This is a genomic window from Vibrio sp. 10N.222.49.C12, assembly GCF_041475025.1.
In the GTDB taxonomy this organism is placed as follows: domain Bacteria; phylum Pseudomonadota; class Gammaproteobacteria; order Enterobacterales; family Vibrionaceae; genus Vibrio; species Vibrio crassostreae_C.
Window position 1 is genome coordinate 1 of the sequence record NZ_JBFRVF010000023.1, and the last position, 57671, is coordinate 57671.

Sequence of the window (57671 nt, forward strand, 5' to 3'; positions counted from 1 at the left end):
CTCCCTCGGTAATCACACTTCGATGATCACGATGTGACGGATGATTGGAACCTTACCGTGGGTTGGGAGCATGCCGTCGACCAAAACCAGTTCGCGACCCAAGTCATTGGTAACGGCCTTGCGGCTTACTGGATGTGTCAAGGTTGGGGTAACAAACCGGAGAGCTTCGATGAAACGTTTATCGAGCAAGCAAAACAGCTTTTTGTCGCTCAACCGCTCATTACTAAACAACCGCGCATTAGTAAACAAACTCATAATGAAGCCGGCAATGCAGCGACTACTCACTCTATTGGCAACATCGAGCCAGACAAGCATCAAGCCTTCATTGAGATGCTGAGTCGCTTTGAAGAATGGCATTACACAATAGAGACTTCACCCAAAGTAATTGTGTTGGATACTCGTACGCGTCGTTGGCGTTCAGAGTCACGCATGAATAAGCCTTCAGGTTTAATGGACTGGGAAGCCTTGATTGAGTTTCAACATCAGTTAATGAATCAAGATAAAGTGGTGATCGTTTCTGCTGCACCGATGTTTGGCGTGAAGTTTATTGAAACACTGCAAAAGATGGCGACCACAATCGGCAAGCCATTAGTGATTGACGCTGAAAACTGGATGGCACATCCGGGCAGTGCTAATACGCTGATCAGCATCTTTACCCATACCAAAACACCGACCAACTTCGTGGTACTTTCTGGCGATGTTCACTACTCCTTCGCTTATGACATCAAGCTTAGGTATCGTCGCAACAGCCCGAACATCTATCAAATCACCTGCAGTGGTATTAAAAATCAGTTCCCTGCTCCGCTGCTTAAATTCTGCGATGTATGGGACCGCCTGTTATACAGCCCTCGCTCAGTTTTGAACTACTTCACTAAGCGTAAACGCTTGAAGATCGAAAAGCGAAGCCCTGACAATCAGACCTTCTATCGCCTTTCAAACCGCAGTGCGATTGGAGAATTGAGGCTAGACACTGATGGGAAACCGCAATCGATCACGACACTCAGTGGCGACGGTAAAATTACCCGTTTCCCAGAGCCCGATTGATAAAATGCTCCTTATCGCTCGCGTATCCGTAATGTCAGTTTTTAGTAAAGACGCTTGCGGTCACACTCTGTAGACCCAATAGTTATGTTTATAGTTGATAGCTATCAGCGTTACGGAACTCGATACAAATTTTAACTGGAGCTCGTTATGTTCAATTCTCTCACATCAATGTTTAAACAATTGATTGAAGGCCAGGACCTAAGCAAAAACCAAGGCACATCACCTAATATCGCCATCGCGAGTTTGTTGTGTGAAGTCGCGGGTGCCGACCATCAGATCAATGAATCAGAAAGAGTCGCTAAGCTACAGCTTCTGCAGCGTTTGCTGGATTTAGATGAAGAACAAGCAAAGGTACTGCTCGCGCAAGCAGAGCCGAAAGTAGAGCAATCAGTATCGCTGTATGACTTTACATCGCAACTCAGAGACCTATCTCAGCCAGTGCGAATCGACTTAATCAAAGCGATGTGGGAAGTAGCGCAGGCCGACGGGGAAATTGACCCTATCGAAGATTCTGTGATCCGTAAAACAGCAGAACTGCTCTACGTCGACCACTGTGACTTCATCAAGAGTAAGTTAAGTGTTTTAGGCGAAAATTAGTGCCTGAAATAATGAATTGGAAACTGAAATAAATAAAAGCGACGGGTTAAGAAACCGGTCGCTTTTTTGAATCGGTAAACTGAAAGCTGACTAAACAGGGCTGAGAGGAGCTAAAAATTTAGCTACAACATAGTTAATGTGAGTTTCGCAAGATTATAAGCATCGACATAACCCGAGTGCTGACGACCTTCCCACTCAATATTTTTGGCTTCTTGAGCAGCGCGGTGACCAATGCGTTTGTCTTTCAAGCGATTCTGAACACGGTAAAGCGTTGCGATGTTTAAGAACTCGCTAAACGGAGGCTCGATGCCTTTTTCAATACACTCTTTGTGTAAGATAAGGTCGTCACGTCCCCACGCTGCGTAGATTTTTTTGGGACCACCAAAGTTCTTAATCATCGACTTGATGACAGACTCTAATGGGCGACCCTGCTTTTCGATTTTACGAGGTGTAATGCCCGTTAACTCGGCACAGAATAGAGAGACTTCGTCTTTCTCTGGCTTAACGTAGTATTGTGCTCGCTTCACGATAGTACCGGATGCTAGATCAATCTCAGCAAGACCAACTTCAATGATCTCTCCTGTTGTTCCCACACCGTCTTCGCTCCAACAGCACATTTCCAAATCGAAACACACAACTCGATTGTGATTCATACGTCGCCTAATTCTCTCGTCAAAAATTTTATGAAATTGTACATGAGCCCAATACAGAACTCGACCCTAGTTGTATCAAGTGCTCATTTAGCCTGCAATTGTCACTCGATTTCGGCCATTCGACTTACTTTGATAGAGCATACTGTCTGTTTTTTGCAGAATCTCTTCCGTGTTTTCATTAGCGTAAATAGCAGCACCAATACTCAAAGTACAACTGAGCTGTCGACCTTTGTGCTCACAATGAGACTGGCTCACTGTTCTTAGAATACATTGTAAGTATCGTTCTAGGGCTTCATGGTTTGTAATACTAGAAATGATACAGAACTCATCTCCACCTATACGAAACAGGTTATCCCCCTCTTTCAAGCTCACTGAAATCAATTTAATTACATGAATGAGTAAAGCATCCCCTGCAGGGTGACCGAATTGGTCGTTAATGCCTTTGAACTTGTCGACATCAAATCCGATGAGACTAAAGGGTTCATTTCGCTGTATCGCTTTATCTAACATCTTATTGAAAGCACGTCGGTTATAAACCTCGGTCAGGCTGTCGTGGTTGGCTAGAAAACGAAGCTCTTCTGTTCTTTTATCAAGCATTTGATACAAGCGCTCTTTCTCTCGGATTTGCATATTAACGATATACGCCAACAGCAATGAGATAGTTGTTCCGACTAACGCGATTCCGGTTAACACCAGATAACCATAGAAAGAGATGCATGAATCTATTTTGTAATCGACCTTCCAATCTCGATTGGTCAGTGAGATTGTTTTGGTAATGTGGTGCCCAGATACCGCTTCATAACCCTCGGTTTCAAACAATATTGGGGAGTTTTCTGCTTCGAAACCCGTATCGGTAACACGAATATAGACATCCATGTCTCCCACTGCCGAAGCCAGTAGATTTTCAAAGTAGTAAGTCGTTCGAACCACACCAATCACAACGCCAAGTAGATTATCGCTTTCGCCTTCAAACACAGGGTGATAAACCAACATGCCGGTCTTTGGTGTATTTTGATCTAAGCCGTCTTGAAGCAAGCGAACTTTGTCTGAAATATTCGCTTTACGTGTCTGTTTAATATTATCTAAAACCAGCTTGAAGCGCTCACGAGAAAAATAAAAGCCAAGTACATTGTCGTTTGCTTGTGTGTTGGGATACAGGTCACTAGCAATGAACGCCGGCTCACCATCTAAGATGTAACCAAAGACTTTGGCTTCGTGTTTTGGAATAGTGAACAGCTCGTAAGACGGGTATTTTTCTTTCATCTTAGCGGTATGCTCGGCAATCTCGTCTGCTGCCACTTTTTGCATCCACTGCAAGCCAATTAGACTTTTTGAAACATTAATCGTTTGTTGTGCAAAACGATCAAACTTATCCCAGTTTTCAGGATCATTTGCGTAGAAAAAATTAGCACCAGAACCAATGTAAGCCACGTCATTAGCGATAAACGCTTCCAAACTCAGTGTCTGGTGAGTAGTAAAGCTATCCAAATTCATATTTAACGCGCGGTTTTGGTTTAACGCGACTAATATAAAACACAACACAGTAATCAAAAAACTGACCAAAAATACGACCAATGGGAGAGTTCGTCTCTTCAACCCTGTAAGTGGGTCGGTAGTGTGCGGCATGTGGCTTCCAAATAGTCTCTAATGAGTTAAAAGTATATAACGGAAGGGAATCATGCTCTATTTCTGTTTAGTCTTAAAACTGACATAAAACGGGCATTGTTTACCTTGCCCTCACATCGACGACCAATATTCGACCGAATCTCGACTAAATTTCAAGCTAACACACCAAAAACCCACTTGATTAAAAACATTAAATACCACTCTTAAGCCTTGAATATGCTAGTATCCATCCATATTTATAGCTTGAAAGTGACCGTTTCGGCTTAGTGCCAATGAGTTTCTTTCCAACCTGTATATTCCTTTGAACCGACGAATATACCGTTAAATCAATTTTAAAGAGAAATCACTATGATCGTTGATTTGAACCTAATCCCACAAACGTTTGATATGCTTCACGCAGGCCTAACTGCATCAAGCGTTTTACTACTGTTAATTGCCGTTTCTCGTAAAACCAAAGTGGTTGAGAAAGTCGTAGAAAAACCAGTAGAAAAGGTCGTTGAAGTTGAAAAGCCAGTTGAGAAAATTGTCGAAGTAGAGAAAGTAGTAGAAGTTGAACGTGTGATCGAAAAAGTAGTAGAAGTTGAATCTAAGCTTGCTACAGCACCAACAGACTCTGCAATGCAGCTACTGTCTATCATGCAGCAAGAAGCGCGCCTTATCGACTTCTTAAAAGAAGACCTAACGTCATTCTCTGATGAAGAAGTTGGCGCAGCAGCTCGTGTTATTCACACTGGCGGTCAAAAAGTATTGGCTGATTACGTAACGCTGTCTCACATCCGCACTGAAGATGAAGAAACACGTATCACTATCGCTGAAGGTTTCAACCCTCAAGAAATTCGCCTAACTGGCAACGTAACGGGCAATGCACCATTCAACGGCACACTAGTTCACAAAGGTTGGAAAGCAACTGACATGAACCTGCCTAAGCTTGCTGAAAACTACGATGCATCTGTAATTGCACCGGCAGAGGTGGAGCTATAATGGAACACCAAAGTCATTCAGCTCAAGAGCCATCTTCTCAAGAGCAAAACCAGGTACCCAAGTTCAGTGTTGGTATCGATTTAGGTACTACACATTGCGTTTTGTCTTACATAGACACAAGCAATGAAGACGCTCGCGTTGAGGTGATGCAAATCCCTCAACTGACGGCGCCAGGTACAGTAGAAACTCGCAGCCAACTTGGCTCGTTCCTATACCAACCGCACGAACATGAAATGAATGCGGGCTCTCGCGTTCTTCCTTGGTCTTCAGAGCCAAAAGCGCTAGTGGGTGCAATTGCTCGTAACCTTGGTTCTAAAACCCCTATCCGTTTGGTAGCAAGTGCAAAATCTTGGTTATGCCACGGTGGTGTTAACCGTCGCGATGCTTTCCTTCCTGCAGGCAGCCCTGAAGAAGTTGAAAAAGTATCTCCACTTAAGACAACTGAATTGTACCTTGAGCATCTTAAAGACGCATGGAACCACGCAAACCCAGAACACAAACTGGCAGACCAAGATGTAACGATCACGGTTCCAGCTTCGTTTGATCCTGCGGCTCGTGACCTAACAGCAGAAGCTGCACGTAATGTCGGTTTCACTCACCTAACGCTTCTTGAAGAGCCACAAGCGGCTCTTTACAGCTGGATTGATAACAGCAACGACACATGGCGTGATGAAGTAAACGTTGGTGACATCGTTCTTGTTGTCGATATCGGTGGTGGTACAACCGACCTTTCGTTAGTTGAAGTAACACAAGATGACGGTAACCTAAGCCTGAACCGTATCGCAGTAGGTGAACACATCCTACTTGGCGGCGACAACATGGACTTAGCACTGGCTTACCGTCTGAAAATGAAACTGGCGCAAGAAGGCAAAGAACTGGCTCCTTGGCAGGTTCAAGCGATGACTCACGCATGTCGTGATGCGAAAGAAGCACTGCTTAACGATGCTGAACTGCAATCTGTGCCTATCGTTGTTCCAAGCCGTGGTTCTAAACTGCTTGGCGCAACACTGAAAACAGAACTGACTCAGCAAGAAGTACAACAAACATTGGTTGATGGCTTCTTCCCGAAAGTAGCCGTGACTGAGCACCCTGTACAAAAGACACGTGGCGCACTGACTCAAATGGGTCTGCCTTACGCTCAAGACGCAGGTATCACTCGTCACATTGCCGCATTCCTTTCTAAGCAAGCGAACGCGCTTTCTGGAAATAGCGAAACGGCTCAGCAAGATTTCAACCCGTTTGCAAACATGCCCGGTATGCCCGGTACGCAAGGGTCAGAAGCGCCAGCGGCAGACTTCATCAAGCCAACAGCAATCCTGTTCAATGGTGGTGTTCTAAAATCGAACCTACTTGCTGATCGTCTTTCAGATACGATCAACGAATGGTTGATCAATGCTGACGAAGAGTTCGCAAAACAGCTTTCAGGTTTAGATTTAGACCTAGCGGTTGCAAGTGGCGCTTCATACTACGGCGCAGTTCGTCGTGGCCAAGGCGTTCGTATCCGCGGTGGTATCGCTTCTTCTTACTACGTAGGAATTGAAAGCGCGATGCCAGCTATCCCAGGTATGGCTCCTCCGATGGAAGCTTTGTGTGTTGCACCATTTGGTATGGAAGAAGGTTCAAGCGTACAAGTACCTAGCCAAGAATTCGGTCTAGTGATTGGTCAGCCAGTACACTTCCAGTTCTTCGGTTCAACCATTCGTCGTGAAGATGAAGCGGGTACGCACCTTGATCACTGGGCGCCTGAAGAGCTTGATGAGCTTCCTGAAATCCAAGTGACGCTACCTGTTTCTGAAGGCCGTCGCGAAGGTGAAGTGGTTCCAGTGACTTTGGCTTCTCGCGTTACTGAGCTAGGCACCTTACACCTAGAAGCGATTGCTACTGACAACGGTCAGAAGTGGCACGTTGAGTTCGACGTTCGTGAAGACTCAAATAACGACTCAAACGAACAAGCATAATGAATCAACGGCACCTTAGCGGGTGCCGTTACTTTATCAATGCATTTCTCAATCTAGTCCTGCCTGTTTCTCAGGAATGACGTTTACGAATAACAACAATAAGACCAAAGCTATCAAAAAACTGGTCATCACTCTGGAAGAATAAGGTTTTGTATGGCAACTCCTCGTTTTTTAGTCGGCATTGACTTAGGTACAACCAATACGGTTGTCGCTTACTGTGAAATCAACGACGACCTACAACATGCTCCCGTTTCTCTTTTCGATATTGACCAACTCATCGGCCCCGGTGAAGTGGTTCGCAAGCCCTTACTCCCATCCTTTCGTTACCACCCAGCACAAGGTCAAATCTCCCCTTCTGACCTGACAATGCCATGGGAACCAAGCCCCGTTGAAGGCGATATTAAGAACGTTATCGTCGGTGAATGGGCACGTGAATTAGGCGCTAAGGTTGAAGGCCGCCAAGTATCGAGTGCTAAGAGTTGGCTATCACACCAAGCGGTTGATCGTAACTCCGATATTCTGCCTTGGGCTGGCGCAGCTGATGTCGATAAAGTCTCGCCAGTTGTGGCGAGTGCAAGCTACCTCAACCACATTCGCCAAGCATGGAACTACCGTAACCCGAGCAACAAGCTGGAAGACCAAGATGTTGTGGTTACCGTTCCTGCTTCCTTCGATGAGACAGCACGTAAGCTAACACTCGAAGCCGCAGAACTGGCGGGCTTAGGTAAGATTCTATTACTCGAAGAGCCGCAAGCCGTTTGTTATGACTGGTATGCCCGTCACCAACAAACCGCAGCAGATGAACTTCAACAAATCCCACTGATTCTAGTGTGTGATGTTGGAGGTGGTACCACCGATTTAAGCTTAATTGAAGCCAAATTCGATGCGAACACCGACGGTAATAACGAGCTCGCACTCGACCGTATTGGCGTTGGAGAACACTTGATGCTCGGTGGTGACAACCTCGATTTAGCGCTTGCTCACCTCGCTGAGCAACGCTTCAATCAAAACAAAAAGCTCAATGCCTCTAGCCTAACCAAACTGATTCAACAGACTCGCGCCGCAAAAGAGAGCCTGCTTTCTGCCAATGCGCCCGATGATGTAAAGATCACCATGCTGGGCAGCGGTTCAAAACTGCTTGGCGGTACTAAGAGTATTGGTTTAACTAAACAAGAAGTCCATCAAATCGCATTGGAAGGTTTCTTCCCGCTTTCTGAGTTTACTGAAACACCCGACAAACGCCGCAGTGCTGTGGTTGAGTTTGGTCTGCCTTACGTGGCTGACCCTGCGGTGAGTAAGCACGTTGCAGAATTCCTAGCAACGCACCAACAAGTGTCTAAAGCCGCATTGGAAAACTCAGACTCTATTGAGTTCGATGACACCAAACCTGCAATTCCAGTTGGCGTGCTGCTCAATGGTGGTGTGTTTAACAGTGAACTGGTAACAGAGCGAATTACTCAGCTACTGGGCAACTGGAACGGTTCTCCTATCACAGTGCTTGATAACCCTCATCCAGATTGGTCTGTTGCCCTTGGCGCGGTTGCCTTTGGTAAAGCACGCCGCGGTGCACAGCTGAAAATCGGTGGCGGTGCTGCCCGTTCTTACTTCTTGCATCTGCAAGAGAAAAACAAGATGGGTAAAGCGCTTTGTCTGCTTGCCAAAGGAACCGAAGAAGGCCAAGAGATACGCTTGAACAGCCGTCGTTTCTCGCTGACTTTAGGTGAGCCAGTACGATTTAATCTTCTGACTTCAACACACGATCAAATTGCTCATGACACCGCCATTCAAAACGGTGTGATGGTCAATGTGGATGCCGACTTGTTCTCCCCTCTCCCACCGTATATTTCTACGCTGGAAGGCTCAGGTACTGCAGAACTTCAAGCCAACCAAAAAGAGCGTGTTGAAGTACTGCTCGCTTGTCAGTTAACCGAAGTCGGCACATTGAAAATGGAGTGTGTGAGTATAGAAGATGACTCTAAGCGCTGGTTACTCGAATTCGAAGTCAGAAACAAGCAAGGCGATGAATCTGATACCTCCGCGCTTCACCCAAGATTGGAAGAGTGTAAGGAGTTGATTTCTCGCCTGTACAGCGGCAACAAGAAGAGTGCTGAATCGAAAGAGATCAAAACACTATCGAAAGATCTTGAGAAGCGACTAGGTAAACGCGATGAATGGGACTTCACGACCCTTCGTCATCTATTTGATACCTTCTCATTAGGTCGTAAACGTCGTCGCCGCTCAGAAGCACACGAGAAGAACTGGCTACGTTTGGCGGGATACTCGCTACGTCCTGGCTTTGGCGATCCGACTGACTCATGGCGTATCGAACAGATTTGGGGCCTTTACCAACAGAACATTCAGTTCAAGAACCACCAAGGCTGGACAGACTGGTGGGTATTCTGGCGTCGTGTCGCTGGTGGGCTAAACCAAGAGCAGCAAGAGAGTATCTTGGCTGACATCGCTAAATACCTTCACCCAGGTGCAATGAAGAACCCTAAGACAGCCAAAGATGCGCAAGATAATGGTTATGAAGCCATGGTCCGTTTAGCGGCGTCACTTGAGCAACTTGAGGTTGAAGACAAAGTGCTGCTGGCAAGTTGGTTCTTAAGCAAAGCGATCAACCATAACCAATTTGAACAGGCTCACTGGTGGGCGCTAGGACGATTAGCATCAAGAACGCCTTTGTATGGCAGCCAACACAGCGTAATTCCTAGAGAGCAAGCTGAACAGTGGTTACCAAAACTGCTTGAACAGAACTGGCAGAAAGAGCAGATGATCGCCTTCGCAGCGGTGATGATTTGTCGAAAAACCGGTGACCGTCAGTTTGATATCTCTGACGACTATCGCAATCAAGTGATTGAGAAGCTTAAGCAAAGCAAGGTACCTGACTCATGGTTAACACTAGTGAGTGAAGTGACTGAGCTTTCTGAGAGTGAATCTAAGCGTGTGTTTGGTGATGCGTTACCAAGCGGATTAAGCCTAATCAATAACTAGGTTTGAAAACGATTAGCTTTCGTTGCTAATGGTAAAGAAGCTAGCAAGAAAAGAAAAAGCCACTTTCGATTCGTTGAAAGTGGCTTTTTTATTGGTGGCTTAAGGCTGGTATGTGTAATCGACTTATAGCTTTTTGGTTAAGAGCCTTAGCCGTGTTGCAGTTCATCATTGTTAATGTTTGGTTCCAGTTGGGTTGATAGGAAAATCCGTATTTTCATAAATGTCAGATAGTTTTTTCGGTTTATTCTCTTTTGCTCCTTTGTTCGATTGATTATGAGTTTCGCTTAAAAGCCATTCCTCATGCATTTTTGCTGAATCCAAAAACTCTGGATCCTCCATTGCTTCCTTGCGAAGTTTATTTACACGTTCGAGAGTATCCCAAATCATAATACTTCACCTCCACTAAGGCAGTAATATAAAGATAGCTCAACCCCATGAAACTTCAACTAACCCAATGAGATAGCGATCTCAATTTCGTAATTCACTCGCTTTAAATGAGTGGATATGGTCACCTTTAGTTGGGCTCAAATAGTGGGTCTTTCCCCATGATCTTCGAAGATCATTAGGCACAAAAAAAGCGAGCTCGATGCTCGCTTTTTGTTCATCTATCTGTTGCTCGGATTACCAGCACTAGCTCGATTAAATCACACCGAGGTTAAGCACGGTTACCAATTTTCACCTTGCCATTGGTAGCAAACCAAAGGGCTTCTGAACGACGACGACCGATTAGAATCGGGCCATCATCGTAGAACAAGAAGTTCTTCCAATGCTTCTTGAAAATCGCCCATTTGGTTTCAAGAACATTGTACTTTTCGTAACAAAAATAAACAGTTACGTCATCTTGCCAATCAATAAAGTTAAGAATCTCTTCTGGCATTTCAGGCTCATCCGCTTCCCAATGCGCCATCCAACTGATCTCTTCATTCCAGTTCGATGCTTTGCTTGGCCAGTCTTGCGAGCTCAGTCGTTCTGCGTCTGGGCTTTGAGGGCTCACGTTCTCTTTCCAGAACTGAGAAGCTCTCGCCTGTGTCATTGGCTTAATCTTTTCCAAGTCCTCTGCCGGCAGCGGCATTGACTGGTGTGTGAAAATCCATTTTCTTTGGTATTCGTCCAAAGTTGTGTATGACATCAAAATTCCTCAAATATCTTCTCAGGCTGATGGATTTACCATGCCTATCTGTTCTTTTTGATGCAGTGACGGTTTCATTTTATCTATGTCGTCACTGCCTCTAAATCTGTATTTACGCTTAATTGGTACTTACGCCTAATGACTATTGATCTCTATACAGCGCGTCTATCTTCCCAATTTGGGTTAACTAATGCCGTTAGTATATGGTCTTCCCATTTACCGTTAATCTGTAGGTAATCTTTAGCAAAACCTTCTCGAACAAAACCAAGATGTTCTAATACACCAGCGCTACGTTCGTTGTGAGGCATGTAACCCGCCATTAAGCGATGCATGTTCTGCACATCAAACATGTAGTCTTTGGCCATGCTCAAGCCTCTGCGCATGTAACCGTGGCCCTGTGCATTTTGCGCCAATGAGTAACCGACATTACAAGCGTAGAACGGGAAACGCGACAAATTACTGAACGATATGGTGCCTAACATTTCATTAGAGTCAGCGTTAATCAGTAAACAGTAATAGCCTAGCCCCATTTTATGAAGCTCGTTTAACTTGATCAGTCGCTGCGCCCAACTCGCTCTATCAAAGAACGCGTCTTCGCGAATCGGTTCCCAAGGTTTCAGATACTCTCTGTTAACCTGAAAGTACTCGCTGATCATGCCAGCATCATCGATTTCAGCCGTGCGTAGAATCAGATTACCATCATGCTTATAAATGCGCTCTGGTGTACTCAAATCTTCCATAATCTTGTTCTTATTCGATCAGTTCTTTCTGATACCGTAGTCACGAAGCTTATTCGCAATTGAGGTATGAGATACATTCAAACGTTTTGCTAGCTTACGGCTTGATGGGAAAGACTGGTAAAGCTTTTCTAGAATCTGAGATTCGTAGTCTTTCATGATTTCATCGAGCGAGCCGTCTAAGCTCAGGTTCGCCATTCCAGCTGTCATTGTTTCAAGCTGTGGCAAATGGAATTGCTCAACCGTTAGTGTGTCTGAGTCCAACTCTGTTAGCGCACGAAGAACCATGTTGTCCAATTGACGAATGTTGCCCGGCCATTGGTAATTACCAAGCTGGTCGATTAACTCTTGAGTCAGTTTTGGTTTTAACATACCTAATTGCTGTGCGTACTTTGCAACGAACAATTCCAACAGCGGTGCTACGTCGTTTGAGCGTTCACGCAATGCTGGAATAGACAGAGTCAGTACATTCAAGCGATAGAACAAATCTTCACGGAACGAACCCGAGTCTGCTAATTCAGAAAGACGATGACGCGTTGATGCAATAATACGAACATCAGCGTGCATCTCTTCTTCTTCACCAACACGACGGAATGAACCATCTTGTAGGAAACGCAGCAGTTTGATTTGTAGATGCGGGCTCATCTCGCCAATTTCATCTAAAAATACCGTACCGCCATTCGCTTGCTCGAAAATGCCTTTATGACCTTGCTCATGGTTGAATGAACCCGGCGCATGACCAAACAATTCGGTTTCCGCTACGTCATCAGGCATCGATGCACAGCTTAGAATCAAGAATGGGAAAGAAGAACGATTAGAACGGTTATGACACGCTTTCGCCAACATCTCTTTGCCTGTACCTGTATCGCCTTCAATTAATAGAGGCTGATCCAGCATAGCCAATTTCTTAGCTTGGCTGATCAAGGCTTTATGGCGATTAGAGACACCAACAAAGTGTTCGAAACCTAGGTTGTTCTGTTCTGGGATTGAATCTGGCGAGTTCATCTCTTGATTACAAGAGCGAATCGTCATTACTGCGCTTGCCAGTACCGCTTCGTTGACATCACCACCAAGGTAAATCGGCAGGATCTCAATAGAGAAATCTAAGCCATCCAACACGACAACTTCACGATGGCGCGTTACATCGCCTTCGATCCAACGAGCAAAGTTAAAACTAGGAACAAACGTCGCGAGCGGTTCACCGATGACTTCATCTTCTTGTTTGTTGAAGAGGCTCAATGCGGCGTGGTTAGCCATATCGACTGAGCCTTTAAGGTCAATCGCAATCACAGGATCAGGTAGGTTTGCCAGCAGAGCAATCAGCTCTGTGTTATGCCTTTCGCTTGGCATAAATTGGATTTTACGTACATCCTTCACACCTGAAATTCGGCGAATTTCAGCCATAAGTTCACTAAAAGCATCAAAATCAATATCAGGGCAGTTTAGATAAATAATACCTTTAACATCAATTTCGATTCCTCTTAAATCAATGCTTTTTGAGGCCAAGATATCGAGCAACTCACGCGTTAAGCCGAGTCTGTCTTCACACAATACTTCGAGACGCACAAATAGTCCTATTATAGGTGTCAGGATAAGTTGACAGTAGTGTGAATTAAGGTCTGAGTTCAGTCAAGAAGAAGAGTAAACATATGTTTACTCTTCTTCTCAAACTATTGAGCTTTAAATGCTTTATTTGAGAGTGATACGCTTTATTTCTGAAAGGACGGCTTTGCGGAGGTCTGCCAGTTTTACTTTTCTCTCGTTATGCCAAGGCATAGGTCGAAGCAATGTCATGGCTTTTAGACCCAGTCTTGCAGTAAGAATACCAACACCTAGCCCCTGCCCTGCTCGAGCTGAGACTTTGCCTGCAAGATCCATCGAGACGAGATCCATACTTGCATCAATTGCGAGTTCACTGGCTCCCGCTGCTGCCATGTTGATTAACACCAATTTAAATAGCTTAATCCTAGACCAGTAGCCAAGCTCAATGCCATACACATCAGCAAGCTTGTCGATCATGGTGAAATTTCGCCAAGCCACCAGCAACATATCAGCCGCCGCCAATGGACTCACTGCAACCAAAGCCGCCGATTCGGTCGAAAACTTAGTGACGATTTGAGTCGCTACTTTGTCTTGTTGACTCACGACTAACGCATCGTACATATCCAACACTTCTGCATCACTGTGTGCTGGGTTAATGCTGTTTCGCCACTTATCGTACGAAGGAGACTCAGCGATAATGCCACCTTGCTTGGCGATGTTTTCACAGAACGCTTTGCCCTTGCCGACACTTTGACTTTGGAGTAGCTCTTCACTCTGCTCTTGCACACTAAAGTGATCTTTAAGTGAACGCAGTTTCCACAGCTCTTTGCCTATTGCGCCTAAACCCAATGAAGCAATGGCAGCAATAAAGCCTGCCCAACCTAACGCAAGCCAATCAGCAGTTTGAATTGCGGTAATGACCGATTCAATTGCTTGCCATCCAACTAGGCCAGAAAAAGCGACCAATAAACCCGTTCCAAACCACTTCTTCTTTTTGCTCGGTCGAATCACTTGTTCCAATTGCTGCTCAGCTTCACCATCAAGTTCGGCTTCCACTTGCGGTGCGACAGGGACAAATTTCTCTTGCTCTGTGAACAGTTGTTGAGCACCTAAATCCGGGCCAACGTCGGTCTTGTCTTGCTCATCAAAAGAGGTCTTCAACGGTTCATTAAAGACCTGCTTTGTTTTTAATTCACTCATTTTGATTGCCTCAATTACTTCAACTTGTCGCCAATGAGATACTCTAAAACCTTGTCGACTCTTAGATGTTGGCAAGGCTCATCGGAATGTTGCTCCATCGGTCTAAAGCTCGTGAAATCAAACTGGTTGGTTTCCCAATACTGTTTGTTGGGCAACTTACGCGGCACCTCTCCCGGATACATGGTTTGAGGGACATTATCCAAAGTCACACCTTGCAACGCCGGAACATTGTCTGAACCCGACGAGATATAACCCGCGCTGGTCGCTTGAATAGACGCGATACTCATGCAACTCATGTCGATGTGTTCAAACGCCGCCTGTTGCCAAGCCGGATGTACCATCTGTTGTAACAGCGATACCAAGTTTGGATGTTGATCCGGTGTCACGTGGTCAGCTTTAGTGGCTGCAAATAAGATCTTGTCGATCTTCGGCGCGAATAAACGTCTTAAGATATTGCTTCGACCGTACTTAAAACTCTTAAGTAACTGTTCTAATGCGCCACGCATGTCCATGAAAGAGTCATAGCCCGCATTAAGTGGCTGTAAGCAATCCACTAGCACGATTTGTCTGTCGAACGTCGCGAAGTGATTCTTGTAGAACGCTTTGACGACCTTCTGTTGATACTCTTCATAACGCGCTTTCAGTACTGCATAGTTACTTGTTTTTGAGAACTTACCCTCAGGTGCGAGACACGGGAAGAATTGCAACACAGGCGCGCCTTCAAGCTCACCCGGTAATACGAATCGACCCGGTTGTACCCAATGCAGTCCGTTACTTTTACAAGTATGAAGGTACTGAGTGTAGCTATCGGCAATCGCGACCAGTTTCTTTTCGTCCGCTTCTGCTAGCAAATCGATATCACCACGCATGGCGTTCCACTGTTGCGAGTAAGTTTCTCTGTCGCCTTTCAATGCGGCAAACTGAGATTGGCTCCAGGTATCGAAGTCCATATCCAGTAACGGCAAATCAAGCAGCCATTCACCTGGATAATCGACAATATCGAGATAAAGGGTGCTGTTTTTACTCAGTAGCTTTTTCGCGCCCTTCGCAGGCTTATATTTGATTGCTAGACGAATCTCACTGACATCACGCGTTGGCACTGGCCATTCTGGTGGCTGTGCATTCAACGACTCCATCGCTTCATCGTAAGAGAAGCGTGGAATCATCATGTTGTGTTGCGGGATGCGCTTTGCGCCAATAATTCTTCCATCTCTCGCAGATGCAAGCAGTGGCAAGTTTTTGTGGGTAGACGTATGAAGAAGCTGATTAACCAGCGAAGTAATGAATGCTGTCTTACCCGCACGAGAGAGCCCCGTGACCGCTACTCGAATATGAGAATCCGTTCCTCTGCTTATAAAGTCACTCATTTCTTGAGTTAGGTGTTTCATTTGAACGACTCCGTGATAGTTAGGCTAGCTGGTTATGATAATAGAAAGGCAAGCCTATGTTCTTTCCCCGTTGGGATAGTTTGTATGCTTTTGCTTATGTTGATGAGTATGCAATACACATTCTTAATGCTAGATGAATAAAAGCCCCTGACTACATTCATAATCAGGGGCTTTAGAATTTTTGCACGATATCCGACGTCTAATCGTCTTCAATCAACTTGTAGATAACAAACAGTGCAATCTCTGCAATTAGCCAAAGCGCACATGTAATCGTCACGTATTTATTATCAAAGATACTGATCCCTTTCAAGATCAGGTCGTAGCCAACAAAAGCACCAATCACCACTGCCAAGATAATCTGTAGGATCTGAATAAAACGAGGCATTCCTCTCTCCTATGTTCTTATATCAAACTATGTGTTTATCACTATATCATTGATAATAAGACAAAAGTGCAGATAATGCTGCACTTTTGTCTTTAACTTTCTGTCAAAAATTGCAATTCAAACGCTGAAGTTAGCGACAATTACGATTTTTTGGCGTCGATTAATTACGCTTTCTCAGCTTCAGCAATCTTCACTTTCCACGTGTCAGGGCCGATCTGGTGTGCGTTCACGCCGTTAGAGTCAACCGCTACCGTTACAGGCATATCTTCAACTTCAAACTCGTAAATCGCTTCCATACCGAGATCTTCAAACGCAACAACGCGTGCTTTTTTAATTGCTTTTGCGACTAAATAAGCTGCACCACCAACCGCCATTAGGTAAACCGCTTTGTGCTCTTTGATTGATTCAACCGTTGCAGGGCCACGTTCCGCTTTACCGATCATGCCCATAATGCCAGTTTCGTTCAGCATCATGTCAGTGAACTTATCCATACGTGTTGAAGTTGTTGGGCCCGCAGGACCTACCGCTTCATCACCTACAGCATCAACAGGACCCACGTAGTAAATGAACTTGCCTTTGAAATCAACGCCGGCTGGTAAGCCTTCGCCGCTTTCTAGCATGCCTTGAATACGTTTATGAGCAGCATCACGACCGGTTAAGATCTTACCTGACAGAAGAACCGTTTCGCCGGTCTTCCACTCTTGTACGTCTTCTTTAGTCACTTCATCAAGGTTAACACGACGTGTATTTGCGCCCGCTTCCCAAGTGATGTCTGGCCACTCTTCTAACTTAGGTGGCGTTAGCTCTGCTGGGCCGCTGCCATCTAGTGTGAAGTGAACGTGACGCGTTGCTGCACAGTTCGGGATCAAACATACAGGCTTAGAAGCAGCATGAGTTGGTGCTGTTTTGATTTTTACATCAACCACAGTAGTGAGACCGCCAAGACCTTGTGCACCAATGCCAAGCTTGTTTACACGGTTGAAGATGTCTAAACGAAGCTCTTCTTCTGCGTTCTCAGGACCTTTCTCGATAAGCTCTTGGATATCGATGTGTTCCATCAAAGATTCTTTCGCTAGCACAGCTGCTTTCTCAGCCGTACCGCCGATGCCTATACCTAGCATACCCGGTGGACACCAGCCTGCACCCATTGTTGGCAGCGTCTTCTCTACCCATTCTGCAATATCATCAGAAGGGTTCAGCATAACCATCTTGGTTTTGTTCTCAGAACCGCCGCCCTTAGCCGCGATTTGAATTTCAACTTTGTTGCCTGGAACCATATTAATGTGGACAACCGCTGGTGTGTTGTCTTTGGTATTAATACGCTTACCTGCAGGGTCCATTAGGACAGATGCACGCAATGGGTTATCTGGGTTGTTGTAAGCTTGACGAACGCCTTCATCAACCATCTGTTGTACTGTTTGATCCGTTTCCCACCTAACATCCATACCGATGTTCACGAAACAAGTAACAATACCCGTATCCTGACAAATTGGACGATGGCCTTCCGCAGACATGCGCGAGTTGATAAGAATCTGAGCGATCGCATCTTTAGCTGCTTGGCTCTCTTCTTTCTCGTACGCTTTTTCTAGGGCTTGGACAAAGTCTAAAGGGTGATAATAAGAAATGTACTGAAGTGCGTCAGCGACACTGCTGATCACATCTTGCTTACGAATAACCGTCATTGCATGCCTCTTTATTGTTCTGGTTCCATGTGGGGTCACAGTTTGACTATATGTGCCAAATCGAATTAGGTGGTTTAGCTTTTTATTGTGTTGAGCTGTATTTAGTTGCTATAGCAATCGCTTGCATAGCTTTAAACTAAACCACTTGGATTACTCCGTTCTAATCAAGAACCCATTTTATTTTCAATTTATGATACTCTTGCTTCCTCTCACACGCCATGCAGTGATCGAACTCTTTGTCACAAATTAAACAAATGAATAACAACGAATTTCGCTCTATCCAAATCAAGCCGCTTGAATATCAATCAACTTTAGCTAAACAGCTGTTTTCCCATATTGAAAACCTGCCGTGGGCAATGCTATTACGCTCCGCTTCAGAAAGCCACGTTGATAGTCGATACGATATTTTAGTTGCTCAACCCATCGCCACCTTCGAGACAATCGGTGCAGAAACGACCGTTAATGTTAATGAGACGTGCGAGGTTTCAGACTCTGATCCTTTCGAACTACTCGACCAATATCAGCAACAATTATTGCCTGCGACTAAAGAGCACACTCAGTTGCCATTCGTTGGCGGCGCTTTAGGCTATTTTAGCTATGATTTAGGGCGCAGAGTCGAGACACTTCCATCACTCGCAAAGCGTGATATTGAAGCACCTGACATGGCAGTTGGCTTGTATGAATGGGCTGTTATCGTTGACCACCAATTGAAAACGGCGTGTATTGTCGGTAGCAATATCGATGAACATCATGATTGGCTAATGCAGCAGATGGCTCAATCACACCTATCACATGCGCCCTTTGGGTTAACCACACCGTGGCAATCCAATATGAGCGAAGAGAGCTACGCCACTAAGTTCGATAGTGTTCAAGAGTACCTGTTATCCGGGGACTGCTATCAGATTAACTTAGCTCAGCGCTTCAATGCCCAATACCAAGGTAGTGAATGGCTGGCTTATGACAAGTTAGAACAGTTCAACTCAGCGCCCTTTTCGGGTTTTATCCGTTTGGCCGACTGCGCAATCATCAGTGTTTCGCCAGAGCGTTTCTTAGAACTCAAAGACAACGTCATTGAAACCAAGCCAATCAAAGGCACACGACCTCGTTCTGAGGACCCGATGATTGATAATGCCAACGCGCAAGACCTAGCAAGCGCCGATAAAGATCAGGCGGAAAACTTGATGATCGTCGACCTACTTCGTAATGACATTGGCCGAGTAGCAAAACCGGGCACAGTGCATGTACCAAAGCTCTTCGATATTGAAAGCTTCCCTGCCGTGCACCACTTAGTGAGCACGATACGAGCGGACCTTGATGACCAATACTCTGCAACTGACCTTCTGAGAGCCTGTTTCCCTGGAGGCTCGATTACTGGCGCACCAAAAGTTCGCGCGATGCAGATCATTGAAGAGTTAGAACCGCATCGACGTTCAGCGTACTGCGGCAGTATTGGCTACATCAGCCGAAATGGCAGAATGGATACCAGTATTACCATTCGTACATTAGTCGCCGAGAACAACACGCTTTATGCTTGGGCTGGCGGTGGTGTGGTATTTGATAGTGATTGTGCTTCTGAATACCAAGAAACACTGGATAAGCTGAGTCGAATTCTACCGGTACTTGAAGATTGCTAAACCTAGTGTCATTAACTGCGAGTTCCGCGACTTAATGACGAGTTCCGTAGCTTAACGGCTAGCAAAAGTTCGATATAAAAAGAAACCGAAGGATCGTAAGATCACTTCGGTTTTTTAGTCTGTAAGTTAGAGTACATAACTCACAACGCTTTATTCGCGTGTTTAAGCGACCTTCACCGCTGAGACACCCCACTTCTTGAGCATCTCTTTCAGATCGTTGGCGGTGTAAGGCTTACTCAAAATGTCATCCATTCCACACTGAATACAACGTTCGCGTTCTTCCAATGTCGTTCCGGCGGTCAGTGCCACAATAGATTTAACGTAACCGTTCTCTCTTAGCTTCTCTGTTGCTTCAAACCCGTCCATAACAGGCATTCTGCAATCCATGAATACAATGTCGTATTCGTTGTCTGACGCGAGCTCAAACCCTTCGACACCATTACTTGCAATAGCTGGTTCAATCTCATGTTTACGGAGCATCTGTTGGATGATGATCTGGTTCATCTTAATATCATCAACCACCAGCACTTTAAGTAGTGACAATTCCGCCTCATACTCAAAGCCCTTGGCGACACTATCACTCTCTGCCGGAACATCGACAACTTGAAGAGGAATCGAGATGGTAAACGTCGTGCCTGAACCAACGACACTGGTCACCCCAATATCACCATTCATCAGAGCCACCAGTTTGCGACAAATCGCTAACCCAAGTCCTGTACCCTCATAGTTCCGACTACTTGAGTTATCTGCCTGCGTAAAAGGTTCAAACAGCGTCTTATGCGCCGATTCAGCGATTCCGACTCCGGTATCTTCTACAGAGAAAACAAATTGGTTTTTGTCCCACTCAATATCAACATTCACATGCCCCTCTTCTGTAAATTTGATCGCATTACCGATTAAGTTTACAAACAGTTGCGTGATACGTTCTAAATCGCCTTGGAAATGAGAAGGTACGTTAGATGCGACACTGATATTAAATTCGAGCTGCTTCTCAATCGCGCGATTGACGAAGATACTATCAATCGTGTTTCGCAAGTCATTCAGGGCAAATTTCTTTGGAATAAGCTCTAACATCCCTGCGTTAATTTTGCTGAAATCTAGCAAGTCATTAATGATGGTTCGGAGAAACTCTCCAGATTGGCTCAGGTTGTTCACTATCTCACGCTGAGAGCTATTCAGTTCGGTATCACTGATCAACTCGGCACTGCCTAGTAAGCCATTAAGTGGAGTTCTTAACTCATGATTAATCATCGCCACAAAGTCACGCGTTGCCCTTTCGGACTCTTCCGCTCGTTTACGTGATTCAATATTTCGGTTGATTGCTAGTTGATGGGTTAAGGCACTGCAGATAAGGTCCGTGACCAACAACAGTTGGCTTTGGATAAACTCGTAGTCTTGGTCTAACAACCTGACTCTGACGATTAACGCACCAACTATGACTTTTTCAACCTCTAAGGGCACGGTCAGTAGGTTGTCTTGCCAATGAGGTTCTTGAATGTCTTGCTCTAACACCTCGACAGTCTCATCGCCATAATCATAGGTCTGTAACTGAGGGATGAGCTTGGGAGGTAGAATCAAACGACTGGCTTCGATTAAGTAACTGTTAGTCACGTTGGTCGTTAGTTCAGATAGCATGACATCATCGAGATCATTTCTTAGAAACGCGCGCCCAAAATCAATCAACAGGTTGTCGATTTGTTCTTGGAATTCAATGCGGCGTATATTCGCGTTGGAGCGCTTTTCTAACTGACGCAAAGCAAGCTCAAGTTGTTGGTTAGCCTCGAACAGTTCGAGGCTCTTCTGTTCCAACAATCCTTCAGCCGCTTTTCTTGCCGCGATTTGACGCTTAAGCTTCTTCTCTAGGGCAGATGCCAGATCCATATTACTTTTCTACTTTGAGATTAAACCTAACCACGCTTTGGTCATCATTTTGTGGCGTCATCTCCACCGCGATAGATTCACCGTGGTATTCAGCACATCCTTCAATAAGCCCTAAGCAAACATGAGACATACACCTTGCGCTTTTGTAGTCAAAAACAAGTTGTGCTTCGGTCGTGGTGATAAAACTGAATTCAGGTGGCTCAGCATCCGGATAGAGCTTCTTCACTTCAACATGAATGTAACGCTCTACGTGCTGAATAAATTGAAAGGTGGTATTGCTGTGAGCAAGGCTCGCTTTATTCGGTAATGAGGCCAGTAAGTTCTTAAATACAGACTGCCCAAACACGCGTTGCAAGCTTGCCGCATCAATATCGGTTTTCTTACTCAAGTTGATAATCAACCTGACAAGGTCTTTGTGGTCGTAACTGCCGACCGACGTATAGATCCCTTCATCTTCTGACATTTCTAGAACTTCTTCCAAAAGCTCTAGCCCAAACTTGTCTTCAACAAGCTCTAAAAATTCGGTGAATATGATTCCTTTCATCTCATACCTTTTCTTCTATTTCTTTTTAGAATGGTCCACTAAGTTATTGTTATCAAATTCTTAAACAAAAAATCTACGTTTCGTCACCCAATTTTATGACATGGGTAACGCTTACTCGCCTGTATGCCCATATTGAATATAGCAAAAATCGTCATTTTGAGGAGATTCATCGGTAAACAGCCTCTCATGACGCCCAATTGATAACTAAAAGAGGGAAAGTGAATAAAGAAAAACTCGATATTGGTAATCAACCCACGGTTATGTCTATACTTAAAATCATAATAATCAATATATTGGCTTGATATGAATAAAGAAAACTTCCTTCAGCAATTCCAACTTAACCCTACCGTTGGCTATCATCCTGAGTCAGTAGAGCGTGTTTCGCACATCAGTGGCGAGCAATTACGTAAAGCGGCAGTGGTGGTAGGTTTAGTTGAAAGAGAAGATGGTTTACATGTCATTTTTACTAAAAGAGCGGCTCATTTAAAGCATCACCCCGGCCAAGTCAGCTTTCCTGGTGGTAAACACGAACTTTCTGACCCTTCTATGCAATTCACTGCACTCAGAGAGCTCCATGAGGAGGTGGGAATTCGATCGGATCAAGTTAAAATTATTGGGCAATTACCAGCATTGAGTACTATTAGTAAATTTTCTGTGACGCCGATTATTGCCATGGTCGATCCTGACTATGAAGCCATCATTGATGAGAACGAAGTTGCCTCAATTTTTGAGGTACCCGCTACCTATGTTTTAGACCAAGCCAAGTTACACAGCCACACTGTTAACTTTAAACAAATCAAGCATCGGGTTTTTGCGATGCCTTTCCAAGAGCACCTAATTTGGGGCGTTACGGCGCAAATTATCCAATCGCTGCAGCAACACGTAATGCAACGAATCACATAGCAACTACGTTTTGTTTAATCTCTGTTAACAAAATCCAGACTTTCTATGGAACAGATTTATTAATGCAATTTTACGCAAACGTTTCCCTGGTATAAATCTATACAACCCCGCCTTTCGCATAAATAAAACTAATACCGGGCATAAACATAAATCACCTGTGGCACGCTATTTTCGTGATCAAAAATCCGTTTTTCGCATATCATGTGACACGCCGTTTCATTACATGATTTAGATCTATTTTTTGCAGAAGAAAATTCTGCAGAATTAGCCCCGACTTATTTCCTGTTCCCAAAAAATGAGTAATTTAACATGAACACAACAACTTCTTCGGCAAATGCCGTTAAAGATTCAAGCAAGTTTAACTATAAAGATTTTACCTGGTGTTTATCACTATTCGGTACAGCAGTTGGTGCTGGCGTACTATTCCTTCCAATCAAAGCTGGTGCGGGTGGTTTTTGGCCATTAGTTATCCTAGCTCTAATTGCGGCACCAATGACTTGGTTCGCACACAAATCTCTAGCTCGTTTCGTACTGTCTGCTAAAAACCCTGAAGCTGACATTACAGATACAGTAGAAGAACACTTCGGTAAGACTGGCGCAAACCTTATTACTTTCGCTTACTTTTTCGCTATCTACCCAATCGTTCTGATTTACGGTGTTGGTATCACAAACACTGTTGATTCTTTCCTAGTAAACCAAATGGGTATGGAATCTATTCCTCGTCCTCTTCTTTCTGGTGCACTTATCCTTGCTATGACTACAGGTGTTGTATTCGGTAAAGATCTGATGCTGAAAGCGACTTCAGCAATGGTTTACCCACTAGTATTCATCCTACTAGCACTGTCTTTCTACCTAGTTCCGGATTGGAACACTTCAATGATGGAAGTAACACCTGAATGGTCAACAATGCCTTCTGTTATCTGGCTTGCAATTCCAATCATCGTGTTCTCTTTCAACCACAGCCCAATCATTTCACAGTTCTCTAAAGAGCAACGTCGTGTATACGGTGAAAACGCAGTTAAGAAAACTGACGCGATCACTGGCGGCGCAGCAATGATGCTGATGGGTTTTGTAATGTTCTTCGTATTCTCTGTAGTTCTTTCTCTATCTCCAGAGCAACTAGCAACAGCACAAGCACAGAACATCTCTGTTCTTTCTTACCTAGCAAACGTACATGAGTCTCCACTTATCTCTTACATGGGTCCTCTAGTAGCGTTCGCAGCGATTACTTCTAGCTACTTCGGTCACTTCCTAGGTGCTCACGAAGGTCTTGTTGGTCTAATCAAGTCTCGCTCTGGTTCTTCAATCTCTAAGATTGAAAAAGCATCTCTAGCGTTCATCGTTGTTACAACTTGGATTGTTGCGGTAGTTAACCCAAGTATCCTAGGTATGATTGAAACAATGGGTGCTCCAATGATTGCAGCTATCCTGTTCCTAATGCCTGTGTTCGCGATGCAGAAAGTACCAGCTATGGCTAAGTACAAAACTTCAGCACCTGTGCAAATCTTTACAGCTTTATGTGGTCTAGCGGCTATTAGTTCTGTAATCTACGGCGCTCTTTAATCTCAAGCCCTTTTTATAAGATGGCATCCATCTTATATCGCGAGATTAGACAAAAAATATAATGATAATAAATGAGCCTCCCTACTCCCCTTGGGAGGCTCTCTTTTTGAGGTAATCGCTATGATTAGTGTATTTGATATCTATAAAATCGGTGTTGGTCCATCGAGCTCACACACAGTTGGACCAATGAAAGCGGGTAAAGAATTTATTGATGACCTACGTTCAATGGGAAAATTGCGCGACATCACTAAAATCACCGTGGACGTATATGGATCACTATCACTGACAGGGAAAGGTCACCACACAGATATCGCAATCATCATGGGTCTTGCTGGCAATACTCCTGAGCGTGTTGATATCGATTCTATTGCTGGCTTCATTGCTCGCGTAGAAGAAACTGAGCGCCTTCCTGTTGGCATGCACTGTCATACAGTATCGTTCCCACGCGATGGCGGTATGAACTTCCACACTAGCAACCTTTCTCTACACGAGAACGGAATGAGCATTCATGCATGGGTTGGTGACGAAGTTGCATACTCAAAAACGTACTACTCAATTGGTGGCGGTTTCATCGTTGACGAAGAGAACTTCGGCAAAGAAGAAGAAAACCCAATCAAAGCACCTTACGAATTCACAACAGCTGAAGAGCTGGTTAATCAGTGCAAAGAAAGCGGTCTTTCTATCAGTACACTGGTTATGAAAAACCAAGCAGCGTTCCACTCAGACGAAGAGTCTCGCACTTACTTCGCTAACATCTGGAAAACTATGCGTGAGTGTATGGATCGCGGTATGAATACTGAAGGTATCCTGCCTGGTCCACTACGTGTACCTCGTCGTGCAGCAGCACTTCGCCAACAGCTAATGACTTCAGAAAAAACAACCAATGATCCAATGTCGGTTGTTGACTGGGTAAACATGTTTGCTTTCGCAGTAAACGAAGAAAATGCAGCTGGCGGTCGTGTAGTAACGGCACCAACAAACGGCGCATGTGGCATCATCCCTGCTGTATTGGCTTACTACGATAAATTCATCCAAACAGTGACAGAGAAAGATTACATCCGTTACTTCGCAGCTTCTGGCGCGATCGGTGGTCTTTACAAGCGTAACGCTTCAATCTCTGGTGCTGAAGTTGGCTGTCAGGGTGAAGTTGGTGTGGCATGCTCTATGGCTGCTGCTGGTCTTGCTGAGCTTATGGGTGGTAGCCCTGAGCAAGTATGTATGGCTGCAGAAATCGGCATGGAGCACAACCTAGGTCTAACATGTGACCCAGTTGCTGGCCAAGTACAAGTACCATGTATCGAGCGTAACGGTATTGCTGCAGTTAAAGCAATCAACTCGACTCGTATGGCACTTCGTCGTTCTTCTGCTCCTACTGTTTCTCTAGATAAAGTTATCGAAACAATGCTAGAAACAGGTAAAGACATGAACGCTAAATACCGTGAGACTTCTCAAGGTGGTTTGGCTGTTAAGGTTGTTTGTTGATAGCCTTTGAATCAATCTGTTTTTAATCAGCAGATAATAAAAAGGAACGCCGATGCGTTCCTTTTTTGTATCTGAATTCCGGCCACTTATATCTAAGATGCTCGATTCGCATCTTAGATAATGGACCAAAGAACTAGATCACTTGTGAGATAAGTAGGAAGCAACCAAACAGCAGTGAGAACAACATCATTGCGCTGCCACCTTCTGCTCGGTATCGGTCATCAGCAACTTTCATGAAACGCTGTTTGTGGACCATAACCAGAGGAACAAACACCGCTAGGAACACCAAGATGATACCTGCGTAATTCAGTACTTGTAGGAACTTGTCTGCCGCAAGCAATGAACCAGCCAACGGCAAGATAAAGCTAATGCAGTACGTTACCGCTGTATTTTGGTTGAACATGTCTTTGTTCTGGTTGAACAACGCCATCGCCACACCAAAGAAAGAGGTCAACAACGCCAAGCCCGTGAAGGTAGACAGAACGTTACCCACCCAAGGAGACTGAGCCTCAAACGCCGCCATCAAATCTGATACGTTCTCAAAGCTTCTGAATTGCTCTTCACTCAAGTTGCCCACTACCGCAAACAACCAACACAAGTAACACACTAATGGGATCAGAGAACCGATGATCACCATGTTACGCAGCTGTTTGTCTGTCGCTTCGTGGTTGTAAGAAACCAAGGTTGGAATCACCACCATAAAGCCAAAGCTCGTAAACAGGATGGCACTGGTTTTGATTAGGTCAACGTGGTCATGGCTGGTTACCTGCATCAAGTTTTCTTGAGTCATGCTCGGCGCTAAGAAGGCCATGGTTGCAAACAAACTAGCAAGCATCACGAAGAACAATGCTCGATTGAGCTTATCAATCACACCAGTACCACTTGCGACTACTGCGCCAGCAAGCAAGGTAAACACGGTTTGGCTGGTAGTCGCGGTAATTTCGACGCCAAAGTTAGACAGTAACTTACTCAGCAAGTCACCTGCGCCCAGAATGTAAGCCATTAATAGGCAAATCAACAACGCGTATAGCAAGCCGTTGGTAAGCAACTGACCTTGTTTACCCAAGGTTTTTCGGGCAATAGAGTTTAATCCTAGACCGCCACCCGCTTTGATGGTCGCTTCTAGAAGTAGTAACGCTGCGTAAGTCGTACCGAAGCAGATCAGTACCATAAGCAGTGTGCCGTAAAGCAATCCGAATTGAGCTAATACCATTGGGATCGCAAGCATACCAGCACCGAGAGCGGTACCAGCGATAATTAGGGAGCTACCCATCATTTTAATATTCATTGTTTTTAACTTATTTGTTTAGTTTTTATAGATGTGACTCTTCGTTCATCGAGCGGATGACAAAGGAGTTCAGATAGAAATAAAGTTATAAAACGAATAACAATAGGAGCGATAAGCGGTAAAGAAGCGTGCAGAGACGTTGTCGAACAGGGCGTTCAAAGGGGAGCTTGTCTTAAAAGAGGTAAAACGAGAAGCGTGAGTAAGCATTAACTGATGTGGTGAACCTTCCGTAGGTTCAATAATCGGTGATGTAATCTTGAATTTCATGTATGTGTCCAATAAGTCACATTCCATAGTATTTGAAGCAGCGTATCCGTTGCTGCCCTACCTCTATCATAGAGGTCTTTTCATCTTATCGAATGAGCCTCGAAACACAACGCTATAACCACAATTTTTGCTATTAAATTGAACAAAACAACCATTTGGATATAAATTGACCACTAAGTCGTCTAAAACAATAGTCTTTATTGATAAAAGACAAGCGGACAAATACATCGAGCTAATTAACAACCTAGGCTTTTCTAATTATCAGCACAATCAAAACTCGATGCTGCACTTCAATTTTCCCAAAACAACAGTCTGTTTTAAGAACAGCGAGGAGCTTGAAGCGCGTTCCATTTCAACATCAGACACGACACAAACTCGCTACATCACAGAAACATAGCCACAACCGGAGTGTGGTCACACAATTCGTTATACCCCATAGGTGGTAGGAATTCTTACTAGTACAGTATTTGCGTCATTATAATTAATAAAAACAAACACCTTATGCGCTCAACAATCACCTTTAAAATCCTAGTGGCCCTCGCCATCGTGTTCACCTTTTTGCTGGCAATATCGACCTATTTCCAATATTCGCAACAAAAGCAACTTGTAAACTCAGTGTTAAGTGAGCAGCTTCACGACAAAGCAAGTAACTACTTCGATAGCCTCAATATGATGATGCTCACCGGCACCATGGCACAAAAAGAGACCCTTCGTCAGAAAGCACTGGCTCAAGAAGGCATTGAAGACGTTCGTGTTTTACGCGCCGACGCTGTCAGCAAGTTATATGGCCCAGGTAATGACAACCAAACACCGGTTGACGATATTGATAAACGAGCGCTAGCGGGCGAAACCGTTATCGAACCTTTTTCTGCTGATTGGGGCAAAGGCTTGGTCATTGCTCTGCCAATGAAGTCGAGTGAAGATTACCGAGGAACCAATTGTGTCGCCTGTCATATGGCACCAGAAGGTGAAGTCTTGGGTGCGATTCGTCTCGAATATAACCTTAACCATGTTAACTCGCTGATTAACACTCAAACCATGGCTGCTATTGGCATTATGGCAGTGATCTCGTTTGCCGGATTTGTCCTTACGATGGGATTAATTCGTAAGATTAGTGCGTAATGGAAACCGCGGTTAAGTCTTTATGCTTGTGGTACATCGCGTGTTTGAATATCAGATTCGCACTCACGGTATTCATTCCTGCGACTTCTACATAAGCGCCCTTTTTACGGAACTTAAATACGACCTTATCAAGCGCTTCAACCGACGTGTTATCTAGGAAAGACGCATCCGAAATATCGATGGTCACTAAAGAGGTCGCATTGTCATAATCAAATAAATCGACAAACGCATCTGAAGAAGCAAAGAAGACATGGCCTTTTACTCGGTGGGTAGTGTGCATTTCGTTAGTCACGACTTCATCGGATATAAAGACCATCGACTTGCTAGCATGCGCATAAAACAGAGCCGATAGCACCACGCCAACCGCAACACCTATTGCTAAATTATGAGTAAACACCACCACCGCCACGGTTGCTAGCATGGTTACATTGGTTGGCAGTGTGTGATCTTTAAGCTCAACAATGGAACGCCATGAGAATGTGCCGATAGAAACCATGATCATCACAGACACTAAAGCGGCCATCGGTATCAGCTTCAACCAATCAGAAACAAACACCACCATTAGCAACAAAACCACCCCAGCGATCATGCTGGACAATCGGGTTAAGCCACCTGATTTGATGTTAATGATCGACTGACCGATCATTGCGCAGCCCGCCATTCCACCAAAAAGGGAAGCCACGATGTTCGCAACGCCCTGCCCTTTACACTCATTGTTTTTATTGCTTTCAGTATCAGTCAGGTCATCGACTATGGTCGCTGTCATCAAGGATTCCAACAAGCCAACCAGAGACAGAGCAATCGAATATGGCAGGATGGTTGCAAGCGTCTCAAACGTGAATGGAATATTAGGAATCAAGAACACAGGCAGTGAATCGGGAAGCTTGCCCATATCGCCAATCGTTCTCACATCTAAGCCGAAGAGCAAACTAATGATTGTCAGGGTAACAATCGCGACCAGTGGAGAAGGTATTGCGCGACCAAACTTGGGGAAATAAGGAAGCAGATAAATGATCGCCAAACCCAAAGCGACTAACACGTAAACGCTTGAAGGGACGTTGATTAATTCAGGAAGTTGGGCCATGAAAATTAGAATGGCGAGCGCGTTAACAAATCCAGTAATCACCGATTTGGAAACGAAATTCATCAGGTTACCAAGCTTGAGATAACCAGCTGCGATCTGAATGACGCCAGCTAGAAATGAAGCGGCGAGTAGATATTCTAGTCCGTGCTCTCTCACTAAAGTGACCATTAGTAGCGCCATAGCGCCTGTTGCCCCGGAAATCATTCCCGGACGACTGCCAACCAAAGCAGTGACGACACAAATACAGAACGAGGCATAGAGCCCTACTTTAGGGTCAACGCCTGCAATAATTGAAAATGCGATGGCTTCAGGGATCAATGCGAGTGCAACCACAATCCCAGATAATGAATCTCCTTTAACGTTTGATAACCAGTGTTTTTTTAAATAATTAAGCATGTAATTCTCTTTTACTTGTACAGCCAGTCCTGCCTTGTTGAGACATAATTTGATCGACTGTTTTTCTTGAATGAGCGAGCGCTCGAAAAGTGCGGGTGTAGAGAGAATGCAGGGGTTAAGGCGGCGTAATTAACACGTAGATATTAAACTCCTCTTGTTGCTTTAGTGGGAAATTAAGAAGGTGATCAAGTCCAAAATGACTGAATCCGCGCCAATGTAGAGTGAGTCTCAACACAATCACACTCCCATTATTGAAAACAAAGGTTTCGATTACGCCATGCTCGTTCAGCAGCTCACATAGGGTGAAAGGTAAGGCTGACGCTAAGATCGAACAAAAAACACACCCTCAAACCTATTTATCGTCAGTAGACACAATATTTCTTTCACCAAGCAAGAATAAAGGTTGAAGCTGTCGGTATGACAGGTAATATGTTCAATCGATTTAAAAAGTTTATACAACTTAATGTTTCGGCTAATTATTGTGCAAATGTATATTTATTTGCAGCAATGCCAGAGACTTTGAGTTGAATTTGTCCCTCAATGGAGAATGAAATCAACATGACTTACGCGCCTGTAACAGACGTACTTGGCGGCAAGCTAGCGGTAGACAGTGAAGTAACTGTTCGCGGCTGGATCCGTTCACGTCGTGATTCCAAAGCTGGAATCTCTTTCCTTGCCATTTATGACGGCTCTTGTTTCGACCCGATTCAGGCCGTGGTTCCTAATAATCTTAATAATTACGAAAACGAAGTATTAAAGCTAACAACTGGCTGCTCTGTTGAAGTAACGGGTAAGATTGTTGAGTCTCCTGCGAAAGGTCAAGACTTCGAACTAGCAGCAACTGACGTTAAAGTTGTAGGCTGGGTTGAAGACGCTGACACTTACCCAATGGCTAAGACGCGTCACTCTATCGAGTACCTTCGTGAAGTTGCTCACCTACGTCCACGTACAAACGTGATTGGCGCAGTAGCACGTGTACGTAACTGTCTATCTCAAGCGATTCACCGTTTCTACCACGAGCAAGGTTTCTTCTGGACTTCTGCTCCGCTTATTACTGCATCTGATGCAGAAGGCGCTGGTGAAATGTTCCGTGTTTCTACGCTAGATATGGAAAACCTACCACGCACTGAAAAAGGCGACGTAGACTTCAACGAAGATTTTTTCGGTAAAGAGACGTTCCTAACAGTATCTGGCCAACTTAATGCTGAAGCTTATGCTTGTGCACTAAGCAAGGTTTACACGTTCGGTCCTACGTTCCGTGCTGAAAACTCAAACACAAGCCGCCACCTAGCTGAGTTCTGGATGGTTGAGCCTGAAGTTGCGTTTGCAGACCTTAACGATGTAGCGAAACTGGCTGAAGACATGCTTAAGTACGTTTTCGCTGCTGTTCTTGAAGAGCGCCGCGACGATCTTGAATTCTTCGCTTCTCGCATCGACAAGCAAGCAATTACTCGTCTAGAGCAATTCGTAGACGCTGATTTCGCACAAGTTGACTACACTGACGCAATCCAAATCCTACTAGACTCTGGTAAGAAATTTGAGTTTGACGTTGAGTGGGGCATCGACATGTCTTCTGAGCATGAGCGTTACCTAGCTGAAGAGCACTTCAAAGCACCTGTTATTGTTAAGAACTACCCGAAAGACATCAAAGCTTTCTACATGCGCTTAAACGACGACGGCAAAACAGTTGCAGCAATGGACGTACTTGCACCAGGCATCGGTGAAATCATCGGTGGTGCACAACGTGAAGAGCGTCTAGACATTCTAGACGAGCGTATGATCGCTATGGGTATCGACCCTGAGCACATGAGCTGGTACCGCGACCTACGTAAATACGGTACAGTGCCACACGCTGGTTTCGGTCTTGGTTTCGAGCGTCTAGTATCTTACGTAACAGGTATGGGTAACGTTCGTGACGTGATTCCATTCCCACGTACGCCACGCTCTGCAAACTTCTAATTCGAAACCTATTCGATATTAAAAGTTAAGAACAAACAAAAACCTCCGCACTTGCGGAGGTTTTTTTATGTTCGGAATAAAACGAGTCCAGATGCTTCTGCGTGCCACTATCTGAGACTCATTATTTCAAAAGCTAATCCACATCTTGGTCGATAGCGTATTTTATTGCAAGACCGCAAATTGCCATCATAACGAATGGGATCGCGGCAGTGGTGTATTCCGCCCACGCCATATCAGCGAATGCTTTTGCCAGCAGTACGTGGCCGAGAATAAGCAGAAGCGCACACACAATAGCGACAATAATCAGCTTAACTTCATTTCCCATAGTCATTTTCAACATAACGGTATCTCCAATATTTGGTCTACCGTTATTGAATCACAACTCTTTGGTCAATTAGGCGTACAGTTACCCCACAAACAACCCGTACAGTTGGAATGATTGTCTTTTTTATGAGGGACTTAAGGTTTTACGAGTGCGTAAGTTGATGTGCCAGTTTGCCAAGCCAGATGAGCGCCTGTTCTTTCTCTTCTGTCAGTTCATAAGAGAAGTTCAATCGTATCGCGTTATCCACTCTGCCATGCTCACTAAACAGATCGCCAGATGCAACGCTAATACCTTGTTCGATAGCCAGTTGATGAAACTGTTGGCTGTCGAATTTTTCAGAAAAGCGAATCCATATCAAGTAACCACCAGCCGGCTCTTCAATCTCTATTGAATGCGGAAAGTACTGCTTAATGACATCGATAAATCGCTCTTTCCTGACGACAAGGTTTTTACGCAGTTTACGAAGGTGATTGTCGTAGCTTTCATGCGTTAAGAAATGAGCGACACCAAGTTGAACAGGAGCGCTACTCGATAACGTAGAAAGAAGCTGTAACTTTTGAATCGCGTCGTTAAAACGCGTGTTCACAACCCACCCTACTCGATAACCAGGACACAAACTTTTTGAATACGACCCACAAAGCAAGACGGAATCGGTCTTATCGAAGGCCTTTAGTGGCTTCGGCTTATGCCCTTCGTAATAAAGATCGCCATACACGTCATCTTCAATAATGTAGGTTCCATGCTGTTCTGCAATCTCTACCACACGGCGCTTTGCCTGTTCCGACAAACTGGTTCCCGTTGGGTTTTGAAAAGTCGTCATCAGCCAACACGCTTTAACATCTTGGTTTTGTAGCGCGTTTTCAAACAGCTCTATATTCAACCCATTGATTGGGCAAACGTCCACTTCGATCGGGTTAAGCCCGAGCCTCTCGACAGCCTGCAGAGCACCATAGAATGCGGGAGACTCAATCACGACGTTATCACCCGACTTGGTGACCGTTTGCAGGCTCAAGTTGAGCGCCTCCATAGCACCCGACGTAATCACGATGTCTTGATGATTAACCGTAATCCCTTGCTGCAGATAACGCTGTGCGATTTGCCTTCTCAAGGACTCACTGCCCGGTGGCAAATTATTTATCACACTCGCGCCAGTCATCTTCCTACCCGCGCTGGCAAGGTTTCGAGTCAAGGTAGGTAACGGGAACAGGTTAGGATCTGGGAATGCAGAGCCGAAAGGAATCACACCTTCGGCTGAACTCGACTTCAAGAAATCAAATAAGCGGTCATTAATGGCTTTCTTTTCACTAACGAGTGGCTGTGCGTAGTCAACGCCGTCCAGCCTTGGCGCTACAAAGTAGCCCGACTGAGGTTTAGCGATGATCCACCCTTCGCTTTCTAGCAACTGGTAGGCTTGTAAGACAGTACTATTGCTGACGTTGTAATTTCGACAACTCATGCGTACCGAAGGGATCTTCTCTCCGGATCGCCACGTATTGTTGGCTATCTGAGTTCGAATATCCTTTGCAAGGTCTTCATAACGCGCCATCTAATTGTACTACCTAGAGAAATTCTGTGAGCCGGTGATTTTATCACTTACGCCAACAACTATTGCTGCTATCCATATGATCGCACCTAATTTCCACAATAGTGTGAATTGGTTCACAGATAACTTTGTAAGCTTTGCTAAGTTTGTACCCAAGGTAGGAGCTAAGTTGGCTTTCTACCTCAATAATTTGATGTAACCCAAAAACATGCGAGATAACAATGAAAAAAATAGAAGCAGACCAATTAAGTTATAAAGGAGAGTCAAACGGTGTTCACAGTTGGACAACACCGAGCGGTCAGCCATATTACTGGCACCCAGATTGGCTCCATATTGCTGAAGATGCGACAGGCTCACATCCAAAGCAAAAGATCGATGTCGAACAAGACCAAGCACCAACGGAAAAACACGCGGTGTCTGCTATTCTGAAACACATCAACCAATGGGCTGCAGACAAACTAGCGTCTCACCCTGAGATTGAAACCGGCTCAATCGAAGCTGAAATCAATCTCAAAAAGTAACGGGGTAAAGTAGATAGCAAACTCAATCACTCGCGATTCTAACCAGTACACAGACTGAATAGCCTCGAACCTCGACCGAGGCTATTCAAGTATCTTCATAAAAATGCTGCAATAACCCCCACCTAGCTAACAAATCTCTAACACAAACCAGTTTCTTGTATCAATCCACGAAAGCTATCGATAGAATCTCCGGTCTTATTCACGTCAGTTATGCTAATTATTCGCAATTCTAAAGTCGTGAATCAATGAATGCGTAAATCTAATAAGAATGAGAACAAAGGCTTACCGATGGATACTTCAAATTACAATCAATCGCTAACGACTAAGTTATACGTCATTGCTGGCGTGCTGTTTGGCACCTATGGCAGTCGGGTGTGCCCTATGCTCGATAGCTTAACGACGTTAGAGATTTTCACACAAGTCAGTATTGTGTTTATCTTATTATGGCTCGCACGTCGTTACCCATTGGCGCAACATACCTTGGTCAAGCAAGGCCGATTCGCGCAACTCGATACCCTGCTATTTTTTGCTGCAAGTGTGCCTTTCGCGTTCTACTACAACTTAAGCTATGAATTCACCATAGATAGTAATTTGAAGGTGCTGTTTGGCATGAGTCTATTCGGCTTCTTTACCGGAACCATTCTTCAATTGAATGCCAAGCTCAGCCAAATGGATAAAATGGAGACGACTGGACAATTCGACTTCCAACTGGTTGGTGAAAGAAGTTCACTGGTCAAGCAGATGATAGGCTTGGTTATCGTGCTTCTGGTAACACTGACGACTATGTTGACGATGATTGCCGTTAAAGACATCTTCTGGTTAGAACACAACCCTGACCGCTTATTGGATGGCACCGGCAAGATCAGCGTGATCAAAGAGTTTATTTATTTGGCTGTGGTACTGGGTGGCTACGCGATAACCATCATGACGCTTTGGAGTAAGCTAATTAAGCGTATTCTCCTAAGCCAAGAGCACGCATTAAACAAAGTCACCAATGGCGAGCAAGGCGTTCGCTTACCTATTTTCGGCTACAACGAGCTTGGATCAATGGCATCTATGACCAATACCATGCTTGATAGCCTTGAAACCGCGCAAAACGAAGTGAAAACCACACGTGACGTGGCCATTGTGAGCTTATCGGCATTGGCTGAATCTCGAGACAATGAAACGGGCGCACATATCCTAAGAACTCAAGAGTACGTCAAGGTGCTCGCACAAGAGCTCAGCAAATCAGAAACCCACTCAAGCTTGTTAACTCCAAACTACATCGAGTTGCTCTACAAATCTGCGCCTTTGCACGACGTGGGCAAAGTAGGTGTTCCTGATAGTGTGTTATTGAAGCCGGGCAAATTGACGGACGAAGAGTTTGAGATAATGAAAGGTCACCCCGCGATTGGGGCTGAAGCGTTATCTATTGCAGAAAAGCAGTTGGGAAGTAGCTCTTTCTTAAGAGTCGCAAAGGAGATATCTCTGACTCACCACGAGAAATGGAATGGCAGTGGTTATCCTAATCAGTTGTCTGGTGAAGATATCCCGTTATCTGGCCGTTTAATGGCATTAGCTGATGTTTATGATGCGCTCATCTCGAAGCGAGTCTACAAGCCACCCTTTACTCATGAACAAGCTAAACAGATCATCTTAGAGGGCAATGGGACGCATTTTGATCCGCAAGTTGTCCAAGCTTTTCTGGTCGTCGAACAAGCGTTTGTTTCAATTGCTGCGACCTACAAAGATGGCAAAAATGTAGCGAGTGAACTCGAGCGCGAAAGCTTTATTGCTCAACCAGCGTAATCTATTCAAAATCCACTAACTTCTTGCACCCTATAGGTTAATCCGTAGGGTGTTTTGTTATCAAATATCCTCTTTAGTCAATAAATCTGATTGAAATGGATTTTTTTTGGTCTTTCTGTTCACTTCGTATTGTCTTAAAAATTCCATACAGGTATAACTACCCATAGATACTATCCCCTCTCAATTGACATGGATGAAGATTATGTTTGAAAAAGTGTTAGCTGCTCCCGCCGATCCTATCCTCGGCCTTACTGAAGAGTTTAAAAAAGACTCTCGTGCAGAGAAAATCAACCTTGGCGTTGGCATCTACAAAAATGAAGATGGTCAAACACCAGTACTTAAAACAGTAAAGAAAGCAGAAGCTGCACTTCTTGAAAACGAAAAAACCAAATCTTACCTAACGATTGAAGGTACAGCTGAATACGGTCTAGCGGTTCAGAAACTTCTTTTCGGTTCAGACGCAGAGATCGTTGCATCTCAACGCGCTAAAACAGCACAAGCTCCAGGTGGTACAGGTGCACTTCGCGTAGCGGGTGAATTCATCAAGCGCCAACTGGGCGAAGTGAAAATCTGGATCAGTAACCCAACTTGGGCTAACCACAACGGCGTTTTCGCAGCTGCGGGTATCGAAACTGCTCAATACAGCTACTACAACGCTGAAACTAAAGACAAAGACTTCGCTGGCATGGTTGCAGACCTAGAGAAAGCTTCTGAAGGCGATATCGTTCTTCTTCACGGCTGCTGTCACAACCCAACAGGTATCGACCCAACAACTGAAGAGTGGGAAGTTCTTGCTAAACTGGTTGCTGAGAAGAAACTGCTGCCTCTATTCGATTTTGCTTACCAAGGTTTTGCAAAAGGCGTTGAAGAAGATGCTGCTGGCCTACGTATTTTTGCTCAATACAACAAAGAGATCCTTGTTGCTAGCTCGTTCTCTAAGAACTTCGGCTTGTACAACGAGCGTGTTGGTGCATTCACTCTGGTTGCTGAATCAGCAGACGTAGCAACGACAGCATTCTCTCAAGTTAAGAGCATTATCCGCTCTATCTACTCTAACCCACCAGCCCACGGCAGTGCTGTCGTTACTCACATCCTTGGTGATGCTGATCTACGTGCTGAATGGGAAGCAGAAGTGGCAGAAATGCGTGACCGTATCCAAGAGATGCGTGAACTATTCGTAACGACACTGAAATCAGAAGGTGTTGATGCAGACTTCACATTCATCGAACGTCAAAACGGCATGTTCTCGTTCTCAGGTCTAAGCAAAGAGCAAGTAACTCGCCTAAAAGACGAATTCGCAATCTACATTGTTGGTTCTGGCCGTATCAGTGTTGCTGGTATGACTAAGTCAAACATGGGTCCTCTATGTAAAGGTATCGCTGCGGTTCTTTAATCGAAAAGCGAAACCTGTATTTGCAGACCAATAGATGTGTAAAAGCCAGCAATTAAGCTGGCTTTTTTGTGTCTGTCTCTTTGTATATAAGAGCTATTAGTGCACTTAGCCTTTTCGTTACTGGCTAATACTCTAGGAAAAATTCCACTCCTAGCTCGTGAGTACGCTCGCTACGAATTTTACCTTCACCATCTCGATGTTGATATGACCCACCAATCGCAAACTTATTGGTCACTAGATAACGTAAACCTAAGTGATAGACCTCTTCATCAAACAGGTCACTTCGATTCACTTGCACACTCCCGTTAGCTATCCAACGTTTCGCAAAGCCATAGTTAAGCTCAGCTTTTACCCCTTGGATGAACTCAGTGTCTGAAGATTCAGTTCGGTTGGTGTCATTATCTTCAACCTTACCTTTTGTGATACCAAGCAGGTAGTAAGCCACTATATCTAAATCTTTCTTAATGCTGTAACGGTAACCAACACCTGGCATCAGTGTATCAATTCGAGTTGTGGTGTCATCAGGGTGAATAAAGCGTGCGCTGTAGTCTCCCAGCAACAACCAATCATCCGTCATCGCGTAACTGACGCCTAATCCATACGACGAGGCGTTATTATTACTGCCTGCATCTTCATTTAAACTGCCCGAATGCGCCGTGGCATAAATATGGTCGTAATCTAAAATATCCACCGCGTTAGTGTCCGCCCACAAACTTGGAGAAAACATAAAAACCGCAGATACAAAACTAAGCTTCCACTTCGACATTCCTATCATCCTTAAACTGTCACTCCATTAATTGAAAGGTTAGTCTATCCATAAGACTTTAAAAAGGTTTTAGCTCACAGATTGATTTGTGACGGCAAAATATTATCAAATGTTGTACCATGAAATCATACAAACCAATGGATGATCATTATGGATGCTGAGTTATTAGAGATTCAAAACTTTCTGGCGCAATACCCCCCTTTCACAGAACTCCCTGAGGAGATGTTGGCGAAAGTGACCAGTAGCGTGGAAATTTCTTATTACCGCCAAGATACCCCTATCATTCACTTTGGTGATCAAATTCATGACTTATACATCGTTCGAAGTGGCGAAGTCGAAGTCTACCGTCGTAAAGGCGAACTCTATAACCGCCTGGATGAAGGTCACTTGTTCGGTCAAATGGGCCTACTGACCAACAACAAGGTGCGTTTCCCAGTTAAAGCGACTGAAGACACCCTACTCTACTGTATTCCTGAGCCTATCTTCCAAGAGCTCTACGACAACTACGACTCCTTTGCCGATTTCGTAGAAGTAGAAGATAACGCGCGACTGCGCCAAGCCAACTCAGACAGCAACGACGCTAACGACCTAACAACATCCAAGGTTAAAACGCTGCTGACCAGCGAAGCGCCAATGATCGAAAAAACGCGCACCATTCAGCAAGCTGCGACCATGATGGCACAGGATAATGTTTCCTCTTTGCTGATCATCGACCCAGATATCGTTGAAGATGATGAAGATGACTCAACACCCGTGATTGGCATCATCACCGACCGAGATTTATGTACTCGTGTACTCGCTGAAGGCTTAGACCCGTCGGATGAAGTCTCTAGCGTAATGACACCAGAGGTTATCTCACTCGACCACAATGCTTATGTTTACGAAGCCATGATGACCATGCTTCGTTACAACGTGCACCACTTGCCAGTGCTTAAAGATAAGAAGCCGATTGGCATTATCGAAGCGACCGATATTGTTCGTTACGAATCTCAAAACTCACTGCTATTGGTAAGTAGTATCTTCCAGCAACAAAGTATTGAAGACCTGAAGGTACTATCCGAGCAAGTGAAAGACAGCTTTGTGCGCTTAGTTAACGAAGATGCGAATGCCCACATGGTGGGTACTGCAATGTCGGTAATTGGCCGTAGCTTTAAGCAACGTATTATCGAACTGGGCGAAGAGAAATTGGGCAAGGCGCCTATTCCTTACTGTTTCCTCGCACTCGGCTCTATGGGGCGTGATGAGCAGCTGCTGGTTACAGACCAAGATAACGCAATCATTCTTGATGATACCTACGACGAAGCAAAACACGGTAAATACTTTGAAGAGCTGTCGACCTTCATTTGTGATGGCTTAGATCAGTGTGGTTATGTGTACTGTACTGGCGACATCATGGCGACTAACCCAACGTGGCGTATGACTCGTCGACAATGGGAAGAGTGCTTTGCCGATTGGATTGATGATCCAAACCCGAAAGCACTGTTAAATGCTTCAATCTTCTTCGACTTAGATGGCGTTTATGGTCGTCTGAAATGGGCCGAGCAATTGAACAGCTTTATTGTTCGACGCGCACGTAAGAACAATCGCTTCTTGGCGTGCCTTGCACGTAACGCACTCAACCGTACACCTCCGCTCGGCTTCTTCAAAGATTTCGTGATGGAGAAAGATGGCCGTCACAACAACTCTATCAACCTTAAGCGTCGTGGTACTGCGCCACTCGCCGATTTAATTCGTGTTCACTCGCTCGCGGTAGCGTCTCGCTCTAAGAACTCGTTCGAACGCTTAGATGACATTATTGACGCCGGTATTCTGCCAAAAGGCCGAGCTCAAGATTTGAAAGATGCGATGGAGTTTATCTCTCTGGTTCGTATTCGCCACCAAGCACACGATGTCGACAACAACATCGAGCCTGATAACAACATCGAGCCAGAGAACCTGTCTGACTTCGAACGACGTAACCTAAAGGATGCATTCCAAATATTAAGTAATGCGCAAAACTTCCTTAAGTTCCGTTATCAAGCCAGCAACAAGTTTAAGTAGGGCCTATGAACAAACTATTCAGATCACCTGCGGTCGATTGGCCATTTAAGTTTGCTCAGAAGCTTGAACGAGCGAGAGACGAGCGCTTAAAGCACTTTTATAGCCAGCCTCTTCCTGCGCCTGATACGCCACTTTCAGAAGTGATGTTTTTGGCTGTCGACTTTGAGACAACGGGGTTAAACCCAAACAAAGACGGCATCATTACCATTGGTTTAGTGCCATTTACGCTCAATCGCATCTACTTGCGACAAGCCAAACACTGGACTCTAAGACCAAAACAGAAACTTGAAGAAGAGTCTGTCGTGATTCATGGCATCACTCACAATGACATCATTGATGCGCCAGACCTTAGCGAAGTGTTGGGCGAGATCTTAGAATCAATGGCGGGACATATCCCTGTGGTTCACTATCGTCGTATCGAACGTGACTTTTTGGACAATGCATTGAAAGTGCGACTCGGTGAAGGCATTGAGTTCCCAGTCCTCGACACGCTGGAGATTGAATCTCAGATCCAAAATAAACTGGCTGGCGGCTTGTGGAACAAGCTGAAAGGTAAGAAGCCAGCTTCAGTGAGACTGGGTCAGAGTCGTCGTCGATACCATCTGCCCGACTACACGCCGCATCATGCATTAACTGACGCTATTGCGACCGCTGAGCTACTCCAAGCGCAAATTGCTCATCACTTTGACTCTGAGATGCCTCTGAAGAGTTTCTGGCTCTAGCTGAGTTACGTAAGCTAAATACAAACACAAAGCCCATCAACTTCCATTGGTGGGCTTTTTCATTTTTATCGTCTGTGTTTAAGCAACGGTTGGCCCGACTAAGCGCATTTCCCATAAGCGTTTAAACATATTATAACGTCACACCGCAGCAGTTCCGCTCTAATGGACGTCGAAAATCGTGATCGCTATTTGTCAGCGCGATTGGCATTATTACTTCCCAACCACAGACAACGTTTGGTAATAAAGACGCTTTTGCTGATACATATTCTCATCAGCGACTGAGAACAATTGCTCAACGTCTGTTGAATCACTAGAGGCTGCACCAATCGAGAATCTGACAGGAATAGAGATACCCGCTTTAGTCTCGATTGCCTGTTGCTCCTGAGCAATGTACAACTGCTCAGTCATCTTTGCGACATTGAGCGAACTCGACTCACCAGACGTTAAGGTAAGCACCGCAAATTCATCTCCACCCAAACGGTATAGATTACTGGCAGGTGTCAATTCGTGGCTGATTACGTCTACGCAGCGCTGTATCAGCTCATCCCCGGTCTCATGCCCATGAACATCATTGGTCGTTTTCAAGCCATTGATATCAATAATGATCAAAGAAATCTGATTTTGATTGTCGTTAATGCTGCGTTTACTGAATTCGAGATCTTCATTAAAAGCTTTACGATTCAAACAGCCAGTCGGCATGTTAATCCGTGTAATATTTTCGAGCTCTAGCCAACCAGCTAACTGTTTTTGGTACATGTCAAAAATCAGAAGATCTTCTTCACTGAGGACATCAAATGAACTTGAACAAAAATACCCGATCGCCGTCCCCTGTGAGTCACAGAGTATCAGGTCAGCCTCGCCAGTCCGGTTAAAATGAAACTGAATCGAATGTTGAACAAGTAATGTCTTTAACTCTTGATCGACCATTTGAGGAATCAACCGATATTCAGCCGCGTGTCTTGATGATGCAAACTGAACGATCTTCAAAAGACGATGCTTCTGGGATTCTTCACGCGCGAGCGAATACGTTAACTTGCTGGTTTTCTCTTCAACTAAGTCCTCTAGCAGAACATTAAACCTTTCGAGTTTATCGTTACTTTCTGTAAGCTCACGGACTTGGTATTGTATGCGACCCCACAAGGTTTCCAATAAACGACTCAGCGTGACGAACTCTGTAAAACGATGTTCATCCACACTATGAGTCGGTGACTGGTTATGCGAATACGACGTAACAGATTCAGCCAACAGGTTTAACTGCCCTGAGAACCAGCGGCTTAGGAACAGAGCAAACACAATCGCGATGGCAAGCGTCGCCACCAATATTCTGACAAAGACCACCTGAGCTTGTTGCATCTCTAATAAACGCTCACTGTCGGAAATATGATGTTTGACGTTCAGTACCAATTTGTCGGTAAAGAATGTGCTGTCGATAGAGATAATGTTCGCACTTTGTTCAGAAGATTGAGCATCCGTTGAATCAATATAGTTAAACTCAACCGACTCATTTTGATAAAGGAAAGGCGTCACTTTAGTCTTAAGTCTGTCATACCCCATAAGAACCACAAGATAACCCTGCGGCGTGTATGTAGAACCTTCTATCAAACGATAAGGTAAAATCGGCGCGACAAAAGCGATACCTGCAGCGGCATTATCCGCCACTTCAGTTTCGGTAAACTCGGTGTGGAACAATTTCCCTTGCCCATAAACCGATTGAGGACGCTTCAAGCTTTCTAATAACTGGCTCTGCTCAAAATGGTACAAGCTGCCTTTGCTGTCATAAATGGGCTTCCAGTTTTGGTCCAGAATATAAGTCGCGGACACACTCTCCGCTAGCGCATTGAAGCTATCCATCTTGTCCCAAACAACACTCGAGAAAAAGATATTACCACCCGCTTTAATCAATGATCGGTCATGCGAATACCATTGAGTTAGGCTCGCCGTCAGCTTAATTTGCTCTTGTATGGTTTGACGAATACCGGTCGTAGAGTTGTCCAGCTTGGTTTCTTTTTGCTCTAAAGAACTTTGGTTTTGTTTATTGAGAATCAACTGTCCCGCTAGGTAAACAGGAAGCATTGAGCAAGCCAGCAACACCAAGCCCATGGTGTATTTTAATGATAGTTTCAATCTCTTACCCTCATATTCGCCGAGTAATATTGAACAAAATCATTGTAAAACTTATGCAGTTCACTCTTTGGCATCCCTGACTTGTAACGCTGATACGCCCGAGCCGATGCCTCCCAAACGATCGCCATCTTGTAGTCACTCGACATCATTTGCGATGCTTGAAACTCATCGTACATATTTGAAAGTGTCTGGTTACCTTCCTCAACACGGCGTTGATTAACCTCATAAAACGGCGAAACCATGGCACTCGAGTGAGCTAAATAGGTGAAACTGTTTGATTGCAGGTATTGAACGACTTCTTTCAAAGCCAATTTCTTATCTGGGTTTTGCATGCCTTTTTCCGTGACAGCAAAAACCTTTGCGCCACTAAATGAAGACATACTTTCACCACGATAGGTCGGCAACGAATTGATGTACAAATCTCGACCAAAGGCGGCATCGAGTTCGCTGAACGCCCAATCACCGTCAATCAAAAACTCGACTTCCCCATTGATGAACCTCTGCCTCGCGCAAATATCGCTGCACGATGATTCGATGACTTTTTTCTGCTGCAACATGTCGATGAAATCAAAGATAGCAACTAACCCTTCACCATTAACATTATTCGACGATAATAAGTCTTCAGAAAAAAGCTGATAGAAAGCTAGATAGAAGTACATGTTTGGATTGGGAAAAAGCACGCTCACTTGATCGGACTGAGCAGAGCGTTCAATTAGGCTCTCCCATGTCACGACTTGCGCTTGAGGCTTGCTCGAATACAGAACGACTTGGTTTCCAATACCAACCGGTAACGCCTTAAGCTCACCGTTGATGACCACTGCATCAAGCGCTTTTTTCTCATAGCGTTGGGTATCGACCCAAGCATCAGGAAGCGTCGCTAAATCGATATATTCAGTTAGACCTAAGAAGTCAGAAGGAACCCAGATGGCGTCGGGAAAGGTATTGTCTCTAGGATCAGCAACAAGCAGTTCAGAACGAATACTGTTGACGTCAAACGAACGAATTTCTACACGATGATCAGTCATCGCTTCGATATGTTCTTTTACATAATCGGCCGTTTCATAATTAATACCAGCCCATATTTCAAGTGTGGACGAACAAGCAACGGCCGGAAATAGCATCGCAAATAGACTCAATAACCTCACACTTGGTTCCTTGTGGTAAAAATTAGACGTTGGATTTTAATCGCCCATCAATAAACCGGGCGATGCGGCTTATCGCTCACTGCTCATGATTAGAGACCTAGCTTTGGGCGACACGTTATATAGTAAAAAGTGCCTAAATAACAGTTGATACTCTCGCTTTAAGAGAAAGGTCTGCTCATTCTGATACATCCGTCATATCTCTGGATGACTGTTCTTACAATAAATCAACATACCATACCCTTTATTATTAACGACAAAAAAAATGCCGCAAAAGCGGCATCTATCTCGTTCGGTGCATTCGACACAATAAAAATCAAATAAGCAATTTATCAGTCAAAGCCCTATCATCGATTAAGCGTATTTCTCTTCGAAATCTTTCATGAAGCTAACCAGCGCTTGAACGCCTTCCAGAGACATTGCGTTGTAAAGTGAAGCTCTCATTCCACCTACTGCTCTATGCCCTTTCAGTGATTTCAGACCTGCAGCATCAGCCAATTCTAGGAACTTGCCATCTAACTCAGGTTTCGCCAGTTGGAACGGCACGTTCATTCTAGAACGGTTTGCAGTGTGAACATCGTTTTTGTAGAAAGCTGAGCTATCGATTGCATCGTAAAGCAGCGCTGCTTTCTCTTTGTTCACCAACTCCATCGCTTCAACGCCACCTTGAGCTTTCAGCCACTTGAACACAAGGCCTGATAGGTACCAAGCGTACGTTGGTGGTGTGTTGAACATTGAGTCTTTTTCAGCAAGTACTTTGTAGTTCAGAATACTCGGCAACACGTCGTTTGCGAGTTCGAGTAGATCATCACGTACGATTGCAATGCAGATACCCGCAGGGCCGATATTCTTTTGCGCGCCCGCGTAGATAACACCGTACTGAGACACATCAATCTTACGAGACAGAATGTTAGATGACATATCCGCTACGATTGGCTTATCCGTTTGAGGAAGCTCGCTGATTTCAATACCATCGATGGTTTCATTCGGACAGAAATGTACATACGCAGCTTCCGGGTCAATTTTCCAATTTTTAGCTGGAACAACCGCTGCTTTACCATCAATTGACGTCTTCGCGTTGAATACATCGATTTCGCAATATTTGCTCGCTTCAGTCACTGCACTTTCTGCCCAGTAACCCGCATCAATGTAAGTCGCTTTCGTCGCATCACCTAAAAGGTTTAGAGGAACAGCAGCGAATTGAGCACGAGCGCCCCCCTGACAGAAAAGAACTTGGTAGTTGTCTGGGATGTTCAGAAGATCACGTAGGTCCTGTTCGGACTCGTCAGCAACTTGAATAAATTCCTTGCTGCGATGGCTGATTTCCATCACGGAAGTGCCTAAACCATTCCAATCAATGAAGTCTGCTTGCGCTTGTTTCATTACCGGTTTAGGCAGTGCCGCTGGGCCAGCACTAAAGTTGAATACGTTATCTAATGTAAGTTCCATGGGGATAATTGCTCCTGCTAAATAATAACTATGCAAGTAATACCATGTTTTACCCAACATAAAAACAACAAAAGAGGTCTTAAGACCTCTTTTGTTTCGTACCGTACAAAATGTTTAACTTAACCCGTTAGATCGCCCTATCAGTATTAAGCCCGACTCTTTTTATTGAACAAAAGCCGGCATAAGCAGTGCAATTAATGGAATTTCTTGTCCATTTTCAAACACTAGATTTCCATTCTCTAGGTCAGCCGTGATTTCATAACCACTTTCTGTTTGCTTGATCATTTCCATCACGATCAATTCGTCGATACCTTCACGGATAAAAGGGTATTCTTCAACAAGCTCATTTGAGAAGCTAGATTGAACATTACCTGTTAATGCAGGAACAATCATTGAAGGGTTACTGCTGATGTTTTCGGTCCCTTCCGGTACGCTCACCAACCATTTAGATTCAAACTGACCCTTGCCTAATTCTAACGACATATTGTTCATTGAAAGGTCGAAGCCTTTAGCAAACAGTACGTCGATGAACGGAATGATCTCAGCCACATCTTCTTGTGTCAGAACAGGATTCGCCTGGTAAATTTCAAAGATTTTCTCAAACGACTGGCTGTCCAGTTTCGACATTTCAAAATCGACGTTTAGATTGTTCAACTGGCCTTCGTTGGTCTCAATATTGGCGACATCCAACTTAAGACTGCTGCTCAAGCGCTTAGTCGCTTCATCTAGATGCGATTCAAAATCGTACTTAGAGTTTTCGATGGTCATGAATGGCTGCATTGCAGAATCTGAAATCAAGAAGCTATCAATAGTAAAATTCTGAGTACCTAACCAGTAGCCTTTCGCTTGTTGGCCTGAACCCACACCTTTCAGATTAGACAGCGTTACCTCTTCACCGGTTTCAAAATCAATTTGAACTGAAGGGATTGAAAGCTCGTAATCAACTTGGCCTAAAACAGTCGCATGGCCAGAAAGATTCGATTTAGTGATCGAGACCGAAGTCCCATTCTCATCAGAACCTTGGTGATTGAACTGGCTTAACTCAAAGTTAAAGTCAGTGTTGCCGTTTAGCTCAGTACTAGTGGTCAGAGTTAAAGGCAGAATATCGGTATTCTCAAACGTCGACAGTGCATTTAGACTCACCAAACCATGGCTAACCGCACTATTTATGACAAACTCACTCGGCAACCCATCAATCGCAAGTTGCTCTTTCAGGTTTTCATCCGTCACAGTTAAACGAGTGGTTACGTTGGAAGACAAGTAACCTCTATCGTATTCCACGATCTCAGCTTGAATGCTTGAATTGTTAAGCTTTGCAACGCCATCGGTAATCGCATTTTGTCCAATTTGCCCAACCGCTAGCGGCCAACAAAGTGCCAGTGAGATTGCTCCGCCAATAGCACCAATTTTTCTTAACTGTTCCATGAGTTCTCTTTCTACACGTGTCTATTTTTTTTAGTCTAACCCATCAGTAGCAAACAAGAAACATTGAGTTAAATCAGTCTATTGCTCGATACTTCGATTGCCTCAATAAATTAACGGCTAGCTCTCATCCTTATTCGGCGGTTCTTGCTAGGCTAAAGACGTCGCTACTATTAAGGTTGAGCTGTGAATCAATACGCTGTTATCTGTTTGGACAATAATCCGGTTAGCATTGAAAGAATACGTTCGGAGCTGGCTCCGTTGGCTTCTGTATTCGATATTTATACTGCCGAGAACATAGAAGACGCACATCACGCATTAGAAGATATTCATGATCACAACCAAACCGTTGCCTTGGTGATCACTCATCATCATTCTGAATTTAATGGCGTGCAATTCCTGATTGAACTTCAACAGCTGCCCCATAGTAATACCGCAAGAACGATATTAGTCAGCGCTTCGTCAGACATTCAATCCATTTTAACCGCTGTGAATGAAGGTAGGCTCAACCACTGTTTAACCAAACCGGTTCAAGATCAGGTTCTGTTCAAATCAGCGCAAAAAGAGCTGACCTCTTTTGTTATCCAATACGACTCAGAAAACCTGCTCTCTTACAGCGATGCATTGGATCAACAACGCTTACTCAGAGCGCACATTGAGCAAAAGATTCACTCTTTCCAATCGGGTTTCATTCACGATTACCACCAGCTTTCGGATAATGCCCTTGCAGAACGTGTCGTCAGTGCCTTACAAGATGTGTTTTCAAAAGATGACAAAACTAAGGCCATTCGTGACTATTCCCCTGAGCATCTACTCACTGTGGAAGGCGAAGACAATCGCTTTTTATGGCTGATCATTGAGGGTGAAGCAGCTCTTTATAAGAAAGATGAACTTGGGCAACAGCGGGAAGTGGTACGTCACTCCAAAGGGAACATTGTTGGCGGGATGTCATTTGTAACAGGCGAGCCTTCGTTTTCTACGGCGATCACCCTAACGCAGACTCGCGTTATCAAACTGGATAAAGATAGCTTTGCTCAGGTGATGCATTCAAACAATACCCTGCTGCCTTTATTTACCAATCTATTGCTCCGTCATTTTAATCGACGTTTGCAACGCAGCATCACCAATAAGATCAAACTGCAGCAGACACTAGAATCATTAGAGTCTGCACATCAACAACTGATCGAGAAAGAGAAAATGGCGATGCTCGGGCAGCTAGTCGCGGGAGTCGCACATGAGCTGAATAACCCGATTGCTGCCATATTAAGAAGCATCGAAACTCTGTCAGACCATCTCGACCAAATATTGGCAAACCTATCCGTTCCAGAGTCCAATAAAGGGACTGACGTACTGGCACATTCAAAGTTAGCTAAGCCACTATCAACAGCCCAAGAAAGACAGCTCGTAAAGCATCTTACGTCGACGATTAATGACCGTGCTTTAGCAAAAAAAGCCGTGAAACTAAACCTAAGCCAAGACTCTACGGTTCTAAACACATTAAAGGCGTCCCCTGTCGCAGGCAAAGAGCTGCTCAATGACTTAGAGCATTACCATTATGTTGGAAACTCTATCCGCTCAATTCAAGTGTGCAGCAAGCGTATTGCCGATATGGTCAAAAGCTTAAAAAGCTATGCTAGAGAAGATGAAGAAGTTCGCCACTACACAGATATCCACGAAGGGCTTGAAGATACCTTAGTGATCTTCGAAAACAGGCTTAAACACCACCAACTCGAAAAGCATTACGATACCGACTTACCGCCTTTATTGTGCCAGTCGCTCTCGCTGCAACAAGTGTGGACCAACCTTATCTCCAATGCGCTCGATGCCCTATCTGAACGAGGAAAAGTGACCATCACCACTTCTCAACAGACAAAAGGCGACGACGCGTTTCTTGTGGTGCAAATCTCCGATACTGGCCACGGCATTGCCAAAGAAGACATCAACACCATTTTCAACCCAAATTTCACGACTAAAAAAGAAGGCAACTTTGGTTTAGGGATTGGGTTATCCATTTCTCAACAAATCGTTTCGGCTCATCAAGGGTTTATTTTGGTGGAGTCAGAGGTAGGCAGCCATACAAACATGCAAGTGTGGCTTCCATTCAAACAAGAAGGAGCACCTCATGAATAAGTACCTAATTTTATGTGTCGATGATGAACCTGAAGTTCTCAATAGTGTCCTTCAGGACTTGGCGATATTTGAAGAGAACTTTCTGGTTGAAGGTGCAGAGTCGGTCGGTGAAGCCAAGCAAGTAATCAAAGAAATGGGACAAGATGGTATTAAGCTCGCGTTAATCTTGTGCGACCACATCATGCCAGAAAAGACCGGCATCGATTTTCTGATCGAACTCAATCAACACGACGCTACTAAACCAACACGTAAGCTGCTGCTCACAGGGCAAGCAGGGCTGGAAGATACCGTCACGGCCATTAACAACGCTGCACTTGATTTCTATATTTCAAAACCTTGGCAAGGCGATCAACTGAGAGACACGATTACTCAACAATTGACTGACTATGTCATTGCCAACGACAAGCAATTGCTAAACTGGACTTCCATCTTAGATACCGAGCGCATACTGACTTCAATGGCGGATAAACGCACCAGTTTTGGTGAATAGCACTGATTGGTTAATGGATACTGAGAATAGCGTCATCCGATATAAAAACCTTCCGAATGTATACAAATTTTGGATAATTCGCTCGTCTATTTTTCTCATTCGCCCTAAACATGAGATCTCCGTTACATACTGATCCTTAATTTGCTTGTTTTTTAACTAAATGAGTAAGGTTTTACATTTTAAAGGATTACTTTTCCGTGAGTTAGATTAAACTGTCTCAATGTTTATGGTTTGCCGATTTGTCTCAAACCAAAGGAATTAACACTAATATAGGTTTACGGTCGTTATGCGCAAAATTCTACTTACTACCGCTATGCTATTGGCTTCTGGTCAAGCACTAGCTGTTGATGAACAACCACAGGTAATGAGCAACTTTAACTATGATTACTTTGAAGCACGTATCGGTGCTAGCCCAGTAACATTTGGTGGTGCGTTCAGTAAGTCCATTCACCCGAACGCTCACGCTATAGCACGTATCGATTCAGAATTTGAAAGCGATTACGACTCAGCTGTAGGTCTTGGTTTCCACGCTCCATTAAACAACTGGGCAGACCTAACAGGTGAAATGCTAGCTCGTATCGTTCAACCTGAGAACTCAAGCTCTACTGATATCGGTATGGAAATCAACATTGGTGTTCGCCAATGGCTTGGTCCACAACTAGAAGTTGGTGGTAAAGGTGGTTACGTTTCTATCGATGACAACGATGATTGGACAGGTTCTGTTTACGCGCGTTTCCACTCTACAGAGCTTTTCTCTTTAGGTGCTGAAGCTCGTATTAACGACTTCTACGGTGACCAACTTATGTTCACTGCTCGCTTCAAGTACTAATACTTAAAGCTCAAGCCCTAGCAAATAAGCTCTCTATGAGCACTTAGCCTTTTGATACTTAGTCTTTTGATACTTAGTCTTTTAAGAAATCCGGCTAAGACAGAAACAAAAAAACCGAGGACATTCCTCGGTTTTTATTTATTAACAGTAATCTTAAGCATATAAGGTAAACTTCTTTAGTGGCAGCTCTTTAGTAATTGCTGCTTGCGTGGCTCTTGTAATAGTTTCCAGTGAATACCATCAATTGCACCCGCAAATTTCCAAAGTAGTTTTAGGTCAACATCGTTTCCGTACGCTTCGCGAACCTTATTAAACACTTCAGGTGCGCCCAACTGCATAAACATTGAAACATCATCCACACCCGCCTTTTTAACCATGCGCTCTAACGTAAGCTGCATGTTTGGTAGATCTCTTAATCTACGGCTAGCTGATGACTTCTTGAAGCTACGCTGCTGAATTGAATTATCGATTGAAGTACGAATAATACTATCCAATTCAGGATGTTCACAGGTAAACAGATCCGTAATGTCGTAATAGTTTACGGTTGCTGTTGTCTGCTTCTTTACATGACGATACTTTTCACAATCAAGATCGGTCAGTTTTTTATCTAATGATTTTCCACCTCTAATGAATAAACAACCTTCACTCAATAAAGCGAACATAGCGTCATTTTGAAAGAGGCCAATACCTCCGAACATAGAACGTTTTTGATGCTCACCAAATTGATTCACGTAATTAATAAATGCTGTCTCGGTCATATCCGTTGATCCTTAATCAAATTACCCCGATTAGGTTGATCACCAGACAAGCAGCTTGTTATGCGAAAATTTTAAATCTATTTTGTTATTCTATAGGTGAATATTATGGTTTCGTTTTTCACCTTTAAATAAATCATACTTCGAAAAGAAAAATAAGTCTGGACTTAGTTCACATCAATCAATTGAGTATTCCGGTTTTTCATGATTGACTTCACAGTAAACTATCAAACCATGCTTGAATTTGGACACCTAGTGATACACCGGTTCAAATTATTAAAGGTTATGTAGACGGGTGAGTATTGCCTCGCAGCATCGTGGCTTGTAAAATGGCAGGACAGACCTGTTTTTACTTTTTATATGAATCATTTATCGTTTTTCTGGCTACCTCAAAATAAGACTCTTCTCTTAAAGGGTCTAGAATCAGAGTTTGCCCAACTTGTTGGACATTCTATCTCAGCGGGAAAAATAACACTTCCTCCTATCCCTAACGTTGTACTGAAGATTCAATCGCTTTGTACCCTTGAATCAACTGGGATTGCTGACGTTGCCGAGTGCTTACTCGAAGACCCAGGCCTCGCTGCTATTGTCATTCGTGTGGCTAACTCTGTCGTCTTTAACCGACGTAATATTACTTGTGTTGATATTATGACGGCGGTGTCGCGCCTTGGCATATTAAGAGTACGTGACATCGTGACGGCTCAGGCTATTGAGCAACTCAAACACTCAGTCAACCTCAGTAAAGAATGTAATAAGGTATTGGTTCAGAGCGCTTCTGTATCAAAAGAGCTGGGCGCTACTATGGTGCTTGTTACCAACAGCTTCAAAGAGCTCTCCCCTACTGAATACCGTTACCTTGAGCATGAAAAATCGCTGCTTGTTGGATTACTGGCTGATATTGGTTTGTTCTGTTTGGTTAGCGAATACCACCTCTACCTCGAAAATGGCAATTACCTAGATCACGACATCGCTCTACAAATCTTCCAAGGCCAATGTTCTGCTACCAGTAAATTGGTGCTTAACCGTTGGGGCTTCGACAGCGACTTTATTGATGTGTGCAGCAATACCATCAATAACCACGAACAGCGTGAAGTCTCTTACTTAGATATCGCTCGAATCGCTAACCACCTGCTGATGTTCAGAAACAAGGATGAGAACATCGATGATCACGAAGTTGAACTTAACGTGACAGGTGCAGAGGTGCTTTATAAATTAAGCAACTTGAGCAAGCATGATTTTAATGCAAAGCTAAGCGACGTGATCAATACTAGCGGCTTCTAAGTCACTGTTAAATTACAAGTAAGTGTAATATGAAGTAAATGCAATGGGGAAAGCATGTTTACAGGGATGATCTTTATATTTGCGCCACTCGTCGTGGGGTATCTTTTTGCAATTTCGAACGCTCAGACATTAGAATTTATCAACCGCTCAACATCGCGGTTGATCTACGTGATTCTGGCGTTAATGGGACTAAGCTTAGCCGCCCTCGATAACCTAGGCAGTAACCTGCAGACAATCCTTCTATATACCGTCACTTTCTTTGTCTGCTTAAGCGTATGTAACCTAATGACACTGCCCGCTATTGATAAGTTATTGCCACTCAAAACCGACAGTAGCAAGAAGAAGCTTCCCCTCTCTTCTATGGCGATGGAATCTGCAAAACTCATCTTAGTGGTAGGTTCAGGGCTAATCGCTGGCTTAGTGCTGCCTATTGGCCTTGATTGGGTTGATACCGCAAGCGAATGGATTCTGTTTGTTCTTCTATTCTTTATCGGCATTCAGCTGCGTAATAGCGGACTCACACTTCGTCAGATCTTACTCAACAAGCACGGTATGGTTATCGCAATCACCATTATCATCACCTCAATGTTAGGTGGTGTAATCGCGGCTTACATCCTAGATATCCCTCTGTTCAAAGCCTTGGCAATGTCTTCTGGATTTGGTTGGTACTCTCTGGCTGGTATCTTAATGGGTGACGCCTTTGGTCCTGTCTATGGTGGCGCTTCTTTCATGCTTGAGCTGTTAAGAGAGTTAGTTGCCTTGGTACTGATTCCAGTGCTAATTCGCAGCTACCCATGCACTTCCATTGGTTATGCTGGTGCGACTGCGATGGACTTCACCTTACCGGTCATTCAAACAACAGGCGGCGTTAGATGTGTGCCTATCGCTATCGTCAGTGGCTTTATCCTCAGTTTGCTTGTTCCGATATTGATGTTGTTCTTTGTATCTCTTGCTAACTAGATCGCAGGAATAGCGTTTGTTTTAGATTAGAATGCAACTCGAATACCAATGCCCAGACACCGATACAGTTACCGAAATAAAAAGACACTAAGTGTCATTGCTCAACAAATAACGATCACGGTAACCTGTAACGACAAAGTTATAAAAAGAATAAACTTACAAAAGGAACCACTATGAAACGCCTTTGCGTCGCATTACTGCTAGCTTCAACTTCTACTTTCTCTTTTGCAGCAGATTCAATGTCTGAGACAAACCAGTGCCAAGCAAAAAAATATGATGCGTACATCGACGCTTCTTTGAATTGGTATGCCGACCTTGCTGCATTAACCTCTGAGCAATATCCAGAGCTAACAGAAGTGAGTGAGTGGTTCCTAGAAGGTCGTAAGCACCACTTTGAGCTTAACCGTGCTGCGGTTCACTACTACTTAGTAAACGACTCAAGCAAAGTGGCAACAGAGCAACCTGTAGAAGGTTGGTTGCAACTTGAGCAACACGACATTAAAACGCTATCAACACGTGATGATGAGCTTGGTAAAATCGCGAAAACAACATTCGATGACCGCCAATCAACGCCTCACGCTCAAAACTACGAACTACGTTCTGCCTTTGCAGAGCTGCTTAGTCACCCTAAGCAAATCGACTCAGCGCTGCAGCGTTACAACCAGTCGATCAGTAAACTTGAAGCGATTAAGTGTAAATAACCCCGCATTTAATATGCTTTTTTGAGAAGTTGGATTTCATAATTAAGACGGGACATTGTTCCCGTTTTCGTTTAGATTGTCCCGCTCGCGTCAATATTAGAAAAATAACTCGCTTGCTATGGTTACGGAACAAAAAACAGCAGATGTTAGCTTCGACAGTCTTCTACGTATCTTCACGGTACCTGAAGGCCCAGATTCAACACTCACTCAAATTGAAGACAAACTTTCACGAAACCTGAATCAATTCTTACGTGAACATATTGTGGCTGAAGAAAAGCCGCTACGTGAAATTGAGAAAGATTTTTCAAATGCTCATATCCCAGAGCAGCCTGAGTTTGTTTCTGAACATACTGAGCATCTCCTCGATTCTCTTGTGTCTCATTCGGTTCACACGTCTTCGCCAAGTTTTATTGGCCATATGACCTCTGCGTTGCCGTACTTCCTGATGCCGCTTTCAAAAATCATGATTGCGTTGAATCAGAATCTAGTAAAAATCGAGACCTCAAAAGCTTTCACTCCCCTAGAACGTCAAGTTCTGGGCATGTTACATCGCCTGATTTATCAAGATAGTGACCAGTTTTATTCTCGTTGGATGCACAGCGCAAACCACTCTTTAGGTGCGTTTTGTTCTGGCGGTACCATCGCGAACATTACAGCGCTCTGGGTTGCACGTAACAACGCACTAAAAGCGCAAGGTTCGTTCAAAGGTGTAGAAAAAGAAGGCCTGTTTAAAGCCATGAAGCACTACGACTACGAAGGCCTTGCCATCTTAGTCTCTGAACGTGGCCACTACTCTCTGAAAAAAGCCGCGGATGTCCTTGGTATTGGTCAAGAAGGTCTAGTGTCTGTTAAAACAGATAACGACAACCGTATTTGTACTGATGATTTAAGACTCAAGATCGAGCAGCTCAAGCAGAACAAGATCAAACCTTTCGCCGTCATTGGTGTGGCTGGTACAACCGAAACCGGTAATATCGACCCGCTAAGAGACATTGCTGAGGTGTGTGCCGAATCCGATTGTCATTTCCACGTTGATGCAGCTTGGGGCGGTGCGACTCTGATGTCTAACAATCATCGTCACCTACTTGATGGTATTGAACTGGCGGATTCAGTCACGATTGATGCGCATAAACAGCTTTATATCCCTATGGGTGCGGGTATGGTTCTGTTTAAGAAGCCAGATGCGATGACTGCGATTGAACATCATGCTCAATACATTCTTCGTAAAGGCTCAAAAGATTTAGGCAGCCATACGTTAGAAGGTTCTCGTTCAGGTATGGCAATGCTGGTTTACGCCGCAATGCACATCATTAGCCGCCCAGGTTATGAACTGCTGATCGACCAAAGCATCAACAAAGCGCGCTACTTTGCCGACCTAATTAAAGATCATAGCGACTTCGAGCTGGTTTCAGAACCTGAGCTTTGCCTACTGACTTATCGCTATGTCCCAGAGTCAGTCAAAGCGGCACTGCTTAAAGCTGAGCCTGAACATCGTGTCGAACTGAATGAGTTGCTCAATGAGCTGACTAAGTTTATTCAGAAGAAGCAGCGTGAAACAGGTAAGTCTTTCGTGTCACGTACACGCTTAAACCCTGAAGCATGGGTACATCAGCCAATCATCGTTTTCCGCGTGGTATTAGCAAACCCACTAACAGGCAATGATATTCTTTCGTCAGTGCTTGAAGAACAGCGTGAGATCTCTAAACTAGCACCAAACTTGATGGGCAAAATCAACAAACTGGTTACGCAAATCAACGCATAGTCATTCAATTTTAGTTGCATCAAATTGAAAATTTCTTTCTTTTTGATGTAACTAAGCTGTCAGTTCATACCCATTTTGCATTCTTTTTGCTCAAACTCTCTTCCAATTCTGTAGTTTTCTAAAATTTTGTTGAGGTTTGTCATATTCTTAAGCATTCATGCCCTGTTTTTGTATTAGTAAATAGTATGTTGGGTTTATACTGACTCTATGGTGCTAGTTAGCTTGATATCTATTTGACGCAGCAGTATTTACGAAACCGAATATACATCGGCTTTGTGTTTACTGATATTTGCTTCAGCCATACCCCCTGGTAAAAGATATTAACTAGCAAGTTGTTCTCTATACCCTTGTGAACACTATGAATACATTAGAAAAAATACAAAAAAACCTGGAAAATTTCAGCAAGTCTGAGCGCAAGGTAGCCGAAGTAATTATGGCTTCCCCTCAAACTGCAATTCATTCTAGCATTGCTACCTTAGCTAAAATGGCTGACGTGAGTGAGCCTACAGTTAACCGCTTCTGTCGTCGATTAGACACAAAGGGCTTCCCTGACTTCAAACTTCACCTAGCTCAAAGCTTGGCAAACGGTACACCTTACGTGAACCGTAATGTTGAAGAAGATGATGGTCCAGATGCTTATACGCATAAGATTTTCGAATCAACTATGGCTTGTCTAGACGTTGCTAAAAACAGTCTAGACGCGATGCAAGTAAACCGTGCTGTTGACTTGCTGACTCAAGCAAAACGCATTTCGTTCTTCGGACTGGGTGCCTCTTCTGCTGTCGCCAAAGATGCTCAAAACAAGTTTATTCGTTTTAATATCCCAATCACATGTTTCGAAGACATCGTGATGCAACGAATGAGCTGCATTAACTGCAGTGATAACGACGTTATTGTTCTTATCTCTCATACTGGCCGCACTAAAAGCCAAGTTGAGATTGCAAACTTAGCGCGTGAAAACGGTGCGACAGTTATTGCTATCACAGCAAAAGATTCTCCACTGGATAAAGCGAGCTCGTTGTCTATTTCTCTGGATGTTCCAGAAGACACTGACGTTTACATGCCAATGGCAAGTCGCGTTGTTCAGATGACGGTTATCGATGTGCTAGCGACAGGCTTTACGCTACGTCGTGGTTCTGGTTTCAGAGAGAACCTAAAGCGCGTCAAAGAGTCACTTCGTGATTCACGTTACGAGAAGTACTCTCAGTTCTAATCTGCTTAGTCATGAACTGAAAACAGATGACCAGAGAACAAGTTGAATTAAAAAAACGGAGCCTAGAGCTCCGTTTTTATTTGTCTGTATAAAATGACTTATACAACGAACAAGTTTAAGACCGTTAGATAGTCCAACTATTGCCCTTCTCAACCACGCTGTTTTCGGACGCATAAGAATTGATAATGGTAAAGCTCGACTCGACAGCTGGCTCTTGCCCAATTTGATTCATTGAAGCTCCCTCATGATGCCCTTCTCTACAACTGCACTTCT

46 protein-coding genes and 2 pseudogenes (1 of these 48 running past the window's edge) are annotated in these 57671 nt (G+C 44.2%); 24 read left to right on the forward strand and 24 right to left on the reverse strand.

Features of this window, described 5'->3' with window-relative positions:
- Window positions 1–18 precede the first annotated feature (18 nt).
- Together AB4583_RS07935 and AB4583_RS07940 are read left to right on the forward strand one after the other, a co-directional pair.
- A pseudogene (locus AB4583_RS07935) lies at window positions 19–1044 on the forward strand (alkaline phosphatase family protein); the annotation flags it as partial.
- A gap of 147 nt (window positions 1045–1191) precedes the next feature.
- Complete coding sequence (locus tag AB4583_RS07940) at window positions 1192–1641, forward strand: TerB family tellurite resistance protein (protein WP_372051707.1); 450 nt, start codon at window positions 1192–1194, stop codon at window positions 1639–1641.
- Between the two features lie 122 nt (window positions 1642–1763).
- Here AB4583_RS07940 and AB4583_RS07945 read toward each other — a convergent pair whose 3' ends face one another.
- Window positions 1764–2294 carry a 3'-5' exonuclease gene (locus tag AB4583_RS07945; protein ID WP_017068784.1) on the reverse strand — a complete coding sequence of 177 codons (531 nt, stop codon included), beginning with the start codon at window positions 2292–2294 and terminating at the stop codon, window positions 1764–1766.
- 87 nt (window positions 2295–2381) lie between these two features.
- Window positions 2382–3920, reverse strand: coding sequence for a sensor domain-containing diguanylate cyclase (locus AB4583_RS07950; protein ID WP_017068783.1), 1539 nt, complete (start codon window positions 3918–3920; stop codon window positions 2382–2384).
- A gap of 348 nt (window positions 3921–4268) precedes the next feature.
- On the opposite strand from AB4583_RS07950, the gene AB4583_RS07955 reads away from it, so the two are divergent.
- From AB4583_RS07955 to AB4583_RS07965, 3 genes are all read left to right on the forward strand, one after another.
- Entirely contained in the window at window positions 4269–4901 is a 633-nt protein-coding gene (locus AB4583_RS07955) for a DUF2760 domain-containing protein (protein WP_017060436.1), read from the forward strand.
- Complete coding sequence (locus tag AB4583_RS07960) at window positions 4901–6859, forward strand: Hsp70 family protein (protein ID WP_017060435.1); 1959 nt, start codon at window positions 4901–4903, stop codon at window positions 6857–6859. The genes AB4583_RS07955 and AB4583_RS07960 overlap by 1 nt, the downstream gene beginning before the upstream one ends.
- Before the next feature lie 153 nt (window positions 6860–7012).
- Window positions 7013–9853 (forward strand): Hsp70 family protein, encoded by a 2841-nt coding sequence (locus AB4583_RS07965; protein WP_017068780.1) that lies wholly within the window; start codon window positions 7013–7015, stop codon window positions 9851–9853.
- Window positions 9854–10024: 171 nt separating this feature from the next.
- Here AB4583_RS07965 and AB4583_RS07970 read toward each other — a convergent pair whose 3' ends face one another.
- The 8 genes from AB4583_RS07970 to AB4583_RS08005 form a co-directional block, all read right to left on the reverse strand.
- Window positions 10025–10240: a hypothetical protein gene (locus AB4583_RS07970; RefSeq protein ID WP_017065431.1), complete on the reverse strand. Its 216-nt coding sequence runs from the start codon at window positions 10238–10240 to the stop codon at window positions 10025–10027.
- 268 nt (window positions 10241–10508) lie between these two features.
- Window positions 10509–10982, reverse strand: coding sequence for a DUF2947 domain-containing protein (locus AB4583_RS07975; RefSeq protein ID WP_017060433.1), 474 nt, complete (start codon window positions 10980–10982; stop codon window positions 10509–10511).
- A gap of 152 nt (window positions 10983–11134) precedes the next feature.
- Window positions 11135–11722 carry a ribosomal protein S5-alanine N-acetyltransferase gene (gene rimJ / locus AB4583_RS07980; RefSeq protein WP_372116978.1) on the reverse strand — a complete coding sequence of 196 codons (588 nt, stop codon included), beginning with the start codon at window positions 11720–11722 and terminating at the stop codon, window positions 11135–11137.
- Between the two features lie 18 nt (window positions 11723–11740).
- Entirely contained in the window at window positions 11741–13285 is a 1545-nt protein-coding gene (gene tyrR / locus AB4583_RS07985; protein WP_017060431.1) for a transcriptional regulator TyrR, read from the reverse strand.
- 123 nt (window positions 13286–13408) lie between these two features.
- Window positions 13409–14461 (reverse strand): YcjF family protein, encoded by a 1053-nt coding sequence (locus tag AB4583_RS07990; RefSeq protein ID WP_017068778.1) that lies wholly within the window; start codon window positions 14459–14461, stop codon window positions 13409–13411.
- Between the two features lie 14 nt (window positions 14462–14475).
- Window positions 14476–15849: a YcjX family protein gene (locus AB4583_RS07995; RefSeq protein ID WP_017068777.1), complete on the reverse strand. Its 1374-nt coding sequence runs from the start codon at window positions 15847–15849 to the stop codon at window positions 14476–14478.
- 199 nt (window positions 15850–16048) lie between these two features.
- Complete coding sequence (locus tag AB4583_RS08000; protein ID WP_004734731.1) at window positions 16049–16234, reverse strand: hypothetical protein; 186 nt, start codon at window positions 16232–16234, stop codon at window positions 16049–16051.
- A gap of 164 nt (window positions 16235–16398) precedes the next feature.
- A complete protein-coding gene (locus AB4583_RS08005) occupies window positions 16399–17916 on the reverse strand; it encodes a fumarate hydratase (protein WP_017068776.1) in 1518 nt (505 codons plus the stop codon).
- Window positions 17917–18170: 254 nt separating this feature from the next.
- Here AB4583_RS08005 and pabB point away from each other — a divergent pair, with 254 nt between their 5' ends.
- Window positions 18171–19550: an aminodeoxychorismate synthase component I gene (gene pabB / locus AB4583_RS08010; RefSeq protein WP_017068775.1), complete on the forward strand. Its 1380-nt coding sequence runs from the start codon at window positions 18171–18173 to the stop codon at window positions 19548–19550.
- Between the two features lie 162 nt (window positions 19551–19712).
- Here pabB and AB4583_RS08015 read toward each other — a convergent pair whose 3' ends face one another.
- On the reverse strand, window positions 19713–21431 hold the full coding sequence (locus tag AB4583_RS08015) for an ATP-binding protein (RefSeq protein WP_372116981.1): 1719 nt from the start codon (window positions 21429–21431) through the stop codon (window positions 19713–19715).
- A 1-nt stretch (window position 21432) separates the two neighbouring features.
- Window positions 21433–21975 carry a heme NO-binding domain-containing protein gene (locus AB4583_RS08020; RefSeq protein WP_017060423.1) on the reverse strand — a complete coding sequence of 181 codons (543 nt, stop codon included), beginning with the start codon at window positions 21973–21975 and terminating at the stop codon, window positions 21433–21435.
- Between the two features lie 303 nt (window positions 21976–22278).
- Between AB4583_RS08020 and AB4583_RS08025 the strand changes: the two genes are divergently transcribed.
- The 3 genes from AB4583_RS08025 (at window position 22279) to AB4583_RS08035 (ending at window position 25923) form a co-directional block, all read left to right on the forward strand.
- Window positions 22279–22878 (forward strand): CoA pyrophosphatase, encoded by a 600-nt coding sequence (locus AB4583_RS08025; RefSeq protein WP_017068773.1) that lies wholly within the window; start codon window positions 22279–22281, stop codon window positions 22876–22878.
- Between the two features lie 309 nt (window positions 22879–23187).
- Window positions 23188–24441: an aromatic amino acid transport family protein gene (locus AB4583_RS08030; protein ID WP_017065422.1), complete on the forward strand. Its 1254-nt coding sequence runs from the start codon at window positions 23188–23190 to the stop codon at window positions 24439–24441.
- Window positions 24442–24561: 120 nt separating this feature from the next.
- The gene (locus tag AB4583_RS08035) at window positions 24562–25923 is read left to right on the forward strand and encodes an L-serine ammonia-lyase (protein ID WP_017060420.1); all 1362 of its coding nucleotides are present in this window, start codon (window positions 24562–24564) and stop codon (window positions 25921–25923) included.
- Between the two features lie 133 nt (window positions 25924–26056).
- On the opposite strand, the gene AB4583_RS08040 is transcribed toward AB4583_RS08035, so the two are convergent.
- Both AB4583_RS08040 and AB4583_RS08045 read right to left on the reverse strand, forming a co-directional pair.
- Window positions 26057–27199: an amino acid permease gene (locus tag AB4583_RS08040; RefSeq protein WP_017060419.1), complete on the reverse strand. Its 1143-nt coding sequence runs from the start codon at window positions 27197–27199 to the stop codon at window positions 26057–26059.
- 81 nt (window positions 27200–27280) lie between these two features.
- Window positions 27281–27478 (reverse strand): hypothetical protein, encoded by a 198-nt coding sequence (locus AB4583_RS08045; RefSeq protein ID WP_048611631.1) that lies wholly within the window; start codon window positions 27476–27478, stop codon window positions 27281–27283.
- A gap of 501 nt (window positions 27479–27979) precedes the next feature.
- On the opposite strand from AB4583_RS08045, the pseudogene AB4583_RS08050 reads away from it, so the two are divergent.
- Window positions 27980–28591: pseudogene (locus AB4583_RS08050) on the forward strand (methyl-accepting chemotaxis protein); the annotation flags it as partial.
- Here the strand turns inward: AB4583_RS08050 and AB4583_RS08055 are convergent.
- On the reverse strand, window positions 28590–30080 hold the full coding sequence (locus AB4583_RS08055) for a SulP family inorganic anion transporter (RefSeq protein WP_372116983.1): 1491 nt from the start codon (window positions 30078–30080) through the stop codon (window positions 28590–28592). The pseudogene AB4583_RS08050 and the gene AB4583_RS08055 overlap by 2 nt on opposite strands.
- A gap of 558 nt (window positions 30081–30638) precedes the next feature.
- On the opposite strand from AB4583_RS08055, the gene asnS reads away from it, so the two are divergent.
- Window positions 30639–32039: an asparagine--tRNA ligase gene (gene asnS / locus AB4583_RS08060; protein WP_017060416.1), complete on the forward strand. Its 1401-nt coding sequence runs from the start codon at window positions 30639–30641 to the stop codon at window positions 32037–32039.
- A gap of 133 nt (window positions 32040–32172) precedes the next feature.
- Here the strand turns inward: asnS and AB4583_RS08065 are convergent, their stop codons facing one another.
- On the reverse strand, window positions 32173–32379 hold the full coding sequence (locus AB4583_RS08065; RefSeq protein ID WP_004734707.1) for a hypothetical protein: 207 nt from the start codon (window positions 32377–32379) through the stop codon (window positions 32173–32175).
- 127 nt (window positions 32380–32506) lie between these two features.
- Window positions 32507–33910: a PLP-dependent aminotransferase family protein gene (locus tag AB4583_RS08070; protein WP_372116985.1), complete on the reverse strand. Its 1404-nt coding sequence runs from the start codon at window positions 33908–33910 to the stop codon at window positions 32507–32509.
- 218 nt (window positions 33911–34128) lie between these two features.
- On the opposite strand from AB4583_RS08070, the gene AB4583_RS08075 reads away from it, so the two are divergent.
- From AB4583_RS08075 to AB4583_RS08085, 3 genes are all read left to right on the forward strand, one after another.
- Window positions 34129–34428, forward strand: coding sequence for a hypothetical protein (locus AB4583_RS08075; protein ID WP_017060414.1), 300 nt, complete (start codon window positions 34129–34131; stop codon window positions 34426–34428).
- A gap of 249 nt (window positions 34429–34677) precedes the next feature.
- Complete coding sequence (locus AB4583_RS08080; protein ID WP_017068769.1) at window positions 34678–36219, forward strand: HD-GYP domain-containing protein; 1542 nt, start codon at window positions 34678–34680, stop codon at window positions 36217–36219.
- A gap of 202 nt (window positions 36220–36421) precedes the next feature.
- Window positions 36422–37612 (forward strand): amino acid aminotransferase, encoded by a 1191-nt coding sequence (locus AB4583_RS08085; protein WP_017065416.1) that lies wholly within the window; start codon window positions 36422–36424, stop codon window positions 37610–37612.
- 124 nt (window positions 37613–37736) lie between these two features.
- On the opposite strand, the gene AB4583_RS08090 is transcribed toward AB4583_RS08085, so the two are convergent.
- Window positions 37737–38378: an outer membrane beta-barrel protein gene (locus AB4583_RS08090; RefSeq protein ID WP_017068768.1), complete on the reverse strand. Its 642-nt coding sequence runs from the start codon at window positions 38376–38378 to the stop codon at window positions 37737–37739.
- 150 nt (window positions 38379–38528) lie between these two features.
- Between AB4583_RS08090 and AB4583_RS08095 the strand changes: the two genes are divergently transcribed.
- Entirely contained in the window at window positions 38529–40418 is a 1890-nt protein-coding gene (locus AB4583_RS08095) for a DUF294 nucleotidyltransferase-like domain-containing protein (RefSeq protein ID WP_017068767.1), read from the forward strand.
- 5 nt (window positions 40419–40423) lie between these two features.
- Window positions 40424–41140 (forward strand): 3'-5' exonuclease, encoded by a 717-nt coding sequence (locus tag AB4583_RS08100; RefSeq protein WP_017060409.1) that lies wholly within the window; start codon window positions 40424–40426, stop codon window positions 41138–41140.
- A 210-nt stretch (window positions 41141–41350) separates the two neighbouring features.
- Here the strand turns inward: AB4583_RS08100 and AB4583_RS08105 are convergent, their stop codons facing one another.
- From AB4583_RS08105 to AB4583_RS08120, 4 genes are all read right to left on the reverse strand, one after another.
- Window positions 41351–43240 (reverse strand): GGDEF domain-containing protein, encoded by a 1890-nt coding sequence (locus AB4583_RS08105; protein WP_017068766.1) that lies wholly within the window; start codon window positions 43238–43240, stop codon window positions 41351–41353.
- Between the two features lie 20 nt (window positions 43241–43260).
- Entirely contained in the window at window positions 43261–44409 is a 1149-nt protein-coding gene (locus AB4583_RS08110; RefSeq protein ID WP_029235594.1) for an extracellular solute-binding protein, read from the reverse strand.
- A 351-nt stretch (window positions 44410–44760) separates the two neighbouring features.
- Complete coding sequence (gene serC, locus AB4583_RS08115; protein ID WP_372116988.1) at window positions 44761–45855, reverse strand: 3-phosphoserine/phosphohydroxythreonine transaminase; 1095 nt, start codon at window positions 45853–45855, stop codon at window positions 44761–44763.
- Between the two features lie 162 nt (window positions 45856–46017).
- The gene (locus AB4583_RS08120) at window positions 46018–47280 is read right to left on the reverse strand and encodes a DUF945 family protein (RefSeq protein ID WP_372116990.1); all 1263 of its coding nucleotides are present in this window, start codon (window positions 47278–47280) and stop codon (window positions 46018–46020) included.
- 183 nt (window positions 47281–47463) lie between these two features.
- Between AB4583_RS08120 and AB4583_RS08125 the strand changes: the two genes are divergently transcribed.
- The 3 genes from AB4583_RS08125 (at window position 47464) to AB4583_RS08135 (ending at window position 50726) form a co-directional block, all read left to right on the forward strand.
- Entirely contained in the window at window positions 47464–49407 is a 1944-nt protein-coding gene (locus AB4583_RS08125; RefSeq protein WP_372116991.1) for an ATP-binding protein, read from the forward strand.
- A complete protein-coding gene (locus AB4583_RS08130) occupies window positions 49400–49897 on the forward strand; it encodes a response regulator (RefSeq protein WP_017068761.1) in 498 nt (165 codons plus the stop codon). Before AB4583_RS08125 ends, AB4583_RS08130 begins: the two co-directional genes overlap by 8 nt.
- Window positions 49898–50183: 286 nt before the next feature.
- The gene (locus AB4583_RS08135; protein ID WP_017065409.1) at window positions 50184–50726 is read left to right on the forward strand and encodes a hypothetical protein; all 543 of its coding nucleotides are present in this window, start codon (window positions 50184–50186) and stop codon (window positions 50724–50726) included.
- 176 nt (window positions 50727–50902) lie between these two features.
- On the opposite strand, the gene AB4583_RS08140 is transcribed toward AB4583_RS08135, so the two are convergent.
- The gene (locus AB4583_RS08140) at window positions 50903–51484 is read right to left on the reverse strand and encodes a TfoX/Sxy family DNA transformation protein (RefSeq protein ID WP_017060401.1); all 582 of its coding nucleotides are present in this window, start codon (window positions 51482–51484) and stop codon (window positions 50903–50905) included.
- Between the two features lie 357 nt (window positions 51485–51841).
- On the opposite strand from AB4583_RS08140, the gene AB4583_RS08145 reads away from it, so the two are divergent.
- The 5 genes from AB4583_RS08145 (at window position 51842) to AB4583_RS08165 (ending at window position 57398) form a co-directional block, all read left to right on the forward strand.
- The gene (locus AB4583_RS08145) at window positions 51842–52762 is read left to right on the forward strand and encodes an HDOD domain-containing protein (RefSeq protein ID WP_017066065.1); all 921 of its coding nucleotides are present in this window, start codon (window positions 51842–51844) and stop codon (window positions 52760–52762) included.
- Window positions 52763–52816: 54 nt separating this feature from the next.
- A complete protein-coding gene (locus tag AB4583_RS08150) occupies window positions 52817–53722 on the forward strand; it encodes a lysine exporter LysO family protein (protein WP_029235593.1) in 906 nt (301 codons plus the stop codon).
- Window positions 53723–53895: 173 nt separating this feature from the next.
- Entirely contained in the window at window positions 53896–54423 is a 528-nt protein-coding gene (locus tag AB4583_RS08155) for a hypothetical protein (protein WP_017066066.1), read from the forward strand.
- A gap of 118 nt (window positions 54424–54541) precedes the next feature.
- On the forward strand, window positions 54542–56185 hold the full coding sequence (panP, locus tag AB4583_RS08160; protein ID WP_017068759.1) for a pyridoxal-dependent aspartate 1-decarboxylase PanP: 1644 nt from the start codon (window positions 54542–54544) through the stop codon (window positions 56183–56185).
- A 358-nt stretch (window positions 56186–56543) separates the two neighbouring features.
- Window positions 56544–57398, forward strand: a complete 855-nt coding sequence (locus tag AB4583_RS08165) for a MurR/RpiR family transcriptional regulator (protein WP_004734686.1) — start codon at window positions 56544–56546, stop codon at window positions 57396–57398.
- Between the two features lie 124 nt (window positions 57399–57522).
- On the opposite strand, the gene AB4583_RS08170 is transcribed toward AB4583_RS08165, so the two are convergent.
- Window positions 57523–57671, reverse strand: partial view of an iron-containing alcohol dehydrogenase gene (locus AB4583_RS08170; protein WP_017060396.1) — the final stretch only. Its footprint extends 1144 nt past the window's final position; 149 of the gene's 1293 nt are visible here — the last part of the coding sequence; the start codon falls outside the window, past its right edge; it ends in the stop codon at window positions 57523–57525.

What these genes read in the sequence shown, in the direction of transcription:
- AB4583_RS08015 (WP_372116981.1), bottom strand. Translation starts at nt 21,431, where the DNA reads ATGGATCTGGCATCTGCCCTAGAGAAGAAGCTTAAGCGTCAAATCGCG.
- AB4583_RS08045 (WP_048611631.1), bottom strand. Translation starts at nt 27,478, where the DNA reads ATGAAATTCAAGATTACATCACCGATTATTGAACCTACGGAAGGTTCA.
- AB4583_RS08100 (WP_017060409.1), top strand. Translation starts at nt 40,424, where the DNA reads ATGAACAAACTATTCAGATCACCTGCGGTCGATTGGCCATTTAAGTTT.
- AB4583_RS08155 (WP_017066066.1), top strand. Translation starts at nt 53,896, where the DNA reads ATGAAACGCCTTTGCGTCGCATTACTGCTAGCTTCAACTTCTACTTTC.
- AB4583_RS08080 (WP_017068769.1), top strand. Translation starts at nt 34,678, where the DNA reads ATGCGTAAATCTAATAAGAATGAGAACAAAGGCTTACCGATGGATACT.
- AB4583_RS08070 (WP_372116985.1), bottom strand. Translation starts at nt 33,910, where the DNA reads ATGGCGCGTTATGAAGACCTTGCAAAGGATATTCGAACTCAGATAGCC.
- AB4583_RS07965 (WP_017068780.1), top strand. Translation starts at nt 7,013, where the DNA reads ATGGCAACTCCTCGTTTTTTAGTCGGCATTGACTTAGGTACAACCAAT.
- AB4583_RS08025 (WP_017068773.1), top strand. Translation starts at nt 22,279, where the DNA reads ATGAATAAAGAAAACTTCCTTCAGCAATTCCAACTTAACCCTACCGTT.
- AB4583_RS08040 (WP_017060419.1), bottom strand. Translation starts at nt 27,199, where the DNA reads ATGATGGGTAGCTCCCTAATTATCGCTGGTACCGCTCTCGGTGCTGGT.
- AB4583_RS08150 (WP_029235593.1), top strand. Translation starts at nt 52,817, where the DNA reads ATGTTTACAGGGATGATCTTTATATTTGCGCCACTCGTCGTGGGGTAT.
- AB4583_RS08090 (WP_017068768.1), bottom strand. Translation starts at nt 38,378, where the DNA reads ATGTCGAAGTGGAAGCTTAGTTTTGTATCTGCGGTTTTTATGTTTTCT.
- AB4583_RS08000 (WP_004734731.1), bottom strand. Translation starts at nt 16,234, where the DNA reads ATGCCTCGTTTTATTCAGATCCTACAGATTATCTTGGCAGTGGTGATT.
- AB4583_RS08120 (WP_372116990.1), bottom strand. Translation starts at nt 47,280, where the DNA reads ATGGAACAGTTAAGAAAAATTGGTGCTATTGGCGGAGCAATCTCACTG.
- AB4583_RS08030 (WP_017065422.1), top strand. Translation starts at nt 23,188, where the DNA reads ATGAACACAACAACTTCTTCGGCAAATGCCGTTAAAGATTCAAGCAAG.
- AB4583_RS07945 (WP_017068784.1), bottom strand. Translation starts at nt 2,294, where the DNA reads ATGAATCACAATCGAGTTGTGTGTTTCGATTTGGAAATGTGCTGTTGG.
- AB4583_RS08135 (WP_017065409.1), top strand. Translation starts at nt 50,184, where the DNA reads ATGCGCAAAATTCTACTTACTACCGCTATGCTATTGGCTTCTGGTCAA.
- AB4583_RS08105 (WP_017068766.1), bottom strand. Translation starts at nt 43,240, where the DNA reads ATGGGCTTGGTGTTGCTGGCTTGCTCAATGCTTCCTGTTTACCTAGCG.
- AB4583_RS07955 (WP_017060436.1), top strand. Translation starts at nt 4,269, where the DNA reads ATGATCGTTGATTTGAACCTAATCCCACAAACGTTTGATATGCTTCAC.
- AB4583_RS07950 (WP_017068783.1), bottom strand. Translation starts at nt 3,920, where the DNA reads ATGCCGCACACTACCGACCCACTTACAGGGTTGAAGAGACGAACTCTC.
- AB4583_RS07960 (WP_017060435.1), top strand. Translation starts at nt 4,901, where the DNA reads ATGGAACACCAAAGTCATTCAGCTCAAGAGCCATCTTCTCAAGAGCAA.
- AB4583_RS08020 (WP_017060423.1), bottom strand. Translation starts at nt 21,975, where the DNA reads ATGAAAGGAATCATATTCACCGAATTTTTAGAGCTTGTTGAAGACAAG.
- AB4583_RS08145 (WP_017066065.1), top strand. Translation starts at nt 51,842, where the DNA reads ATGAATCATTTATCGTTTTTCTGGCTACCTCAAAATAAGACTCTTCTC.
- AB4583_RS08085 (WP_017065416.1), top strand. Translation starts at nt 36,422, where the DNA reads ATGTTTGAAAAAGTGTTAGCTGCTCCCGCCGATCCTATCCTCGGCCTT.
- AB4583_RS07975 (WP_017060433.1), bottom strand. Translation starts at nt 10,982, where the DNA reads ATGTCATACACAACTTTGGACGAATACCAAAGAAAATGGATTTTCACA.
- AB4583_RS08140 (WP_017060401.1), bottom strand. Translation starts at nt 51,484, where the DNA reads ATGACCGAGACAGCATTTATTAATTACGTGAATCAATTTGGTGAGCAT.
- asnS (WP_017060416.1), top strand. Translation starts at nt 30,639, where the DNA reads ATGACTTACGCGCCTGTAACAGACGTACTTGGCGGCAAGCTAGCGGTA.
- AB4583_RS08055 (WP_372116983.1), bottom strand. Translation starts at nt 30,080, where the DNA reads ATGCTTAATTATTTAAAAAAACACTGGTTATCAAACGTTAAAGGAGAT.
- AB4583_RS08035 (WP_017060420.1), top strand. Translation starts at nt 24,562, where the DNA reads ATGATTAGTGTATTTGATATCTATAAAATCGGTGTTGGTCCATCGAGC.
- serC (WP_372116988.1), bottom strand. Translation starts at nt 45,855, where the DNA reads ATGGAACTTACATTAGATAACGTATTCAACTTTAGTGCTGGCCCAGCG.
- AB4583_RS07995 (WP_017068777.1), bottom strand. Translation starts at nt 15,849, where the DNA reads ATGAAACACCTAACTCAAGAAATGAGTGACTTTATAAGCAGAGGAACG.
- AB4583_RS08065 (WP_004734707.1), bottom strand. Translation starts at nt 32,379, where the DNA reads ATGTTGAAAATGACTATGGGAAATGAAGTTAAGCTGATTATTGTCGCT.
- AB4583_RS08095 (WP_017068767.1), top strand. Translation starts at nt 38,529, where the DNA reads ATGGATGCTGAGTTATTAGAGATTCAAAACTTTCTGGCGCAATACCCC.
- AB4583_RS08130 (WP_017068761.1), top strand. Translation starts at nt 49,400, where the DNA reads ATGAATAAGTACCTAATTTTATGTGTCGATGATGAACCTGAAGTTCTC.
- rimJ (WP_372116978.1), bottom strand. Translation starts at nt 11,722, where the DNA reads ATGGAAGATTTGAGTACACCAGAGCGCATTTATAAGCATGATGGTAAT.
- AB4583_RS07940 (WP_372051707.1), top strand. Translation starts at nt 1,192, where the DNA reads ATGTTCAATTCTCTCACATCAATGTTTAAACAATTGATTGAAGGCCAG.
- pabB (WP_017068775.1), top strand. Translation starts at nt 18,171, where the DNA reads ATGAATAACAACGAATTTCGCTCTATCCAAATCAAGCCGCTTGAATAT.
- AB4583_RS07970 (WP_017065431.1), bottom strand. Translation starts at nt 10,240, where the DNA reads ATGATTTGGGATACTCTCGAACGTGTAAATAAACTTCGCAAGGAAGCA.
- panP (WP_017068759.1), top strand. Translation starts at nt 54,542, where the DNA reads ATGGTTACGGAACAAAAAACAGCAGATGTTAGCTTCGACAGTCTTCTA.
- AB4583_RS07990 (WP_017068778.1), bottom strand. Translation starts at nt 14,461, where the DNA reads ATGAGTGAATTAAAAACAAAGCAGGTCTTTAATGAACCGTTGAAGACC.
- AB4583_RS08075 (WP_017060414.1), top strand. Translation starts at nt 34,129, where the DNA reads ATGAAAAAAATAGAAGCAGACCAATTAAGTTATAAAGGAGAGTCAAAC.
- AB4583_RS08005 (WP_017068776.1), bottom strand. Translation starts at nt 17,916, where the DNA reads ATGACGGTTATTCGTAAGCAAGATGTGATCAGCAGTGTCGCTGACGCA.
- AB4583_RS08165 (WP_004734686.1), top strand. Translation starts at nt 56,544, where the DNA reads ATGAATACATTAGAAAAAATACAAAAAAACCTGGAAAATTTCAGCAAG.